Here is a 56,318-nt window from a genome sequence, read left to right on the forward strand (position 1 = left end):
ATTTATAAGTATTTATTATTTTCTTTAGTTTGTACCCAGGTATGAGTAACTGATACTTTCTAAGTCATGCCGTTCTGGTTTTTCTGGCTTAAGAAAACTCGCCTTGTGTCACGCCCTGAAGAAAATCTCATCCTGGCGTTACGTTTAAACAACGCGGGAAGGGGCATGGACGGCTTTCGCGCCGTTGTACAACATGTCGCGCATAAATATTTCATAAAAAATAAAAACGGCCTGTGTCATGCCTTTTATGGTGCAAATTACAACTTTGTGGTGACCTGAAAAATAAAAATAAGCCGCGCGGGTGAGATATTTAAAATGTTTCAGCGGACATACTCTTCACCGTAACGACGCGTTAACAAAAACGAGTCGTTTAATACGAAATACGATCAGGGTGTTTTCAGGTAGCCGGGTCCAGGGTGACAACATGAAAAACACATCGTTATTTTTGATGTTTACATTACTGGGTGCGCCTGGATTTGTAACCGCCGCGAATTCAGATTTAGCAAACGCTGAATATAATTTTGCGGTTAATGAATTAAGTTATTCATCATTAAATCAGGCAGCCATTATTGGTCAACAGGGCGTATTTAATGACGCTCAGCTTCGCCAGGAAGGATCGAAACTCTTGTCCGTCATTTCTCAGGATGGGGCAGGCAACAGAGCGAGAGTTGATCAATCAGGGACTTACAATATTGCCTGGATCGATCAGAGCGGTAACGGGAACGATGCAGGTATTACGCAGGATGGATATGGTAATAGTGCGAAAATTATCCAGAAAGGGTCGGGTAATAGAGCAAATATTACGCAGTACGGTACGCAGAAAACCGCAGTTGTAGTGCAGAAACAGTCGCAGATGGCAATTCGCGTTATTCAGCGCTAGCTATTTCGCGACGACGTTAATCAATCCGATGGGGGTTTACCATGAAATTTATCAAAGTGGCAGCACTTGCAGCAATCGTCGTTTCTGGTAGTGCTATGGCTGGTATGATTAATCAGGGCGGATGGGGTCATGGACACGGTCATGGCCAGGGCGGAAACAGTGGTCCAAATTCAACCCTGAATATTTATCAGAACGGTGGCGGTAACTCCGCGCTGGCGTTGCAAACAGATGCCAGAAATTCCGTTCTTAATATTAGCCAGACCGGTGGCGGTAACGGGGCTGATGTCGGTCAGGGTTCTGACGACAGCAAAATCAACCTGACCCAGAACGGCTTTGGCAACAGTGCGACACTCGATCAGTGGAACAGCAAAAAATCCGTTATGAATGTTAGCCAGTACGGCGGCCTTAACGGTGCGCTCGTAGACCAGACGGCGTCTAACTCCACCGTCAACGTTACCCAGATCGGCTTTGGTAACCACGCGACAGCGCATCAGTACTGATACTGAAATCTGTACTACAAAAAAACAGGGCCGATGCCCTGTTTTTTTTCGGGAGTTCCTCATGAATACCTTCATTCTCCTTGCCGCGCTTTCCGGCCAGATAACCTTTCAAACGTCACAGCAGGGAAATATGACGACCATTATTCCGCAGGTCATTTTGACGGAACCGTGTGATTGTCAGGTTCAGATCCTCTCTTTGAAGGAGGGGCAGAGTGGGCAAAGTGCTTCGCGACAGCAAAATACCCTTTTTATTCCCGCTAATCAGCCGATTGATTTAACGCGGTTGAGTTTAACTATTTCTGCGGAAGACACGATCAACATCGTTGTCACCGTCACGGATGGAAAAGCGCTTCATTTATCACAGCAGTGGTCGCCAGCCGGGGGTGCGCTGTAAATATTCATGAAATCAATGCATTGTGAATATTTGCCGTTGAACTAAGCTGTTATCAGGAACTGCGTTGTTAGGTTCCGTAACGTCAGCCTTCGTTTGCATAATGAAGCGCGTTTGCCCCTCATGGACGATTTTCATTGAGGAGTACATATCGTGACCCACTCTTTTGCACATCTTATTTCAGGTCTGGGCCTGCTTGTTTCGGCATTTATCGCTCCAGCTTATTCGGCCACGCTCGCGCAGGGCGGCGTTATTCACTTTCGCGGCGCAATCGTTGCTGACCCTTGCGAAGTTACCCACCAGCAGCGGCAGCTGGCGGTGTCGTGTCCGGAAAAAAATCGTATGCAAACGCGTATGGTGAGTTACGGCGACGCGCTGAACGGCAAGGCGACGGCTTCCGGCCTGGCGACAGTGAATATGACGTACCTGAATCCTGAAAAAACGCTCGCGGTTGTTCAGATCCAGTACCGTTAATACCCGTGCGCGCCCGTCGGTGGGGGCGGTTTTACGCCTATCGTTTTTCTCAATAACCCCTCTGCGATACACTTATAAAAAAGGCGGGCAGCAGAGGGGCTTTATGAAACCGCAAATTGAAGTTATTCATGGCGATATTACGACAGTTCATGTCGACGTCATCGTCAATGCGGCCAATCCTTCCCTGATGGGGGGAGGAGGCGTAGACGGCGCTATTCACCGGGCTGCCGGACCGCAGTTACTGGAAGCCTGTAAAATCGTGCGTCAGCAACAGGGTGAATGCCCACCGGGCCATGCGGTGATTACGCTGGCGGGCAACCTTCCTGCCAAAGCGGTGATTCATGCTGTCGGGCCCGTGTGGCACGGCGGAGACCAGCATGAAGCGAGCCTTCTGGAGGAGGCATACCGAAACTGTCTGCGGCTTGCCGCCGACAACGGCTATAAAACGATGGCGTTCCCGGCCATCAGCACCGGCGTTTATGGATATCCTAAGGCGGCAGCGGCGACCATCGCCGTCGAAACGGTTTACCGCTATTTGTCGCTTAAACCGCTACCAGAGAAGGTGATTTTTGTCTGCTTCGATGAAGACACCACGCATCTTTATCAGCGGCTTTTGACTCAGCGCAGACAAGAGCTGGAGAGCTGAAGCGAAGGCGGCGCACCGTGAGTGCGCCGCGCTGCTCAGGCGGCTTTCGGCTGAGGTTTTCCTGAAAACAGGAAGCGCAGAAGAGGGATCCGCAGATGGATCTCGTAGAGTACGACGGCAATCCCCACCACAAACACCAGCCCGGTAAAGAAGCCCAGCGTGTTGGATGCGATATGCGGCGTGATGTATGCCCCGAAGAACAGCGTCAACGGGTGGTGCACCAGATAGATAAACAGTGAGGCATTGACGAAGTAGGTCACGCGGCTGGACTTAAAGTTCAGCAAACGGTGGCCGAGCGCGAACACCACGTTCACCATCCACAAGCCCAACAGCATGGTGATCACGCTTTCCGTTTCATACATCCAGGCGTCGCCGCTCCCGTAGCGCTGGTTCAGCAGGTAGGCCGCAAACGCGATGGCCGCACCCACCGCGCACCACGGTGACGGGGTGGTAAACAGCGCTTTAAGCCTCGGATGAATAAAGGCCAGCGCGCCAATCAAAAAGAACGGAATGTAAAACAGCGACTGCATCACCACAAAATTGAACAGGCCGTCGCTCAGTATCGGTGGATAGACAATAAATAGCGTGCGTCTCACCGCGGCATAGGCGATTCCCAGCAGTAAGAAGAGCACCGACAGTTTGCCCAGCGTGACGTTAGCGAAGAAAGAGTCTGCTGTTGTGCTGAGATGACGGCGCAGGCGGCTGAAAATCACCAGACTGACCGTGGTCAGCACCACCAGAACCAGCAGGAACCAGAGGTGAGACACCAGCTCCCAGACCAGCGTGTTGTACTTTTCATACAGCGAGAGATTCGGCCAGTTCTCCGCCTTGCCTTTAACGTATTGCAGCATAATGAACTGCGGCAGCGTCAGCAGCGGTATGGCGGTTAACATGGGAATACCTACGCGCTCCACGCGCACTTTCCACCAGCGCTTAAGCGGATAGCGTAAAAAAAGCATGTACGAGAAATAGCCGGAGATGACAAAAAACACCTGCATGCGGAAGGCGTGAATAAAGTCATTAAACAGCGTCAGCCACCAGGAGGGCATCTGGCTATTAACATGCCACGTGTGGCTGGAGTAAATCAGTGAAATATGAAAGGGGATCCCCAATAGCATCAGCCATGCCCGGATCGAGTCGAGGAAATATTCCCGTTGTATCGGTGTTGTGCTCATATAACGTTGCGCATTCTCAGACTTTTCGCCTTATCCCTAAGGCTCATAATGGTTACATTCGACGCCAACCCTACACCAAGACCGACACACTGTCTCCAGGATAAGCACGCAAAGTGAATAACGGGTTCTTTCATTTGCTTAATCCATGAGCCAGCAGCTGAACAAAGCAGTGATTATGTTGTCGGATTGCCTGAGTTTCCATTAAAATGGATCGGATCGATATAAGCACACAAAGGGGGAAGTGCTTACTTATTATGAAACATAAACCACAGATGATGAAAATGCGTTGGTTGGGTGTTGCGGTGGTGTTATCACTGTATACCTCATCGGCACTGGCCTTTAACATCGACGATGTCGCAAAACAGGCAAAATCGATGGCAGGCAAGAGCTACGAAGCGCCGAAAAGTAACCTGCCCTCCGTTTTCCGCGACATGAAGTATGCGGACTATCAGCAGATCCAGTTCAACCACGATAAAGCGTACTGGAACAACGTTAAAACCCCGTTCAAGCTTGAATTTTATCATCAGGGTATGTACTTCGACACGCCTGTTGCCATCAATGAAGTGACGGCGACCGCGGTACGTAAGATCAAGTACAGCCCGGATTACTTCAATTTTGGCAATGTGCAGCACGACAAAGATACGGTGAAAGACCTGGGCTTCGCAGGCTTCAAGGTGCTTTACCCGATCAACAGCAAAGATAAAAACGACGAAATCGTTAGCATGCTTGGCGCTAGCTACTTCCGCGTGATTGGCGCGGGGCAGGTGTACGGGCTTTCTGCGCGCGGTCTGGCTATTGATACCGCGCTGCCATCAGGTGAAGAGTTCCCGCGTTTCCGCGAGTTCTGGATTGAGCGTCCAAAACCAACGGACAAACGTCTGACTATTTATGCGCTGCTGGATTCCCCACGCGCAACCGGTGCCTATCGCTTTGTGATTATGCCAGGTCGTGACACGGTCGTTGACGTGCAGTCTAAGGTTTACCTGCGTGACAAAGTGGGCAAACTGGGCGTCGCTCCGCTGACCAGTATGTTCCTGTTTGGGCCGAACCAGCCGTCACCGGCAACCAACTTCCGCCCGGAACTGCATGACTCCAACGGTCTGTCTATTCATGCCGGTAACGGTGAGTGGATCTGGCGTCCGCTGAATAACCCGAAACATCTGGCGGTCAGCAGCTTTGCGATGGAAAACCCGCAGGGCTTTGGCCTGCTGCAACGTGGCCGTCAGTTCTCTCGCTTTGAAGATCTTGACGACCGCTATGACCTGCGTCCAAGCGCCTGGGTTACGCCGAAAGGCGACTGGGGTAAAGGCAAGGTAGAGCTGGTTGAAATTCCAACCAACGACGAAACCAACGACAACATCGTCGCATACTGGACGCCGGATCAGCTGCCGGAAGCCGGTAAAGAGATGAACTTCAAGTACACCATTACCTTCAGCCGCGACGAAGATAAGCTGCATGCGCCGGATAACGCGTATGTGACGCAGACTCGCCGCTCTACGGGTGACGTGAAGCAGTCTAACCTGATCCGTCAGCCTGACGGTACGGTAGCGTTTGTCGTGGACTTCACCGGCCAGGATATGAAGAAACTGTCTCCTGATACTGCGGTGTCGGCCCAGGCCAGCATCGGTGACAACGGTGAAATCGTAGAGAACACCGTGCGTTACAACCCGGTAACCAAAGGCTGGCGTCTGACCCTGCGCGTGAAAGTGAAAGATCCGAAACAGACCACTGAAATGCGTGCTGCGCTGGTCAGTGAAGATCAGCCGCTGAGTGAAACCTGGAGCTACCAGCTACCTGCCAATGAATAATACATCTGAATATATTGATGCCATGCCGCTGACGGATATCGAAAAAGCGGCGCTGCCTAAGAGCGACATCCGCGCGGTTCATACCGCGCTGGATGGCGAACATCGTCAGTTTTCCCGTGATGATGATACGCCGCTGGGGTCAGTCAAGGCGCGTCTGGAGCAGGCCTGGCCGGACTCGCTGGCAGAAGGGCAGTTGATTAAAGACGACGAAGGACGCGATCAGCTTCAGGCGATGCCGAAAGCGACGCGTTCCTCAATGTTCCCCGATCCATGGCGCACCAACCCGGTTGGCCGCTTCTGGGATCGCCTGCGCGGGCGTGACGTCACGCCGCGCTATCTGTCGCGCCTGACGAAAGAAGAGCAGGCCTCCGAACAGAAATGGCGTACCGTGGGGACAATTCGCCGTTATATCCTGCTGCTTCTGACGCTGGCGCAGACGGTTGTCGCGACCTGGTATATGAAAACCATTCTGCCTTACCAGGGCTGGGCGTTTATCAACCCGACGGACATGATGGGCCAGGATCTCTGGGTCTCCTTCATGCAGCTGCTGCCGTATATCCTGCAGAGCGGCATCCTCCTGCTGTTCGCGGTCCTCTTCTGCTGGGTCTCGGCCGGTTTCTGGACCGCGCTGATGGGCTTCCTGCAGCTGCTGATGGGACGGGACAAGTACAGCATTTCGGCGTCAACGGTCGGGGATGAACCCCTCAATCCCGAGCACCGTACCGCACTGATTATGCCTATCTGTAACGAAGACGTTGACCGCGTATTTGCGGGGCTGCGTGCAACCTGGGAGTCCGTAAAGGCAACCGGTAATGCGGCGCATTTCGACGTTTACATCCTGAGCGACAGTTACAACCCGGATATCTGCGTTGCAGAACAAAAAGCCTGGATGGAGCTGATTGCAGAAGTGCAGGGCGAAGGGCAGATCTTCTACCGCCGCCGCCGCCGTCGCGTGAAGCGTAAAAGCGGCAACATCGATGACTTCTGCCGCCGCTGGGGTAACCAGTACAGCTACATGGTCGTGCTGGATGCTGACTCCGTCATGAGCGGTGACTGCCTGAGCGGTCTGGTGCGTCTGATGGAAGCCAACCCGAACGCGGGGATCATTCAGTCTTCGCCAAAAGCATCCGGCATGGACACCCTGTACGCGCGCTGCCAGCAGTTCGCCACCCGTGTTTACGGCCCGCTGTTTACCGCTGGTCTGCACTTCTGGCAGTTGGGTGAGTCGCACTACTGGGGCCACAACGCCATTATCCGCGTGAAGCCGTTCATCGAACACTGTGCGCTGGCGCCGCTGCCGGGCGAGGGTTCGTTTGCCGGTTCGATTCTGTCGCATGACTTCGTGGAAGCGGCGCTGATGCGTCGTGCTGGTTGGGGCGTCTGGATTGCCTACGACCTGCCGGGATCGTACGAAGAGCTGCCGCCGAACCTGCTGGACGAGCTCAAGCGCGACCGCCGCTGGTGTCACGGTAACCTGATGAACTTCCGCCTGTTCCTCGTAAAAGGGATGCACCCGGTTCACCGTGCGGTGTTCCTGACGGGCGTAATGTCTTATCTTTCCGCACCGCTGTGGTTTATGTTCCTCGCGCTCTCCACTGCGCTGCAGGTCGTCCATGCCCTGACGGAGCCGCAATACTTCCTGCAACCGCGCCAGCTGTTCCCGGTGTGGCCGCAGTGGCGTCCGGAGCTGGCGATTGCGCTGTTTGCTTCCACCATGGTACTGCTGTTCCTGCCTAAGCTGCTCAGTATCATCCTGATCTGGTGCAAAGGCTCGAAAGAGTACGGCGGATTCTTCCGCGTCACCCTTTCGCTGCTGCTGGAAGTGCTGTTCTCCGTGCTGCTGGCGCCGGTGCGTATGCTGTTCCACACCGTGTTTGTGGTCAGTGCCTTCCTGGGCTGGGAAGTGGTCTGGAACTCACCGCAGCGTGATGACGACTCCACGCCGTGGAGTGAAGCCTTCATGCGCCACGGCTCTCAGTTGCTGCTGGGCCTGGTGTGGGCGGCCGGGATGGCCTGGCTGGATCTGCGCTTCCTGTTCTGGCTGGCGCCGATTGTCTTCTCGCTGATCCTGTCGCCGTTTGTGTCCGTGATCTCCAGCCGTTCAACGGTAGGGCTGCGTACCAAACGCTGGAAACTGTTCCTGATCCCGGAAGAGTATTCCCCGCCGCAGGTGCTGGTGGATACCGATACCTATCTGGAGCAGAACCGCAACCGCACGCTGGACGATGGCTTTATGCACGCCGTGTTTAATCCGTCATTTAACGCTCTGGCGACGGCAATGGCCACCGCGCGCCACCGCGCAAGCCAGGTGCTGGAGATTGCCCGCGATCGTCACGTTGAGCAGGCGCTTAACGAGACCCCGGAAAAACTCAATCGCGACCGTCGTCTGGTGCTGCTGAGCGATCCGGTCACGATGGCAAGACTTCACTATCGCGTATGGTCCGCTCCGGAGAAGTACTCTTCGTGGGTGAACTACTACAAAGAGCTGAAGCTGAACCCACTGGCGCTGAAGGCGAAGTAAGCGGTTAAGCAAAGCGCCACCCGCCAGATAAAATACCGGCTGTGAGGCCGGTATTTTTTTAGAGGTTACTGATGAAAATAATCATCGTCGTCATGATGGCATGCCTGCTGAGCGGCTGCGGCAGCATCATCAGCCGCACTATTCCAGGTCAGGGCCATGGCAACCAGTACTACCCGGGCGTAAAATGGGATGTCCGTGATTCCGCATGGCGCTACCTGACGGTGCTCGATCTGCCGTTCTCGCTGATTTTCGACACGCTGTTGCTGCCCATCGATGCCAGCCACGGCCCGTACGAGTAGCGTAAATTAACGCTCGTCCCATTCATCGGCTGCGGTTTGACCTTCTTCCGTATCCAGCGGTGGCTCGAGCTGAAATTCGCCCTCATCCCACTCGTGCAGCGTATTCTCCTCCAGCCATTCCTGGCGTAACTCGATTTCATCATAGTCGCCATCAAACACGGCCTGCGCACCTGCACCGCTCAGGACCGGCAAACATTCTCCTTCTTCACCCTCGTCGGCAAAGAATTCGGCCTGCCACATAATATCCCCATCCTGCAGAACATATTTTTGGATATTAAGTTGTTGCACGTCAGCATCTTCTTCCTCAACGCCGGGATTATCGGCAAGGAACTCTTCACGAGCGGCATCAATAGCTTCTTCCAGCGTGGCGTACATGGTCATTGGTGTCTCCCTGTTTTCCAGAAGGTTTCAGGGAAAGAATAGCTGAATATCAGATTCTGCAAGTATGAATGCGAAAATAAGCAGTCAGGCGTTCTTCTTATTCCGTCACCGGCCGTAACGCGCGGGATAAACTGAACCACGAGTAAATCGCGTTGAACAGCACCACGCCTGCCGTCACGATAAAGACGGCGCGAAAACCGAAGCTGGCGGAAATACCCGCCCCGAGAAGCGGCCCGGTGACGTTACCGATATCGCGAAACGACTGGTTATAGCTAAAGATACGCCCGGCAATCTGGTTCGTGGAGTTGTAGACCAGCAGAGTCTGTACGGCGGGCAGCAACGCCCCGTCGGCGGCGCCCAGCAAAAAGCGAAGCACACCCAGCTGCCACGGAGAGTGCACCATCGACATGGGGATAAGCAGCAGAACGGAAATGATCAGTGCGCAGATCAGGATCTTTTCCGGGCCGACCCGGTCACCCAATTTCCCCAGTCTCGGTGCGCTAACCAGCGCCGCTACGCCGGGCACAGAAGCAATCAGTCCGCTGATAAATGCAATATTGCTGACGTTACCCGCCAGGTCGCGAACGTATAGGGTGAGAATAGGAGCGATCGATCCGGTTGCCACCTGAATGATCAATGTCGTTACGAACAGGCTCAGCACCAGTCTGGGATTTTTAAGCGAGGTCAGCACGTCTCTGGCGTGAAGCATCTCTTTTTTGGCGACGGGCGTAAATTTTTCACGGATGCAAACCAGGGTGACGATAAAGCACAGGAACAACACGCTGGCGGTGATGAAAAAGACCGGGCGCAGGCCGTAGTTATCCGCCAGTAATCCCCCCGCCAGCGGCCCAAGCAGGGCGCCGCTCACGCCACCGGTTGAGAGCGTGCCAAGCGCCCAGCCGCTCTTATGGCGAGGAATTTGCGTGGCGATCAGGGCGTTCGCGTTGGGAATAAATCCGCCCAATAAGCCCAGTAATGCGCGCAATATCAGGAACTGCCAGACGTTCTGCGCCACGCCCATCAGCGCCATGATTATCGCCATCCCCAGCGCCGAACGCAGCAGCATGATTTTACGTCCCTTGCGGTCGGCAAGGCCGCCCCAGAAGGGCGAGGCAATGGCGGAAAAGAGAAACGTGATGCTGAATACCAGGCCAGACCACATGTTGAGCGCGCTATGGCCCGTCACGCCCAGCTGTTCGACGTAGAGCGGCAGGAAAGGCATGACCAGGCTAAACGCCGCGCCGGTAAGAAAACAGCCAAGCCACGCAACCGTGAGGTTACGCTTCCAGTTTATGGGGGCATCTGAGGGTGTCATAACAATCCGCATAGTGAGGTGCAGAGCACCTGAGGCATGAAGTAATAAGCCTGCTAATTATGCGCCTGGGTTATGATTGCCGCAATGAGGGGGAGCTTTTAAAGCTAAAATAGCATGCGGCCCTGAGGGCCGCATGAGGATCAATAGCGGGAAGGCGTGCCTTCTGGCCGCGTTTTAAAGCGTCGATGCAGCCACATGTACTGCTCGGGTGCCAGCATGATGCACTTCTCCACAACGCCGTTCATCCAGCGCGCGGTGGTTTCCGCATCTTCCAGCGGCGGCGCGAGTTCCGGCTCAAGCATCATCAGCTCGTAGCCTGAGCCATCCGGCATACGGCGGGGAACAAAGGGAACGATGGCGGCTTTGGACATCCGCGCCAGCATCCAGGTGCCGGTCGTGGTGGCGGCCTCATCAACGGCGAAGAAGGGGACAAAGACGCTGGCCTGGGGGCCATAGTCGTGATCGGGGGCATACCAGACCACTTCACCGGACTTCAGCGCGCGGATCATGCCCTTCAGATCCTTACGGTCGATCATGCTTTTGTTGGAGCGCATGCGGCCGTTGGTCTGGATGAGATCGATAACCGGGTTGTCGTTAGGACGGTAAACCCCGATGCCGGGCGCCTGCATGCCAAACATACGCGCCCCGATTTCGAGCGTCAGGAAATGGACGCCGATCAGCAACACGCCGGTCTGATTGGCCTGAAGCGTATGCACCGGCTCCATGCCGGTGCCTGTAACCTTGCTCCAGCGGGCCATACGTTTGTCCGACCAGAACCACGCCATGCCGGTCTCCATGAGACCCATGCCGACGGATTCGAAATTCTTCGAGACCATATCATGGCGCTCTGCCTCGCTCATCTGCGGAAAGCACAGCTCAAGGTTACGATACGCGATGCGGGCGCGGCGCTTCATAAGCGTTTGCGCGAGTCGGCCTAATGATGTACCTAACCGGAAGATAACAGGGTAGGGAAGCTGTACCAGTAGCCATAAAAAGCCAATGCCAAGCCAGGTCATCCAATAGCGGGGGTGCAAAAGGGCGACGGTAAATTTTGGTAACTGGGTCATGTCTTTCCTGTGTTCAAACGTCCTGTTTCGCTATTGTCGCATTTTTTGAGACGTAGCCAAAATATCTGCCGTCGAAACCTGCACGACGACGGCAATTGTTAAGCCTGATTCATCAGGGTGTGTGAAATGTAGCGTAAATTGTGTGGATGTAAATTGGTTTTGTTTGCTATATGATGCCGACCGATTTTGATTCTCTCTGACGATTGCAGGACTTGTACACCATGCCAGTGTTACACAACCGCGTTTCGAATGAGATGTTAAAGGCGCGCATGTTGGCTGAAACCGAACCGCGCACAACCATCTCCTTCTACAAATACTTCACCATCGACGATCCGCAGGCGACCCGCGATGCGCTTTATCAGGCCTTCACGGCGCTGAACGTTTTCGGGCGCGTCTACCTTGCCCGCGAAGGCATTAACGCGCAGATCAGCGTGCCGGAAAGCAAAGTGAATGCGTTCCGCGACGCGCTTTATAGCTTCGATCCGGCCCTCAACGGCTTACGCCTGAACATTGCCCTGGATGACGATGGAAAATCGTTCTGGGTGCTGCGCATGAAGGTGCGTGAACGCATCGTGGCGGACGGTATTGACGATCCTGAGTTTAACCCGGCGGACGTCGGCGAATATCTGAAGGCCGCGGAAGTGAATGCGATGCTGGACGATCCGGATGCCGTGTTCATTGATATGCGTAACCACTACGAGTACGAAGTGGGGCATTTCGAAAACGCGATGGAGATTCCGGCCGATACCTTCCGCGAGCAACTGCCTAAAGCGGTGGAGATGATGCAGGAGCATAAGGATAAAAAAATCGTTATGTACTGCACCGGCGGTATCCGCTGCGAGAAGGCCAGCGCGTGGATGAAGCACAATGGGTTCAACAAGGTCTGGCACATTGAAGGCGGTATTATTGAGTACGCCCGCCGCGCCCGTGAGCAGGGCTTACCGGTACGCTTTATCGGTAAAAACTTCGTCTTTGACGAGCGCATGGGCGAGCGCATTTCAGAAGATGTGATTGCCCAGTGCCACCAGTGCGGCGCGCCGTGCGATACCCACACCAACTGCAAAAACGACGGTTGCCACCTGCTGTTTATTCAGTGCCCGGCCTGTGCCGAGAAGTTTAACGGCTGCTGTAGCGAGCTGTGCAGCGAAGAGAGCGTCCTGCCGGAAGAAGAGCAGCGTCGTCGTCGCGCGGGACGTGAAAACGGTAATAAGATTTTTAATAAATCACGCGGCCGTCTGAATACCAAACTGGGTATTCCTGACCCGGAATGATAATAACGCCCGGCACGGCGAAAGCCTGCCGGGCGAATCTATTACGACTTCTGCTGCACACCTTCAACGGAAATAACCAGCTCAACGTCCTGCGACGCCGGGCCTAAATCCGTTGTGATATTAAAATCTTTCAGGTGAATTTTACCCGCCGCTTCAAAACCTGCGCGTTTTCCGCCCCACGGATCGTCGCCCTGACCGATCAATTTCGCATCCAGAGTCACGGGTTTAGTTACGCCATTCAGCGTCAGATTCCCGGTAATAGCCAATTTATCACCGTCTTTCTTAACTTCCGTGGAGGTGAAGGTGGCCTGTGGGAATTTTGTGACGTTGAGGAACTCTGCGCTGCGCAGGTGTTTATCGCGCTCAGCATGGTTCGTGTCGACGCTGTTCGTATTAATGGTCACATTGACTTTATCTGCCGCAGGATTTTTCTCGTCAAAAGTAAATGTGCCGTCGAAATCTTTAAAGGTGCCGTACAGCCAGCTGTATCCCAGGTGCTGAATGCGGAAATTGACGAAAGCGTGCTGGCCCTCTTTATCAATTTTATAGTCAGCCGCTACGGCAGAACCGGTGGTGAATAACAGAGAACCGAGGGCAATACCCAGCAGGTGTTTTTTCATTTTATGCTCCAGAGTCAACTGACGAGCGGCCAAGCATGCGCTTAAGCGTATCGTCTTTATCAATAAAATGGTGTTTAAGGGCGGCGAGCCCGTGCAGTACGGACAGGATCACCACGCTCCAGGCAAGCCAGAGGTGAACGACGCCTGCCGTATCGGCCTGAGCCCCGGCATCGCTGAGCGTTGCCGGAACCTCGAACAGGCCAAAAACGCTAATTGGTTTGCCGTCTGCCGTTGAAATGAGATAGCCGCTGATCAGAATGGCGAAGAGCAGCGCGTAGAGCACAATATGCGCGGCAACGGCGCTGACGCGGGTTATTTTTCCATATGTCTTTAGTGGCGCGGGCGGTGGGGAAATATGTCGCCAGATGACGCGAAATACCAGCCCCAGCATCAGCAGAACCCCGATGCTTTTATGCAGCTCGGGTGCCTGATGATACCAGCCATCGTAATAGCTGAGCGTGACCATCCAGAGTCCAAGTCCGAACATACCGTAGACGGCAATGGCAAATATCCAGTGCAAACTTATGGATATTATTCCGTAGCGCCGGGAGGAGTTACGCAATTGCATCAGAATGTCCATTTTCAAATTAACCGAAAGGTAAAAATGAACGGGAAGACGCGATATTGCAACTGAAATAATTGACTATTGATTTTTATTTTATTTATTTCAGCGATTTTGAAAAGAAACGGCAAGATTAATTCAATGGCTTCGTGCAAGACGTATTTAGCAGAAGAAAAAACCTTAAATAAACATAAAGTAACGTCAGTTAACGTCAATTGTCACTTTCAATAAAACACAATGTAAATAACATCAACGATAGCGAGCAGCGCCCACAATAAGATGTAGAGCATAAAGTGTTCGCGAATGTTATTGATGAGGAAATCCACTATCCTGCGCATAACGCCCCACTATTGAGTACGAAGAAAACGGGCCCCGATGCCGCCGGAGCCCGTGGCCGATTATCCGTTAAAACGCGAGAGTGAGAACGGCGTCAGATCAAACTGCGGCGTGATACCCTGGGCAAACTGCGCGGCGATTTCACCCAACACCGAAGCGAACTTAAAGCCGTGGCCACTCAGCCCGGTAATCAGCAGGGTGTTGTCATGTCCCGGCAGCGTATCAATGATAAAGTCTTCATCCGGCGTGTTGTCATAGGTGCAGGCCGCGCCATAAAGCAGGCCACCGACGCCCGGGAGAATATTGCGCAGGAACGAGAAGGCTTCTGAGCCGTCCTGCGGGCAGGCGCCAAACGGCTTGCGCTCCTCAGGTGAGGAGATGACCTGCCCGCCGTTGTGTTTTCCAATCTTGAGAGCGTCCTTCTCGGAAGGGAAACCGTAGAACTGATCGCCGTTGGGTAACTCGCCGGTAAACGCCGGGAATTTATTTTGCGCGCTGTAACGCCCGTCCGACTGGAACCAGGAGAAGACCTTGCGTACCGGCTGGATCGGCAGGTCCGGGAGCAGGCGGGTAACCCAGGTTCCTGCGCTAATAAGCAGGCGGGAAGCCGAATATTCCCCGTCTACGGTTTTCACCGTAACGCCGTTTGCATCATGCGTGATGGCCTCTACGGGGCAATTGAACAGCTGCGCACAGCCCGCTTTGGCGGCAAGATCGACCCAGGTTTTGATCGCCGTTTCACAGTGCAGCACACCGGAGTTGGCTTCAAAGAGGCCGATATAATCCTCCGGGACGGTAATTTCAGGCCAGCGCGAGGTAATGGCCGCCGCGTCCAGCTTCTCTACGTCAAGATTAAAGGCTTTCGCGCTGCGTTCGACGTTGGCGAGAAATTCTGAACGGGCCGGACCGAGGTTGATGATCCCCGTGCGTTCGAAAATGCGCTCTTCAGTCTGTTTCGCCAGCTCGTCCCACAGCGTCTGGGCGCGAAGCACCAGCGGAACGTAGCGCTCCCCCTCGCCATAGGCATGGCGAATGAGACGGGTATCGCCATGATGGCTACCTTCGCTATGCGGCGGCAGGTGGGCGTCAATCATCAGGACGTTTAGCCCTGCCTGCGTTGCGTAATAACCGGCGGCCGACCCAACGGAGCCGCTACCAATAATGATTAAGTCGTATCTCATATGCATCTCGTAAACTTACGGTTTGTTAGCAGAGTAATTAACAACGCGGGCGTAAACAAGCGGGAAATAAATAAGGCACCGCGAGGGTGCCTGTTGAGTGAAAAGTGGGCATAAGGTTAGTGCCGTTTATACTCATTTTCCTGATAGTCGCCAGATTCTATTTTTGCAATGCCTGCCTCTAAAATAGAAATAAACTGACGGGCGACGTCTGTTGTTAGCCACAGCGTCTGTCCCACTTCCGCTTCGTCACGGTTGAGTTGATTTGGGGTCTGGTAGTGCAAACGCAGCATCAGTGCATCGTAGCTATCTACGGTACTGATATCCCAGCCTACAAGCGGATGGGTCTGGATGACTTCACTATTCTTTTCCATTATAACCCCCTTAATGCGTGTTAGAAGACAACGGCTCTGAGGTTCAATGCATGTTTTTCTGAAAGCTTCTTCAGTATACCAAGTAATAAGGGTTCCAACGGGAAAAATAAACAGGTAGCAACACATTTTTCTGCTTTTTAGGATTGTTCGAACAATAAAACACCATCTCGTTCACGATTTTTTAAGAACACGCTGAATTAATTTGAACTTTCGAAATTACAGGCAAAAAAAAGCCGGGGCGACCCGGCAAAAAACACAATGAGGGAGCAGTGTTAATCGGTAATGAACCAGTCGTCTGCGCTTTCCCACGTTTCCTGCAGGATTTCGCTGATGCGATCTTTATCTTCTTTTGCGGCACCCATGACGGAGAGGTTGTTCGCTGCGGCGTAACGCACCGTTACGGCGCCCGCGTTGTCGGGAAAGGTGTTGTTAATACGACGGGATAATTCGCCTGCCAGAGCGTCAAGCGCGCCGGCAGGCAGAACGGTAGTTTTGGCTATGGTGACTTCAATACGCATAAATGCCCCCTGTGTAATATACTGTTTATTTATACAGGCATGTTATCGGTTTGACAACAAGGGGCGTTGATTTTTTAGCGTTTTACCGTCCAGCTTACGGTTTCACCTGCCAGGAAGGGGATCAGCGTGTCATCCGTCAGCGCGATAGACTCCTCAACCAGGCTCGCTTTGCGCTCCAGCTCAATGAAGGTGTCATTGACCGGCAGGCCGTAGAAGCGCGGGCCGTTGAGGGAGCAGAACGCTTCGAAATGTTCCAGCGCGTTCATCTCTTCAAATACGGTTGCGTAGCTGGCAAGCGCCGTTGGGGCGTTGAAACAGCCCGCGCAGCCGCAGCTTGCCTCTTTGCGATGGCGGGCGTGAGGCGCGGAGTCTGTGCCCAGGAACGCACGCGTGAATCCGCTGGCGACCAGTTCGCGCAGCGCCTGCTGGTGAACGTTGCGCTTGAGGATCGGCAGGCAGTACAGGTGAGGGCGCACCCCGCCCACCAGCATATGGTTACGGTTAAACATCAGATGCTGTGGGGTGATGGTCGCAGCGATCAGCTCGTTACCGTCGCGAACATACTCTGCCGCGTCTTTGGTGGTGATATGCTCAAAGACCACCTTAAGCGCCGGCAGGCGCTGGCGCAGGGGCTCCATCACGGTTTCGATAAAACGGGCTTCACGGTCGAAGATGTCAATCTCCGCATGCGTTACTTCACCGTGTACCAGCAGCGGCATGCCCAGTTTCTGCATGCGCTCCAGCACCGGCATGATGGCATCAATACTGGTGACGCCGTGGCTGGAGTTGGTGGTGGCGTTCGCAGGGTAGAGTTTCGCCGCCGTAAATACGCCTTCGTTAAACCCGCGTTCCACTTCGTTCGGATCCAGTGAATCGGTCAGGTAGCAGGTCATCAACGGGGTGAAATCATGTCCCGCCGGAACGGCATCCAGAATGCGCTGACGGTAGGCAATGGCGGCATCGACGGTGGTGACTGGCGGAACCAGGTTTGGCATGACAATCGCGCGGCCATAAATTTCACTGGTATAGGGCACGACGGTTTTCAGCATATCGCCATCGCGCAGATGGATATGCCAGTCGTCTGGGCGGCGGATTTTAAGAACCTGGGGTTGTGCAGTCATGGAAGCTCCGGCTTGTCAGGAATCAGTCATAAGGATGGCTGTTTTTGCCGGACACAAATCATAAGCGGAAACGTTTTCGTTTGCACACTTTTCCGTAAAAAAAAGGGCGCCGCAGCGCCCTTCAGGTTAATCGGTGAAAGGAATAACGATCTCTCCCGGTTTCACCTCTATCCCTTTTGCGTATTTCTTCGCGAGGGCTTCACCCTTGCTGTTGTCTTCGCTTAAGACATACGCCGGCTGCTGGTTAAAGTAGTTTCGCAGCGACTGGTTCAGATAGGGCATCAGGGTTTGCAGTACCGGCGCCATTTTGTCCGGCGAAACCTGCGCATCGACCACTTCCATCTCCTGCAGGAATATCGCCCCTTTCTCTTTGTTGAAAACGGGGAGCGCCTTCAGCTTGAGCTTGATGTTGGCTTTCTGATTGCCAAAAAGGGACGTCATATCAAGCGCGGCATCGCCTGCGAGAGTGACTTTATTCGGCTCTTCGCGGCCAATCTGGCTGGTGAGATTGGTGAGTACGATGTGGGCATCGGCCAGCCCGGGCACGCCAATGTCTTTAGAGAAATTGTTATGTTTTTCCAGCGCCTGATTAATTTCCTGCTCACTGACGGTATATTGCGTAAGCTGGTTACAGCCCACCAGCAGACCGCTGACAACGAATGCCGCGGCTAAGACAATTTTCTTCATAGTGCTCCTCAACGAAAAATCGGCGCTTCTGTCCTGTTACGCCAGTATGTCAGCGTGAATGGGCAGAAACCAGCAGAAAAAACTGAGAAGTGGGGCGGGAGAGGCTCCCGCCCGAGGGAAAGGCTACGCGCCAGGCTCGAGCATGCCGCTCGCGCTGCGTTTCTGGCTGAACTGCCACCACAGGGCGAGAAGCGTCATGACGCCCACCACGCCGAGCATCATCCAGGGGAGTTCCGGCTGGTTCAGCGCTTTGCCGGCATCGAACAGCCAGCCGCCGCCGGCGTAACCCAGCGCACCGCCAAAGGCCAGACCCAGGCGGCTGAAGCCCATATAGCTGCCGCGCGCACGCGCATCCGCAAGCGAGGCGCTCAGCGTTTCGCGGGCGGGCTCGGCGATGATGGAGCCGATATAGAAGGTGCAGATCAGCGTAAAAAGCTGCTGAAGCGTGTTTACCAGACCGATCGGCATCATGCTCAGCGTCATCAGAAACAGCCCGGCCATCAGGCGATGCTCCAGGCGAAAACGCCGTTCACTCCAGCGGGCAATCGGATAAAGCAGCGTTAATGACAGGCAGGCTTCAATGGCGTACATCCATTTTACGGCAGCAGGCGTGCCCGCAATATCGTTCACCATGATTGGCAGCATCAGCATCACCTGTACGGCCAGCATGTAATAGCCGGTCAGGGTCAACACGTAGGTGACAAAACGCCTGTCGCGCAGGACGCGTCCTAGCCCCTCGCGCACCGGGGCTTTTACCGTCGACAGCTTCCAGGCCGGAAGGTAGAGGCCGTTAAACAGGGCGCACAGAATAAACAGCACCGCCCCGGCCGCGCAAACCAGACGGAAATCGTACTGCAGTAGCCAGCTGCCCAGCAGGGCGCCAACAACCGCCCCGGCGCTGTCCTGCATCATCAGAATGGAGAAGAAGCGGCCGCGGTGCTGAGGACGAATCAGCTTTACCACCAGCGCGGTGCGCGGCGGGTCAAACAGGGTGCCACCGATACCGGAGAGAAAGCAGGAAAACCACAGCAGCCAAGGCTCGTGGGCGATCGCCATCGTGGCAAAGCCTGCCGCGCGGAGCAGCATTCCGGTCACGATCATCGGTTTAGCGCCAAAGCGGTCAGCGATCGCCCCGCCAAAGACGCCCAGACCCTGCTGGACAAACTGACGTAGCCCCAGGGCAATCCCAACCATTAATGCCGCCCAGCCCATTTGATCGACAAAGCGGATCGAGATGAGGGGGAACACGACAAAAAAGCCGAGCACGACCAGCATGTTATCGACGAGCAGGAAATATTTACCCAGGCTCCTGGCCTGTGATACGCGGGACATTTTCCCTCCAGGGAAAATAAGAAGATGAGCACGCTAACATTCTGCGGTGTCGCCGCGTTTTTTCCCACCCCCGGGCGCGACAATATTTTTTTATCAAAACGGTGCTTTGATAGAGAGTTCTCATCGAAAAATGTGAAAAGAGGTCAAAATGGTATGTCACTGTTTTCACAGACGGCACGGGCGCAGGTATAGTAAAGCTAATGGGTAAGCTGAAGTGACGGGAAGGAGTGGTATTGATGTTTGGCTATCGCAGTAATGTGCCAAAAGTGCGTCTGACAACGGACAGGCTGGTCGTTCGTCTTGTGCATGAGCGTGATGCCTGGCGTCTGGCGGATTATTACGCCGAGAATCGCCAGTTTTTAAAACCCTGGGAACCCGTTCGGGATGAGAGCCATTGTTACCCCTCCGGCTGGCAGGCACGCCTCAGCATGATCGCTGAATTTCATAAGCAGGGCAGCGCGTTTTATTTCGCGCTGCTGGATCCAGAAGAGAAAGAGATTATCGGGATCGCCAATTTTTCAAACGTGGTGCGGGGATCGTTTCACGCCTGCTACCTTGGCTATTCCATCGGCCAGAAATGGCAGGGGCAGGGGCTGATGTACGAGGCGTTAACGGTAGCCATCCGCTATATGCAACGCACGCAGCATATCCATCGCATTATGGCGAACTACATGCCGCATAATCAGCGCAGCGGGAATTTGCTGGCGCGTTTAGGGTTTGAGAAAGAGGGTTATGCCAAAGACTATCTGCTGATAGACGGAGAGTGGCGCGACCACGTTCTGACGGCATTAACCACCCGTGACTGGACCGCAGGTCGTTAAGGAGAAAAGATGAAGTATCAGCTAAACGGTACGGAAGCGCGCGTGATTGGGTGCTTACTCGAAAAACAGGTCACCACGCCGGAGCAGTATCCGCTCTCTGTTAACGCCGTGACCATGGCCTGCAACCAGAAGACCAACCGCGAGCCGGTGATGAATCTCAGCGAGCATGAGGTTCAGGACGTGCTGGATGCGCTGGTGAAGCGCCACTATCTGCGCACCGTCAGCGGCTTCGGCAACCGCGTGACCAAATACGAGCAGCGCTTCTGTAACTCCGAATTTGGCGATCTGAAGCTGAACAGCGCGGAAGTGGCGGTTATTACCTCGCTGCTGCTGCGCGGGGCGCAAACGCCGGGGGAACTGCGAACGCGCGCTTCCCGAATGCATGAGTTCAGCGACATGCAGGAAGTCGAACAGACCCTGGAAGGGCTGGCCGCGCGTGAGGATGGCCCTTTCGTGGTGCGCCTGGCGCGCGAGCCGGGTAAACGTGAGAGCCGCTACATGCATCTCTTCAGCGGCGACGTTGACGCCGCAAGCGCGGCGACGGAATCGAGCCCTGCAACCCGTGACGACCTTGCCGCGCGCGTAGAGGCGCTGGAAGACGAGGTGGCCGGGCTGAAACAGCGTCTGGATGCACTGCTGGCACATTTGGGAGACTAACGGTGAAAAAATTACGCATTGGCGTGGTGGGGCTGGGCGGTATTGCGCAGAAAGCCTGGCTGCCCGTATTGGGCGCTGCGTCTGACTGGACGCTGCAAGGGGCATGGTCACCCACCCGAGAAAAGGCAGAACGTATCTGTGAAACCTGGCGTATCCCGTATGCGGCATCGCTCCAGGATCTGGCCCGCGAGTGCGATGCGGTCTTTGTGCATACCTCAACGGCAACCCACTATCAGGTGGTGAGCGAGTTGCTCAATGCGGGGGTTCACGTCTGCGTGGATAAACCGCTGGCGGAAAATGTTCAGGACGCTGAACGGCTGATTGAGCTGGCGGCACGTAAAAAACTGACGCTGATGGTCGGTTTCAACCGCCGCTTCGCGCCGCTTTACCAGCAGCTGAAGGCGCAGTCCGGCAATATGGCCTCGCTGCGCATGGATAAGCACCGCACCGACAGCGTGGGGCCGAACGATCTGCGCTTTACCCTTCTCGATGACTACCTCCACGTGGTGGACACCGCGCTGTGGCTGACTAACGGCGAAGCGCTGCTGAAAAGCGGCACTCTTGTCACCAACGAACAGGGGCAGATGGTGTATGCGGAACACCATTTTGCCGTTGAGCATCTTCAGGTCACCACCAGCATGCACCGCCGCGCGGGCAGCCAGCGGGAATCCGTGCAGGCGGTAACCGACGGCGCGCTGTACGACGTTACCGACATGCGTGAATGGCGGGAAGAGAAGGGCGGCGGCGTGGTGATGCAGCCGGTCCCCGGCTGGCAAAGCACTCTGGAGCAACGAGGTTTCGCTGGATGTGCCCGCCACTTTATCACCTGCGTGCAAAATCAGACGGTTCCTGAAACGTCCGGCGAGCAGGCCATTCTGGCTCAGCGCATTGTGGAACGGCTCTGGCGCGAGGCCATGAGTGAATAACTCGCTGTAACATCTGCGGATAGTAATTCGTTGAAATCGGGTTAGACTAAGCGCCGCTTGTTGGCTTTGCCGGGTGGCGCTTGTGCGTTCCCGGTCTATAAATCCGTATGGTTCTGGAAATTCACGTTAATGAACTTATTAAAATCGCTGGCGGCCGTCAGCTCGATGACCATGTTCTCTCGCGTTCTCGGTTTTGCGCGCGATGCCATTGTGGCAAGGGTCTTTGGTGCAGGGATGGCAACGGACGCCTTTTTCGTGGCGTTCAAGCTGCCGAACCTGCTGCGTCGCATTTTTGCTGAAGGGGCGTTCTCCCAGGCGTTTGTGCCCATTTTGGCGGAATATAAAAGCAAGCAGGGTGAAGACGCGACGCGCGTGTTTGTCTCTTATGTCTCCGGGTTGCTGACGCTGGCGCTGGCCGTGGTGACGGTAGTCGGTATGCTGGCCGCGCCCTGGGTCATTATGGTGACCGCGCCCGGCTTTGCCGACACGGCGGATAAATTTGCCCTGACCTCGCAGCTTCTGCGCATTACCTTCCCCTATATTCTGCTGATCTCGCTGGCCTCGCTGGTGGGGGCTATCCTGAACACCTGGAACCGCTTCTCCGTTCCGGCGTTTGCGCCGACGTTTCTCAACGTCAGCATGATCGGTTTTGCGCTGTTCGCCGCGCCGCACTTCAACCCGCCGGTGCTGGCGCTGGCCTGGGCGGTCACCGTGGGCGGCGTGCTGCAGCTGGCGTATCAGCTGCCGCATCTGAAGAAAATCGGCATGCTGGTGCTGCCGCGCATCAACCTCAAAGATGCCGGAGCGATGCGCGTTATCAAGCAGATGGGGCCCGCCATTCTTGGCGTCTCCGTCAGCCAGATCTCGCTTATCATCAACACCATTTTTGCCTCTTTCCTGGTGTCGGGTTCTGTCTCGTGGATGTACTACGCTGACCGCCTGATGGAGTTCCCGTCCGGCGTGCTGGGCGTGGCGCTGGGGACCATCCTGCTGCCGTCGCTGTCGAAAAGCTTTGCCAGCGGCAACCATGACGAATACTGCCGCCTGATGGACTGGGGCCTGCGTCTCTGCTTCCTGCTGGCCCTGCCAAGCGCGGTAGCGCTGGGGATCCTCGCCAAGCCGCTGACGGTGTCGCTGTTCCAGTACGGGAAATTCACCGCGTTTGACGCCGCGATGACCCAGCGCGCGCTGGTCGCTTACTCGGTGGGATTGATGGGGCTGATTGTCGTCAAAGTGCTGGCGCCGGGGTTCTATTCGCGTCAAGACATTAAAACGCCGGTGAAAATTGCCATTGTGACGCTGATTATGACGCAGCTGATGAACCTGGCATTTATCGGCCCGCTGAAGCATGCCGGCTTGTCGCTTTCTATTGGTCTGGCGGCCTGTCTGAATGCCGGGCTGCTTTACTGGCAGCTGCGCAAGCAGGATATCTTTACGCCGCAGCCGGGGTGGGCAAGTTTCCTCGTGCGTTTGGTCGTGGCGGTGCTGGTGATGTCTGCGGCACTCATCGGGATGATGTACGTCATGCCGGAGTGGTCTCTGGGTACGATGCCTTATCGTCTGATGCGGCTGATGGCCGTGGTGGGCGTTGGGGTGGTAGCGTATTTTGCCACGCTCGCCGTGCTGGGCTTCAAAGTGAAAGAGTTTACCCGCCGGACGGCATAAACGCCAAAAGGGGAGTTCACCTCAGGGTGCTCCCCATTGCATGATTTGTCGCTTACGCGTCAAATCGAAATCTTTTTTACACCCGCAATACGTGCCGTCGCCGTCTGACCATCCGCGCCGTACAGTCCGGTTTCTTTATGCGGCTTCAGCACCTCAAGCGCCTGCTGATTACGCTCTATCTGGCCTTCAAGCAGCCAGCCGTTATGCTGGTTGAGATCGCGAAGATGCTGGGTTTTTTCGGTAATGGTCTGCCAGCGCTCGGCAATATCGTCATTGGCGCTGCGCTTCGAGTCCTGCTCGGCGCGGCGCTGCTGCTCCAGATAATCCAGCGTGGCCAGCAGCGAACTCTTATCTTCAGTAATACGCTGCAGCGCGCTGCCGTTAATGTGACCGGAAGAGAGATGCTGTTGTTCAGCATCCATTACCGTTTTCAGGTCGTTCAGGACAACCGTCATTTGATCCAGTATTTCTGACAGTCGACTCATACGGTTAGTTACTCTGTAAGAAACTCTGTGCTTCCTGAATCAGGGCATCAGCGATTTTGCTGGTGTCCATTTTCAGCTCACCGTTGCGAATAGCCGTTTTCAGCGCTTCAACACGTTCCATATTGATATCGTTGCTGCCTGGCTGCATCAGTTTTGCCTGGGCATCGCTCAGGGTCACGCTGGTGCTGTTAGACGTTGACGGTTTTTCCAGACGCGTTTTCTGAGGGGTAGCGTCGTTCGTTTCGCGAGGCTGTACAGCGCTTACCGGCTTCAGGGCTGATGTACGATCAATGCTCATAGTGTTGTCCTCATCGAGGGTTCGCGGCGTTTGCGCCTGACATCATCATTAGTGGAATATTTATCGGCACGCGCCGCGAAATCTTTAAAAAGATTATAGGTTAATCAGAATATTCCCATCAGAATCGACGGTTCCGCTCACCACCTGGCCTGAGGACATTCTGACGCGGGCGTTTTGCGCTACCGCGGCATTGTTTAAAGCTTTCCCTTCACTGTTGATGCTAAAGCCGTCTCCGTTGGCAACGACCATCACCTGCTGTCCAGCTTTGACACGCCACGCCTGGCGCAGCATGGAGAGCTGAATCGGCTGGCCCGGCGCGACATCGCGCAGGCTGACGGCGTCCTGTGCCTGGTTAATGTCCAGCATTGTCCGCGGCGGGAGCTGATCCAGACGCCCGCGCTTTAACGTCACGCTGTTTGCCTGCAGCGCGCTGCCACGCACAATGGGGACGGCGGCGACAACATAATTGCCCGTCGCCTGAACTGCAACCTGTAAATAGCGTTTTTCGTTGGCGCAGCGTGCCAGGACGTTCACATTGCCCCACAGCTTCGTGGTCCCCGTCACGCTGAATGACGGTTGCTCGCAGGTCGGATACAGATTCGGCGGCGTGCGGATGGTCACGTTAACGTCATCGCTAAATCCCGCCAGCTTCTGGGCAAAAAAATTCGTCAGCGCATCCTGTAAATCCCCGGCACTCACCAGAGGGCTAAACAGCAAGAAGGTTGCCATCAGGCCACGTTTTAACGTTTGCATCGCAAGTTCCACCGTTTCCAGAGTTGGATGAATTCTACCTGCAGTGGTTTTGCATCAACGGAATAAATAGCGACGCATTTTGTGCTTATTCCGTCGATAGGGGAGACCGGGTGAGATTTAAGCTGTGAACTGAAATTTTGCCATCAGCGGAGGAGACATGCTCGATAAACTCGACGCCGCGTTACGTTTTCAGCAGGAAGCGCTCAATTTACGCGCCCAGCGGCAGGAGATTTTAGCCGCCAACATCGCTAACGCCGATACGCCCGGGTATCAGGCGCGCGATATTGATTTTTCCAGTGAGCTCAAAAAGGTGATGGAGCGTGGACGTGCCGAAGGAACCGGTGTTGCACTCGCCATGACATCCTCTCGCCATATTCCCGCTCAGGCGATGACCGCGCCAGCGACCGATTTACTTTATCGCATCCCTGACCAGCCTTCACTCGACGGTAACACCGTGGATATGGACCGGGAGCGTACGCAGTTTGCCGATAACAGCCTGAAATACCAGACGGGCCTGACCGTACTCGGCGGACAAATCAAAGGCATGATGAACGTCCTGCAGGGGGGCAACTGATAAATGGCCTTGCTGAATATTTTTGATATCGCCGGCTCGGCGTTAACCGCCCAGTCCAAACGTCTGAACGTGGCCGCCAGTAACCTGGCGAACGCCGACAGCGTGACCGGACCTGACGGACAGCCTTATCGTGCCAAACAGGTTGTGTTTCAGGTCGACGCTGCGCCAGGCGCGGCGACGGGCGGCGTGAAGGTGTCTGACGTGGTTGAGAGCCAGGCGCCGGACAAGCTGGTGTATGAGCCAGGTAACCCGCTCGCGGACGCTAACGGATACGTGAAGATGCCAAACGTGGATGTGGTAGGCGAGATGGTGAACTCCATGTCGGCGTCCCGTAGCTACCAGGCGAACGTCGAAGTGCTTAATACCGTGAAGAGCATGATGCTCAAAACACTCACTCTCGGCCAGTAAAGGAGACATGCATGTCCATCGCCGTAAATGTGAATGATCCGACGAACACGGGTGTTAACAACACCAAAAGTTCGACAAGCTCCAGCTCCCTGACGGGAAGCAATGCCTCCGATTTGCAGAGCAGTTTTCTGACGCTGCTGGTGGCGCAGCTTAAGAACCAGGATCCGACTAACCCAATGCAGAACAACGAACTGACCACGCAGCTTGCGCAGATCAGTACCGTGAGCGGCATTGAGAAACTGAACACCACCCTCGGTTCCGTCTCCGGTCAGATTAACAGCGCTCAGTCCCTGCAGGCGGCAAGCCTGATTGGTCACGGGGTGATGATCCCGGGGACCACGATCCTGGCGGGCACCAGCACCACCGACGGTACATCGACCACCACCACTACGCCGTTCGGCGTTGAATTGCAGCAGGCGGCTGACAAAGTGACGGCGACGATCACCGACTCAACCGGCGCCGTGGTTCGCACCATCGACATCGGCGAGCTGAAAGCGGGCGTTCACACCTTTACCTGGGACGGCAGCCTGACCGACGGCACGAAAGCACCAAATGGCTCCTACAAAGTCGCGATTAGCGCCAGCAACGGGACGACCCAGCTGGTGGCGCAGCCGCTGCAGTTCGCGCTGGTTCAGGGCGTGATTAAAGGGGGCGACGGCAACAAACTGGATTTGGGTACCTCTGGTACCACCACACTCGACGAAGTTCGGCAGATTATCTAAGCCTTAACACTTATCAGGAGTAAGTCATGGCCTTTTCTCAAGCGGTCAGCGGCCTGAATGCTGCGGCCACCAACCTGGACGTCATTGGCAACAACATCGCCAACTCCGCGACCTATGGTTTCAAATCCGGTTCTGCGTCTTTTGCAGATATGTTTGCCGGTTCCAAAGTGGGTCTGGGCGTAAAAGTTGCGGGCATCACTCAGGACTTTACCGACGGTACCACCACCAACACCGGTCGTGGCCTGGACGTTGCCATCAGCCAGAACGGTTTCTTCCGTATGGTCGATGCAAACGGCTCGGTGTTCTACAGCCGTAACGGCCAGTTCAAGCTGGACGAAAACCGTAACCTGGTGAACATGCAGGGGATGCAATTAACGGGATATCCGGTTGCCGGAACGCCATCAACGGTTCAGACCGGTGCGAATCCGCAGGCGATTAATATCCCGACCACGCTGATGGCCGCAAAGTCCACCACCACGGCTTCCCAGCAGATTAACCTCAACTCCACCGATGCCGCACCAACTGCCGCCTTCGATCCGGCCAACCCGGATACCTACAACAAAAAAGGTACGGTAACCGTCTTTGATAGCCAGGGTAATGCGCACAACATGAACCTGTTTTACGTCAAAGATGCGACCCCGGCTAACTCCTGGAAAGTGTATGCCCAGGACGGCAGCGTGGCAGGCAGCGCGGCGGCAGTGGCCACGACGTTGACCTTCGATAATAACGGTACGTTGATCGGGGGTGGAAACATCAACATCACTACCGCGACTATCCCAGGTGCGGACCCGGCGACCTTCGCGATGAGTTTTGCTAACTCCATGCAGCAGAACACCGGTGCAAACAATATCGTGGCGACCAACCAGAACGGCTTCAAGCCGGGCGACCTGGTCAGCTATCAGATTAACGATGACGGCACCGTCGTCGGGAACTACTCCAACGAGCAGACTCAGGTGCTGGGCCAGATCGTGCTGGCAAACTTCGCCAACAACGAAGGTCTGAAGTCCGAAGGGGATAACGTCTGGTCTGCCACGCAGTCTTCCGGTGTTGCCCTGCTGGGCACCGCGGGCTCCGGTAACTTCGGCACGCTGACCAACGGCGCGCTGGAAGCCTCTAACGTGGACCTGAGTAAAGAACTGGTGAACATGATTGTCGCGCAGCGTAACTATCAGTCGAATGCGCAGACCATCAAGACCCAGGATCAGATCCTCAACACGCTGGTTAACCTGCGTTAAGCGGCTAACAGGAAAGCGCAATGGATCACGCAATATATACCGCGATGGGCGCGGCAAGTCAGACGCTCAGCCAGCAGGCCGTTACCGCCAGCAACCTGGCAAACGCCTCTACGCCGGGCTTTCGCGCGCAGCTGAATGCGCTGCGCGCGGTGCCGGTAGAAGGGCTCTCTCTGCCGACCCGTACGCTGGTGGCGGCATCCACCCCGGGTGCAGACATGACGCCAGGGCAGATGGATTACACCTCACGCCCGCTGGACGTTGCTCTGCAGCAGGACGGCTGGCTGGCGGTGCAAACGGCGGACGGTGGCGAAGGCTATACCCGTAACGGGAATATCCAGGTCAGCGCGACCGGCCAGCTGACGATTCAGGGGCATCCGGTGATGGGTGAAGCGGGCCCGCTGACCGTGCCGGAAGGCTCTGAGCTGACCATCGCCGCGGACGGCACCATCTCGGCGCTGAACCCGGGCGATCCGGCCAACACCGTTGCCCCCGTCGGGCGTCTGAAGCTGGTCAAAGCGGAAGGCAAAGAGGTGCAGCGCGGCGACGACGGCATGTTCCGTCTGACCCAGGCAGCTCAGGCTACCCGTGGTGCCACTTTACAGGCCGATCCGAGCATCCGCGTGATGTCCGGCGTTCTGGAAGGCAGCAACGTTAAGCCGGTAGCCGCTATGAGCGACATGATCGCCAGCGCCCGTCGTTTTGAAATGCAGATGAAAATTATCAGCAGCGTGGACGAAAACGCGGGCAAGGCTAACCAACTTCTGTCGATGAGTTAACAGGACTCTTTATGATCAGTTCTTTATGGATCGCGAAAACTGGCCTGGACGCGCAGCAAACCAACATGGATGTGATTGCCAACAACCTGGCAAACGTGAGCACCAATGGTTTCAAGCGTCAGCGCGCCGTTTTCGAAGATTTGCTTTATCAAACTATCCGCCAGCCGGGCGCGCAGTCTTCTGAACAGACGACGCTGCCGTCAGGCCTGCAGATCGGTACCGGCGTTCGCCCGGTGGCGACCGAGCGTCTGCACAGCCAGGGCAACCTGTCTCAGACCAACAACAGCAAAGACGTGGCGATCAAAGGCCAGGGCTTCTTCCAGGTGCAGCTGCCTGACGGGACCTCTGCCTACACCCGTGACGGTTCCTTCCAGGTCGATCAGAACGGTCAGCTGGTGACGGCGGGCGGTTTCCAGGTTCAGCCTGCGATCACCATTCCGGCGAACGCCCTGAGCATTACCATCGGCCGCGACGGCATCGTGAGCGTGACCCAGCAGGGGCAGGCCGCGCCGGTCCAGGTCGGACAGCTCAACCTGACCACCTTCATGAACGATACCGGTCTGGAAAGCATTGGTGAGAACCTCTACACCGAAACGCAATCCTCCGGTACGCCAAATGAAAGTACGCCAGGCCTGAACGGTGCCGGTCTGCTGTATCAGGGGTATGTCGAAACCTCCAACGTGAACGTGGCGGAAGAGCTGGTGAATATGATCCAGGTCCAGCGCGCGTATGAAATTAACAGTAAAGCAGTCTCGACGACCGATCAGATGCTGCAGAAACTGACGCAACTCTAAGGTGTAGCCCGGTGCGGTAAACCCCGCACCGGCTCCCTGTTTTCGAAGATGAAGGCAATGCAAAAAAACGCGGCGTTTCGTTATCCGATACTGACTGTTCTGGCCGTCACCCTCAGCGGGTGCGCTTTGATCCCGTCTAAACCATTGGTCCAGGGTGCGACGACTGCCCAACCCGTTCCTGGCCCTGCGCCAGTTGTAAACGGCTCCATTTTCCAGACCGCGCAGCCGATTAACTACGGCTATCAGCCGCTGTTTGAAGATCGCCGCCCGCGTAATGTAGGCGATACATTGACCATTGTGCTGCAGGAAAACGTCAGCGCGAGCAAGAGCTCGTCGGCGAACGCCAGCCGCGATGGCAAAACCAATTTTGGCTTTGACACCGTTCCACGCTATCTGCAGGGCCTGTTCGGCAATGCCCGTGCGGATGTTGAGGCCTCCGGCGGCAACACCTTTAACGGTAAAGGTGGTGCGAACGCCAGCAACACCTTCAGCGGTACGCTGACGGTCACGGTTGACCAGGTGTTGGTTAACGGCAATTTACACGTCGTGGGTGAAAAACAGATCGCCATTAACCAGGGCACTGAATTCATTCGCTTCTCGGGCGTGGTGAATCCACGCACCATCAGCGGCACCAACACCGTTCCGTCCACCCAGGTGGCGGATGCGCGCATTGAGTACGTCGGCAACGGCTACATTAATGAAGCGCAGAATATGGGTTGGCTGCAGCGCTTCTTCCTTAATTTATCGCCGATGTAAGCGAGGTGACCCATGTTTAAATCGATCTTCGCCGCGGCGCTGGTTCTTGTCGCAACGTTTGCCCAGGCCGATCGCATTCGCGATCTCACCAGCGTTCAGGGCGTCCGCGGGAACTCGCTGATTGGCTATGGCCTGGTGGTGGGGCTGGACGGTACCGGTGACCAGACGACCCAGACGCCGTTTACCACCCAAAGCTTAAACAACATGCTTTCCCAGCTCGGCATTACCGTGCCGGCGGGAACCAACATGCAGCTAAAAAACGTGGCCGCGGTTATGGTCACTGCCTCCTACCCGGCGTTTGCGCGCCAGGGGCAGACCATTGACGTGGTGGTCTCCTCAATGGGTAACGCCAAAAGCCTGCGCGGCGGTACGCTGCTGATGACCCCGCTGAAAGGCGTCGACAGCCAGGTCTACGCGCTGGCGCAGGGGAACATCCTGGTCGGCGGGGCAGGCGCATCCGCTGGTGGAAGCAGCGTCCAGGTGAACCAGCTGAACGGCGGGCGCATCACCAACGGTGCGATCATCGAGCGTGAACTGCCGACCCAGTTTGGTGCGGGCAACACCATCAACCTGCAGCTGAATAATGAAGACTTCACGATGGCGCAGCAGATTGCCGACACCATCAACCGCAGCTATGGCAATGCCACGGCACTGGATGCGCGTACCGTGCAGATCCGCACTTCTACCGGCAGCAGCAACCAGGTGCGCATGCTGGCGGATATCCAGAATCTGGAAGTGAACGTGCCGGTGCAGGATGCCAAAGTGATCATCAACTCCCGTACGGGCTCCGTGGTGATGAACCGGGAAGTGTCGCTGGATAGCTGTGCCGTGGCGCAGGGTAACCTCTCGGTGACGGTTAACCGTTCCGCCAACGTCAGCCAGCCGGATACACCATTTGGTGGCGGTCAGACGGTAGTGACGCCGCAAACGCAGATTGATTTACGCCAGAGCGGCGGTTCCCTGCAGAGCGTGCGCTCCAGCGCCAACCTGAACAGCGTGGTGCGTGCCCTGAACGCCCTGGGCGCGACGCCGATGGATCTGATGTCCATTCTGCAATCGATGCAAAGCGCGGGCTGCCTGCGCGCCAAACTGGAAATCATCTGATGCTGACCGATAGCAAACTGTTGACCAGTGCCGCCTGGGACGCCCAGTCGCTCAACGAACTGAAAGCCAAAGCAGGTAAAGACCCGGCGGCGAATATCCGCCCGGTTGCTCGCCAGGTGGAAGGGATGTTTGTACAGATGATGCTGAAAAGCATGCGTGAAACCCTGCCGAAAGACGGGATGTTCAGCAGCGATTCAACGCGTCTTTATACCAGCATGTACGACCAGCAGATTGCGCAGCAGATGACCGCCGGTAAAGGCCTCGGTCTGGCTGACATGATTGTCAAACAGACCGCTGCCGCACAGGGTGTTCAGCCAGAAGAGCAGCCGCCGCAGGTGCCGATGAAGTTCGACCTCGAAACGGTGACCAGTTATCAGAACCAGGCGCTGACGCAGATGGTGCGTAAAGCGATACCGAAGGCAACGGGCAGCGGCGACGAGGCGCTCTCCGGTGACAGCAAAGACTTCCTGGCGCAGCTTTCTCTGCCGGCACGGCTTGCCAGTGAACAGAGCGGCGTGCCTCATCACCTGATTCTGGCCCAGGCCGCGCTGGAGTCGGGCTGGGGCCAGCGCCAGATCCGCAAGGAAAACGGCGACCCGAGCTTCAACATCTTCGGCGTGAAGGCCACCTCCAGCTGGAAGGGGCCGACCACCGAGATCACGACTACGGAATACGAGAACGGCGCGGCGGTGAAGGTGAAAGCCAAATTCCGCGTCTACAGCTCGTATCTGGAAGCCTTATCCGATTATGTAGGCCTGCTGAGCCGAAATCCGCGTTATACCGCCGTTACGCAGGCGGCAACGGCGGAGCAGGGCGCTCAGGCCCTGCAAAACGCGGGCTACGCGACCGACCCGAACTACGCGCGCAAGCTTACCAGCATGATCCAGCAGCTGAAATCCATGGGCGAGAAGGTCAGCAAAGCCTATAGCACAGATATCGAAAATCTGTTCTGAAAGTTCTCAAGTCCCGGTGGAGGTTGCCGATAACCTTCATCAGGACTCGTGTCTGAACGTATAAAAGGAACCCCCATGTCCAGTTTGATTAACAGCGCCATGAGTGGCCTCAGTGCCGCGCAGTCGGCACTCAATACCGTCAGTAATAATATTTCAAGCTATAACGTGGCAGGTTACACCCGCCAGACGACGGTGCTGGGTGCATCTAACAGCACGCTGACCGGCGGTGGCTGGGTGGGTAACGGGGTGTATGTCTCCGGTGTCCAGCGTGAATATGACGCTTTCATCACCAACCAGCTGCGCGCCGCGCAGACTCAGAGCAGCGGCCTGACCACGCGCTATCAGCAGATGTCAAAAATTGACGATGTGCTCTCCGATACCACCAACTCGCTTTCCACCACTCTGCAGGATTTCTTTAAGAGCCTGCAAACGCTGGTGAGCAACGCGGAAGACCCGGCTGCGCGTCAGACGGTGCTGGGAAAAGCGGGCGGCCTGGTCAATCAGTTCAAAACCAACGATCAGTATCTCCGCGATCAGGATACGCAGGTGAATACGGCGATCGGAACCAGCGTTTCGCAGATCAACAACTATGCCAAACAGATTGCCAATCTGAACGATCAGATTTCCCGCCTCACCGGTGTCGGCGCGGGCGCATCACCTAACGATCTGCTCGACCAGCGCGATCAGCTCGTCAACGAGCTGAACAAAATCGTGGGTGTGGAAGTTTCGGTTCAGGATAGCGGCACGTTTAACATCTCTTTCGGCAACGGCTACAGCCTGGTGCAGGGCAGCAAAGCTAACCAGCTGGCTGCCGTGAAGTCCAGCGCCGATCCTTCCCGCACCACTATCGCCTACGTCGATGAAGTTGCGGGTAATGTCGAGATCCCGGAAAAGATGATCACTACCGGTTCGTTAGGCGGTTTGCTGACCTTCCGCGCGGAAGATCTGGATAAGGCTCGTAATAACCTGAACCAGATGGCGCTGGCGTTTGCTGACGCGATGAACAAGCAGCACGAGGCCGGCTTTGATGCCAACGGCGATGCGGGCGGCAAGCTGTTCGGCTTCGGTTCTCCGGCTGTGCTTTCCAACAGCAAAAATAGTGGCACGGCGGTCGTCAATGCCACCGTTGCGGACAGCACCAAAGTTCAGGCAACGGACTATAAGCTGCAGTTTAACGGCACCGACTGGACCATCACCCGCACGTCGGACAAGACCAGCTTTACCATGAGCCCGGATGCCAGCGGCAATCTGTCGTTTGATGGTCTCAACGTGAACGTCAGCGGTTCGGCCAACGCCAAAGACAGCTTTACCGTGAAGCCCGTCTCTGACGTCATCATGAACATGGAACTGTCCATCAGTGACGAATCCAAACTGGCCATGGCCGCGGTGCAGAACGGCGGTGAGAGCGATAACCGCAACGGGCAGAAAATGCTCGACCTGCAAAACAGCAAAGTGGTTGGCGGGAACAAAACCTTTAACGATGCCTATGCCTCCCTGGTGAGCACCGTAGGGAGCACCACCGCTTCACTGAAAGTCAGTAGCCAGACGAAAGCCAATGTGGAAACGCAGTTAATTAAGCAGCAGCAGACCATCTCTGGGGTAAACCTCGACGAAGAGTATGGCAACCTGCAGCGTTATCAGCAGTATTACCTCGCCAACGCGCAGGTGCTTCAGACTGCCAGTACGCTCTTCGATGCAATTATCAACATTCGTTAAGGTTGAGGTGAAAAATGCGTATTAGCACCCAGATGATGTACGAACAGAACATGCGCGGGATCACCGATTCCCAGAGCAGATGGCTGAGCTACGGTGAACAAATGTCCACCGGCAAGCGCGTTAACCGTCCGTCGGACGATCCTATCGCGGCTTCACAGTCTATTGTGCTGTCACAGTCTCAGTCTCAAAACAGCCAGTTCGCGTTAGCGCGCACCTTTGCCACGCAAAAAGTGTCGCTGGAAGATAACGTGCTGACCCAGGTGAACACCGCGTTATCAAGCGTGCGTGAGAAGCTGGTCTACGCGTCAAACGGCACCTTAAGCGATGACGACCGTCTCTCTCTGGCGACCGATATCCAGGGGATCCGTGACCAGCTGATGAACCTGGCTAACACGACGGATGGCAATGGTCGCTTTATCTTTGCGGGATACAAAACCGAGAGTGCACCGTTTGATGCCGCAACCGGCACCTACAATGGTGGTACTGAGGCGATCACTCAGCAGGTCGATACGGCGCGAAACATGGCGATCAGTCATACCGGCCAGCAGATCTTTGAGAGCATTACCAGCAATGCACAAGAGCTGCCGGGCGGTGGGTATGGCGATACCAACATGTTTAAAATCCTTGATTCCGCCATTGCTTCGTTGAAAACGCCGATTGAGAACGATCCGGCCGCGGCCGCCGCGCAAGGCCAGGTGATTTCCAACGCGCAGATCGGTATTAAAAACGCTCAGAACAACGTTCTGACGGTCGTTGCGGATGTGGGTACTAAACTGAACGAACTGGAAAAACTCGATACTCTGGGTGACGACCGCGCGCTGGGTCAGACTAAGCAGATGAGCGACCTGGTGGACGTGGACTGGAACGAAGCGATTTCCTCTTACACCATGCAGCAGGCGGCCCTGCAGGCCTCTTATAAAGCGTTTAGCGATATGCAGGGCATGTCTCTGTTCCAGCTGAACAAATAACATCTTGACCTCTTGGAACATGTCTTGAAACTGGGCATGTTTTACTGCCCAATCCGTCTGGATTGGGCATTTTTTTTATGCCATTTCTGCTGGTGCCGAGGCGACCCGCGCGCTTTCAATCATACGGATTGCCAGCGCAATGATGCCGCAAACCGTTGCCAGCGCAACTACGCCCGTCCAGCCAGCCAGCGTGTAAATATTGCTGCCTAACGCGGAACCCAACGCCATGCCGATAAAGATCACGGTAAAGAGCAGGGCGTTCAGACGACCCCGCGCCTGTGGCTCAAGGCTGTAAACCAGATTCTGGTGCGCGACCAGGCTGGACTGCAGGCCCAGATCGAACCCGATAGCAGAGACGGCAATCAGAATCAGCTGTCCGTGAACTCCCAGGGCGGGCATCAGGAACATCAGGGCAAACGAGACGGTCACAAGGACGGCACCAAGCTGCGTGACTTTCCCGGCACCCAGTTTATCCGCCAGGCCGCCCGCCAGCGGGGCTGCCAACGCACCGGCTGCACCTGCGATACCAAATCCACCTGCGACGGCACTCCCGAGGTGATAGCGTTCCAGCAGCATGACCGCAAGCGTAGACCAGAAGGCGCTAAAGGCTATCGACAGAAAACCCTGGGCCAGCGCGGCACGGCGCAGAGCGGGATAGCGACGCCACAGATGTTCCATCGAGCGCAGCAGAGCGGGATAGCTCAGCGTGGAGTGAACGGCGAAACGAGGGAGTACGGCCCACATCACCACGCCGATAAACGCAATACTTCCCGCAGCCAGCTGATACATCACGCGCCAGCCAAACGCTTCGCCCACCACGCCGCTGACGGTTCGGGAGAGCAAAATACCCAGCAGCAGACCGGTCATCACCGTACCCACGGTTTTCCCCTGTTTGCCTTCCGGCGCAAGGATCGCCGCAGCCGGGACAATATCCTGCGCCATGGTGGCGGCCATGCCGATGAGCAGGCTTGCCAGCAGCAGGGAGTGGATCTGTCCGGTCAGGCTACAGCCCAGCAGGAACAGCGCCAGGGCCGCGCTCTTTATCAAGATTAATGTTCTGCGGTCGTGGCGATCGCCGAGCGGCAGCAGGAACAGGATCCCTAAGGCATATCCCGCCTGGGTGAGGGTCGGGACCAGGCCCATTCCTTCGATACTCAGGTGAAGGTCGGCGCCCATCAGAGGCAGCAGAGGCTGGGCATAATAAATGGATGCCACGCTGAAGCCTGCACCGAGCGCCAGCATTAAGATTACCCAGCGGCTTACGGCATGGGCGGCGGTTGTTGTGTTCATAAGACGTTCCTCATTCATCGTGTGAGGCTATTTTTCATCAGTACGCCTTGCGGCGGTAGCGGGCGCGGTGGTAAAACGCTTATACGTTGAACGTATAGATGAAAAGTAAATGAAAAGAGTTGAGCGTATAGACAGGGTAGAGCTAATGCGGACGTTTGTCCGCATTGTGGAGGCGGGTTCCCTTTCTGCGGCGGCACGGCAGCTGGACACCACCCAGGCCACGGTGAGCCGACGGCTGCAGTCGCTTGAGACAATGCTGGGCGTGCGTCTGATGTTGCGCACCACCCACACGACGCGGTTGACGGATGACGGGGAGCGCTGCTATCAGCATGCCCGTCGGGTAATTGACAGCTGGCTGGCGCTGGAAGATGAGGTGGGGCAGACGGAAGATGAACCTGTAGGCGTGCTGCGGGTGCGGGCACCGCATGCGTTTGGTCAGGATCAGCTCCTGAAACCACTAACCGAATTTCTACAGCGTTATCCGCAGCTTTCTATTGAATGGATGCTCAACGATCGGTCGGCTGATTTTCTGGGCGACAACCTTGACTGCGCTATTCGGGTGGGAATGGAAGTCGACCCGGCGACCGTGTCCGTGCTGCTGGCCGAAGTGCCGCGCTCGGTGGTGGCTTCTCCGGCATTGCTGGACCGCTTTCCGACGGTTAACGCCCCGGAGGATCTGCAGCAGCTTCCCTGGATTGCCATCAGCTCTTTCTACCAGCGCCATGTGGAGCTTTTTCACGAGGCATCATCCGCCACCGCGCGCGTGATAATTACCCCACGCCTGAGCACCGACAGTCTGTATGTCGCACGCAATACGGCACTCACCGGCCTTGGCGTGGCGGTAGTATCCAGCTGGACGGTACAGGATGATATCCGGGAAGGTCGGCTGGTACATTTGCTGCCAGAGTGGCAGCCGGCGGCGTTACCGGTGCATCTGGTTTACCCCTGGTCCCGGTATTATCCGGCGCGCTTGCGGCGATTTCTGGAGCTAATGCGGCAGATCATGCCGGAGGTCACCGGGATGAGAAAGCCCGTGCAGCAGCCATAAAAAAAGCCGACCCGAAGGTCGGCTTTTTACTTTCTGCGTCGTTATTCGACAGACTGCGGACGCGTCGCTGGTGCAGTCGCCTGATGCGTTGCACTGTGGCCGCCTGCAGCGCCTTTACCGTCAAAGCTGAACGCCGGGCGAACCCAGTCGCTGTGACGCGGTGCTTCAGGCACATACTCTGGTGCCGGAGCGCGCGTCATCGGCGCTGTCGCAACGTGAGCAGGCGCAGGAGCGGCAACAACCTTAACCGGCTCTGGCTCCACTTCAGGCGCTTTCGCTTCTTCAACAACCGGTTCAACCTGAATCTCAACGTCCTGAACGATTTCTTCAGTGGTGGTTTCGACGAGGGTTTCAGCGGCTTCTTCCACTGCGGCTACTGGTTCAGCCTCTTCAGCGACTTCCTCAGCCACCACGACATCTTCTTCGGCGATAATCTGCGGCGCGGCATCAACCGGCGCGGCAATCACTTCAGGATGGGTGGTTTCGACGTCCACTGCGTGTGGTTCTGCCGCTTCAACAACCTGAGGTTCAACCACGGTTGCTGCTTCGGTCACAGCATCTTCAACCGCTGCTACAGGAGCAATCACCTCTTCGGTCACAGCCTGCTCTTCAACAGCCTGCTCCAGGCGAGCGACCGGATAACGGATCCAGACTTTGCCGGATGCCATTTCTGGTGACGCGCACGCCACGGTCAACGGCATTGGAGACTGAGTCGGATAACGCTCGTCACGGTAGCGACGACGACGCTGGCCACTCACGCGCAGATGACGCGGAGAACGGCGGGAGCGACGCGGCATACCTGCGTTGTCACGGTTTTCACCGTTTTCATCCTGCTCAACGTTATTGTCCACGACGGCTGGCAGGTCAACTTTTGCAACCTGCGTGCCTGTTGCGGTTTCTGCCGCTTCAGCCGCAACTACGGTGGTTTCTTCTACCGGAGCCGCACCAACGCGCACTTTCTGTGACAGCTGGCGCTGCTTACGACGAGGCATCACCTGAGTACGTTCTTCCTGCTCGCCGTCCTGCTGCTCAGCGGGCTCTTCGCGGTTCAGGTTTTTAACTTCCTGCTGCGCCTGACGCTTCTCGTCGTTACGACGACGGTTGCGTTCGCGGCGTGGCTGCTGCTCGTCGCGCTGTTTGCTCTTCTCGGACTCATCGCCCGCCTGCTGGCGAATTTCACGATCTTCAACATTCTGCTGCTGTTTCTCGCGACGGTTGCGACGGTTGTCTTCGCGCTGCTCACGGCCTTCGTTATTGTCTGAGCGGCTGTCACGACGCTCATTACGGTCGCTGCGGTCGTTACGATCGCGGCGGTTGTTCTGACGCTTGCGACGGTCCTGCTGACGTTCAGGTTTGGCTGCTTTAGGTTCTTCTTTCGGCTGCTCTGGCTGAACTTCTTCACCCGCAAACATCTTCTTCAGCGCGCCGAAGAAGCGGCTCAGCAGACCCGGTTGCGCCGGCTGGACTTTCGCGGCTGTTGCTTCTGGTTTCTGCGCCGCCGGTTTGGCCGCAGGTTTTTCCAGCGCCGCTTCCGGTGGTGCTTCAGGCATAATGAAGGTCGCTAACGCAGGCTGCTCTGGCAGTTTGCGCTCGGCAGGTTCTTCATCGGAAGGCAGCGCCATCTCTTCTTCATGCAGCTTCGGCAGCAGGTAGCTAAGGGTGCTGGTCTCTTCGCCCTTACGGACACGCAGCACGTGATAGTGCGGGGTTTCCATCTGGTCGTTTGGCACGATGATGCAGCGAACGCCGCCCTGACGCGCCTCGATTGCGCTGACCGCTGCACGTTTTTCGTTCAGCAGGTAGGAGGCAATCGGCACAGGCACAATGGCGTGAACCTCTTTGGTGTTCTCTTTCAGCGCTTCTTCTTCAATCAGACGCAGGATAGAGAGAGACAGCGATTCGTTATCACGCACGGTGCCGGTGCCGGAGCAGCGCGGGCAGACGTGATGGCTGGACTCACCCAGCGACGGGCTCAGACGCTGGCGGGACATCTCCAGCAGGCCGAAGCGCGAGATGTGGCTAATCTGGATACGCGCGCGATCCTGACGCACCGCTTCACGCAGGCGGTTTTCAACCGCGCGCTGGTGGCGAACAGGGGTCATGTCGATGAAGTCGATAACAATCAGACCGCCCAGGTCGCGCAGGCGGAGCTGGCGGGCGATTTCATCAGCGGCTTCAAGGTTGGTGTTGAAGGCCGTCTCTTCGATGTCCCCGCCGCGGGTTGCACGCGCGGAGTTGATGTCGATAGCGGTCAGCGCTTCGGTGGTATCGATAACGATAGAACCGCCAGACGGCAGGCGCACTTCACGCTGGAAGGCGGACTCGATCTGGGATTCGATCTGATAGTGGCTGAACAGCGGGATTTCACCAGTGTACAGTTTAATTTTGCTGGTGAAATCCGGACGACCCAGCGCGGCGATGTGCTGGCGAGCCAGCTCAAGCACTTTCGGGTTATCGATCAGAATCTCACCGATGTCCTGACGCAGGTAATCACGGAAGGCACGCACGATAACGTTGCTTTCCTGGTGGATCAGGAACGGAGCAGGGCGGCTTTCTGCGGCTTTCTGGATAGCTTCCCAGTGCTTCAGACGGAAGCTCAGGTCCCACTGCAGCGCTTCGGCAGATTTGCCCACGCCCGCGGTACGCACGATAAGCCCCATGCCATCCGGCAGCTCAAGGCTTGCCAGCGCTTCTTTCAGCTCGGTACGGTCATCACCTTCGATACGGCGAGAGATGCCCCCCGCGCGCGGGTTGTTTGGCATCAGCACCAGATAGCTCCCCGCCAGGCTGATAAAGGTTGTCAGTGCGGCACCCTTGTTGCCGCGCTCTTCTTTATCAATCTGAACGATAACTTCCTGACCTTCACGCAGAACATCTTTGATGTTTGGGCGGCCATGGGCGTTGTAGTTTGCAGGGAAATATTCGCGGGCGATTTCTTTCAGAGGGAGGAAACCATGACGCTCAGCACCGTAATCGACAAATGCAGCTTCAAGGCTTGGTTCAATGCGGGTGATTTTACCTTTGTAAATGTTCGCTTTTTTCTGTTCGTGTCCAGGACTTTCGATATCCAGATCGTACAGGCGCTGCCCATCCACAAGGGCGACACGCAACTCTTCTTGCTGAGTTGCGTTGATTAACATTCTTTTCATCGTAACTTACTCGTTATTCTTACATTGACGACAAAGCTGCGGGCAAGGTGACGCTTTCCGGGGTATGAACCGATGGCCTCGTGTCTGTTCACGTCGCCAACCTCACGGTTGTCGCTCGCTTAAGAGGCGCAGAGTGTCGGTTGCCTGTATTTCATACGGAAACACAGCGCAATTATCAGGGGAATTGCCTGGGTAGAACTCTCCAGAGAACAATCCTTATACCGGGAAGTACTGCAACCCGCAGCCCGCTAACTGCCTGAAAGATCAATACGTCTTACGCCATTGCTGCGTGGATGATCGGTCAGACAAAATTGGTCATTCCGTCGACATCCTTACAAAACCCGGATTTAACGCGGAAAACAGCCCCATTATTCCACTGCTCGCCGGGTTATAGCAAGATGACTTTTACCAATTATCACCCGGTTACTCACAGTTTCTTCACCTCAAGGTGGTGATTGGTTTAATAACCACCAAATCGATTGCGTGAAACGGGGCGCAGGCCGGATAAAAGTAAATATAAGCATAGAAAAATGAGTGGCGCTAATGGCTGACGATATTTAGAATCGCCAACCATGAAAACAGAGACTCCAGCCGTAAAAATGGTTGCTATCGCGGATGACTACGCGGGGCAACGCATCGATAACTTCTTGCGCACCCAACTGAAGGGCGTGCCAAAGAGTATGATTTACCGCATCCTGCGTAAGGGCGAGGTGCGGGTGAATAAAAAACGCGTGAAGCCTGAGTATAAGCTCGAAGCCGGTGATGAAGTGCGTATTCCACCGGTTCGCGTGGCAGAACGTGAAGAAGAGGTGGTTTCGCCGAAGCTGCAAAAAGTCGCGGCCCTGAGCGATGTCATCCTTTATGAGGACGATCATATTCTGGTGCTGAATAAGCCATCGGGTACCGCGGTCCACGGTGGTAGCGGTCTGAGCTTCGGCGTGATTGAAGGGTTACGTGCGCTGCGTCCGGAAGCCCGTTTCCTCGAACTGGTTCACCGCCTGGACCGTGATACTTCAGGCGTGCTGCTGGTAGCGAAAAAGCGTTCAGCGCTGCGTTCCCTGCACGAGCAGCTGCGTGAGAAGGGCATGCAGAAAGATTATCTGGCGCTGGTGCGCGGTCAGTGGCAGTCCCACGTGAAGGTGGTGCAGGCCCCGCTGCTGAAGAACATTCTGCAAAGCGGCGAGCGCATTGTTCGCGTGAGCCAGGAAGGGAAACCGTCGGAGACGCGCTTTAAGGTTGAAGAGCGCTACGAGTTAGCCACGCTGGTACGTTGCAGCCCGGTGACGGGGCGTACCCATCAGATTCGCGTGCATACCCAGTTTGCGGGCCATCCGATTGCGTTTGATGACCGCTACGGCGACCGGGAATTTGATAAACAGCTGGCGGGCACGGGCCTGTCGCGTCTGTTCCTGCATGCGGCAGCGCTGAGGTTTACCCATCCTAATACCGGGGAAGTTATCCGTATTGAAGCGCCGCTGGACGAGCAGTTGAAACGCTGCCTGAAGGTTCTGCGCGGCTGATTATGTGCCGGGTGGCGCTGCGCTTACCCGGCCTACGAAACCCGTAGGCCCATGCAAGCGAAGCGCCGCTGGGCATAACTTACACGATCAGCGGATTACACTCTTCTCGCCGTAACATCTGGCACAAGGCAATCAGCGGCAATCCCACCAATGTGTTCGGATCCCGACCGTCCAGCTTGTCGAACAGCGCAATCCCCAGTCCTTCACTCTTAAAGCTTCCTGCGCAGTTCAGCGGACGTTCCCGGCGCACGTAGTCCATAATCTCCTGCTCGCTAAGATGGCGGAAGTGCACGTCGAACGGCTCGCATTCGGTTTGCAGATGGCCGGAGGCGGAGTTATAGAGCGCCAGGCCCGTGTAAAAGGTCACGATAGTGCCCCGCGCACGCAGAAGCTGCTGGCAGGCATTCTCCTCCGTATGGGGCTTGCCGGTGATTTCGCCGTCCAGCACGCAAACCTGATCGGAGCCTATAATCAAATGTGCAGGATAACGTGCGGCCAGCGATTGCGCTTTCTTTTTAGCGAGACGCGTCACCAGATGACGCGGTGATTCGCCCGGCTGCGGCGTCTCATCAACGTCCGGCGCGGCGCATTCAAACGGGATCCCGAGCTTTTCCAGCAGCGTTCGACGGTAGGGAGAAGTGGAAGCAAGGACGAGATTTGGCATATTTTTATCACCAGATATAGCGTATCGATGCCAGCCATTTTAAACTACAGGCCGCAATGTGTGCGAATAATTGGCAAAAGGCAGCTCTGGTTGCCTTTTTCTTTGACTCTATGACGTTACAAAGTTAATATGCGCGCCCTATGCAAAAGGTAAAATTACCCCTGACTCTTGATCCGGTTCGTACGGCTCAAAAACGCCTTGATTACGAAGGTATCTATACTTCCGATCAGGCCGAGCGTATTGCCGAATCTGTAGTCAGTGTGGACAGTGATGTAGAATGCTCCATGTCGTTCGCTATCGACAACCAGCGTCTCGCCGTTTTAACCGGTGATGCAAAGGTAACGGTAACGCTCGAGTGTCAGCGTTGCGGGAAACCGTTTGTACAGCATGTTCACACAACGTATTGTTTCAGTCCGGTTCGTTCTGACGAACAGGCTGAAGCACTCCCGGAAGCGTATGAGCCGATTGAGGTTAACGAATTCGGTGAAATCGATCTTCTGGCTCTGGTTGAAGATGAAATCATCCTCTCCTTGCCAGTCGTTCCGGTGCATGATTCTGAACACTGTGAAGTGTCCGAGGCGGACATGGTCTTTGGGGAACTGCCTGATGAAGCGCAAAAACCAAACCCATTTGCCGTATTAGCCAGCTTAAAGCGTAAGTAATTGAGGAGTAAGGTCCATGGCCGTACAACAGAATAAACCAACCCGTTCCAAACGTGGCATGCGTCGTTCCCATGACGCGCTGACTGCAGTTACCAGCCTGTCTGTAGACAAGACTTCTGGTGAGAAACACCTGCGTCACCACATCACCGCTGACGGTTTCTACCGCGGCCGCAAGGTTATCACTAAGTAATCGCGCGAAAGCGTGATTAGGCTTAGTGAGGATTTCCCCGTGCAAACGGGGAAGTTACCGAACCAGGCTGCGACGATACCTTGACACGTCTAACCCTGGCGTTAGATGTCATGGGGGGAGATTTTGGCCCTTCCGTGACAGTGCCTGCAGCATTGCAGGCACTGAATTCTAATTCGCAACTCACACTTCTTTTAGTCGGCAATCCCGACACAATCACGCCATTACTTGCAAAAGCTGACTTTGAACAACGTTCGCGTCTGCAGATTATTCCTGCGCAGTCAGTTATTGCCAGTGATGCACGCCCCTCACAGGCGATTCGTAATAGCCGTGGCAGCTCTATGCGCATGGCGCTGGAGCTGGTAAAAGAAGGGCGAGCGCAGGCTTGCGTCAGCGCCGGCAATACCGGTGCGCTGATGGGGCTGTCGAAATTACTGCTCAAGCCGATTGAGGGCATTGAGCGCCCGGCGCTGGTGACGGTGTTACCGCATCAGCAGAAGGGGAAAACGGTGGTGCTCGATTTGGGCGCTAACGTGGATTGTGATAGTACCATGCTGGCTCAGTTCGCCGTGATGGGGTCGGTGCTGGCAGAAGACGTGGTCGGGATCAACAATCCCCGCGTTGCGTTATTGAATATTGGTGAAGAAGAGACCAAAGGCCTGGACAGCATTCGCGACGCTGCTGAAATGCTCAAACAGGTTCCCTCCATCAACTATATTGGTTATCTCGAAGCCAATGAGTTGCTGACGGGAAAAACGGATGTTCTGGTGTGCGATGGCTTCACCGGAAACGTAACGTTGAAGACCATGGAAGGGGTCGTGCGCATGTTCCTTTCTCTGCTGAAATCTCAGGGAGAAGGCAAAAAAAGCGCCTGGTGGTTGATTTTATTGAAGCGTTGGTTACAAAAGAGCCTGACGCGGCGATTCAGTCACCTCAACCCCGACCAGTATAATGGCGCCTGTCTGTTAGGATTGCGCGGCATCGTGATTAAGAGTCATGGCGCCGCCAATCAGCGAGCATTTTCTGTCGCCATTGAACAGGCAGTGCAGGCGGTGCAGCGACAAGTCCCTCAGCGGATTGCCGCTCGCCTGGAATCTGTATTAGCTAAAAGTGACTGAGCGTACATGTATACGAAGATTTTAGGTACCGGCAGCTACCTGCCAAAACAAGTGCGTACCAACGCCGATCTGGAAAAAATGGTAGATACGTCTGACGAGTGGATTGTCACGCGCACAGGTATCCGTGAACGTCGTATCGCCGCGCCAGACGAAACCGTGTCCACCATGGGTTACGAAGCCGCACAGCGCGCTATCGAAATGGCGGGTATCGATAAAGAAGAGATTGGCTTGATCGTGGTTGCCACGACGTCTGCCACGCATGCTTTCCCAAGCGCGGCGTGTCAGGTGCAGAACATGCTCGGTATTAAAGGCTGCCCGGCGTTTGACGTTGCCGCCGCGTGCGCAGGTTTCACCTACGCGCTGAGCATTGCCGATCAGTATGTTAAATCTGGCTCCGTCAAATATGCACTGGTTATCGGTGCTGACGTTTTGGCGCGTACCTGCGATCCAACCGATCGCGGAACGATCATTATTTTCGGTGATGGTGCCGGTGCGGTGCTGCTGGGGCAGTCCGAAGAGCCGGGTATCATCTCCACGCATCTGCATGCCGATGGCCGCTACGGCGAGCTGTTAACGCTGCCTAACGCCGATCGCGTTAATCCGGACAGCTCCATCTACCTGACCATGGCGGGTAACGAGGTGTTCAAGGTGGCGGTGACCGAGCTTGCGCACATTGTCGATGAGACGCTGGAAGCAAATAACCTTGAACGCACCGCACTCGACTGGCTGGTGCCGCATCAGGCGAACCTGCGTATCATCAGCGCCACCGCTAAAAAGCTGGGCATGTCGATGGATAACGTTGTGGTGACGCTGGATCGTCACGGCAACACCTCTGCGGCGTCGGTACCGTGCGCATTTGATGAAGCGGTACGCGACGGACGAATCAAACGGGGCCAACTGGTCTTGCTTGAAGCCTTCGGTGGCGGGTTCACCTGGGGTTCCGCGCTGGTTCGTTTCTAGTATAAGGAATAAAAAATGACGCAATTTGCTTTTGTGTTCCCGGGCCAGGGTTCTCAAACCGTTGGGATGTTGTCTGAAATGGCAGCAAACTACCCGGTCATTGAAGAGACTTTTCGTGAAGCTTCTGATGCGCTGGGTTATGATCTGTGGGCGCTGACCCAACAGGGTCCGGCCGAAGAGCTGAACAAAACCTGGCAAACTCAGCCAGCGTTGCTGACTGCGTCCGTTGCGCTGTGGCGCGTATGGCAGCAGCAGGGCGGTAAAGCGCCAGCGCTGCTCGCGGGCCATAGCCTGGGTGAATACTCTGCGTTGGTGTGCGCCGGTGTGATTGCGTTTGCTGACGCGGTGCGCCTGGTAGAACTGCGCGGTAAATTCATGCAGGAAGCGGTGCCAGAAGGAACGGGTGGCATGTCTGCCATTATTGGTCTGGATGATGCCGCGATTGCAAAAGCGTGTGAAGAATCTGCTGAAGGGCAGGTGGTTTCTCCGGTTAACTTCAACTCGCCGGGCCAGGTTGTTATTGCTGGTCATAAAGAGGCCGTTGAACGTGCCGGTGCTGCCTGTAAAGCCGCGGGCGCCAAACGCGCACTGCCGCTGCCGGTCAGCGTACCGTCGCACTGCGCACTGATGAAGCCCGCAGCCGAGAAACTGGCGGCTGAGCTGGAAAAAATTACCTTTAACGCACCGACGATTTCCGTTGTGAACAACGTCGATGTGAAATGCGAAACCGCGCCGGAGGCTATCCGTGACGCACTGGTTCGCCAGCTCTATAGCCCGGTACAGTGGACCAAAACCGTTGAGTTTATGGCCTCTCAGGGCGTTGAGCACCTTTATGAAGTCGGTCCTGGTAAAGTCCTCACCGGTCTGACGAAACGTATTGTTGACACCCTGACTGCCTCGGCGATTAACGAGCCGGAAGCGATGTCAGCGGCACTCTCGCAATAAAAGAGGAATACCATGAGTTTTGAAGGAAAAATTGCCCTGGTTACTGGCGCAAGCCGCGGTATCGGGCGTGCAATTGCTGAAACACTGGTCGCGCGCGGCGCGAAGGTGATTGGTACAGCAACCAGCGAGAATGGCGCTCAGGCCATCAGCGAGTATCTGGGTGCGAACGGTAAAGGTCTGGTACTGAATGTGACCGAACCTGCATCTATCGAATCTGTTCTGGAAAATATTCGCGCAGAGTTTGGTGAAGTGGATATTCTGGTCAATAATGCCGGGATCACTCGCGACAACCTGCTGATGCGAATGAAAGATGATGAGTGGAACGATATTATCGAAACCAATCTGTCATCTGTATTCCGTCTGTCAAAAGCGGTAATGCGCGCTATGATGAAAAAGCGTCATGGTCGTATTATCACTGTTGGTTCTGTGGTTGGTACCATGGGAAATGCTGGTCAGGCTAACTACGCTGCGGCGAAAGCAGGTCTGATCGGTTTCAGTAAGTCGCTGGCGCGTGAAGTCGCGTCCCGCGGGATTACTGTAAACGTTGTTGCTCCGGGCTTTATTGAAACGGACATGACGCGTGCGCTGACTGATGATCAGCGTGCGGGTACGCTGGCGGCAGTTCCGGCGGGTCGTCTTGGCGACCCTAAAGAAATCGCCAGTGCGGTTGCATTTTTAGCCTCTGACGAAGCGGGTTACATCACTGGTGAGACCCTCCACGTCAACGGCGGGATGTACATGGTTTAATCACGATCGAAAATATTTGCGTTATTAGGGCAAATGGCCTCAAAATAACGTAAAATCGTGGTAAGACCTGCCGGGATTTAGTTGCAAATTTTTCAACATTTTATACACTACGAAAACCATCGCGAAAGCGAGTTTTGATAGGAAATTTAAGAGTATGAGCACTATCGAAGAACGCGTTAAGAAAATTATCGGCGAACAGCTGGGCGTTAAGCAGGAAGAAGTTGTGAACTCCGCTTCCTTCGTTGAAGACCTGGGCGCAGATTCTCTTGACACCGTTGAGCTGGTAATGGCTCTGGAAGAAGAGTTTGATACTGAGATTCCGGACGAAGAAGCTGAGAAAATCACCACCGTTCAGGCTGCCATTGATTACATCAACGGCCACCAGGCGTAAGTGAACATCTCCAGGCGGTCATTCGACCGCCTGAGTTTTATCTTTTTTAGTCCCACGTATCTCTTTTTTTATCCCTCCCTGGAGGACAAACGTGTCTAAGCGTCGTGTAGTTGTGACCGGACTTGGCATGTTGTCTCCTGTCGGCAATACCGTAGAGTCCACCTGGAAAGCTCTCCTTGCCGGTCAGAGCGGCATCAGCCTAATCGACCATTTCGATACTAGCGCCTATGCAACGAAATTTGCTGGCTTAGTAAAGGATTTTAACTGTGAAGAGATCATCTCGCGCAAAGAACAGCGCAAGATGGATGCCTTCATTCAATATGGAATTGTCGCTGGCGTTCAGGCCATGCAGGATTCTGGCCTTGAGATTACGGAAGAGAACGCAACCCGTATCGGCGCCGCTATCGGCTCCGGGATTGGTGGTCTTGGCCTGATCGAGGAAAACCATACATCGCTGATGAATGGCGGACCGCGTAAGATCAGCCCGTTCTTCGTTCCGTCCACGATTGTTAACATGGTGGCAGGTCACCTGACCATTATGTTCGGCCTGCGTGGGCCAAGCATCTCTATCGCTACCGCGTGTACGTCTGGCGTACATAACATCGGCCAGGCCGCGCGTATCATTGCGTACGGCGATGCAGATGCTATGGTTGCGGGCGGTGCTGAAAAAGCCAGTACCCCACTGGGTGTTGGTGGTTTCGGCGCAGCGCGTGCGCTCTCTACCCGTAACGATAACCCTCAGGCGGCGAGCCGTCCGTGGGATAAAGACCGCGATGGTTTCGTGCTGGGTGACGGCGCAGGTATGCTCGTACTGGAAGAGTACGAACATGCGAAAAAACGTGGCGCGAAAATTTATGCTGAAGTCGTTGGCTTCGGGATGAGCAGCGATGCGTATCACATGACGTCTCCTCCGGAGAACGGCGCGGGTGCTGCGCTGGCGATGGAAAATGCGATCCGTGATGCGGGTATTACCCCTGCACAGATTGGCTACGTTAACGCGCACGGCACTTCTACGCCTGCAGGCGATAAAGCAGAAGCGCAGGCGGTTAAGTCTATCTTCGGCGAGGCTGCCAGCCGCGTAATGGTCAGCTCCACGAAATCCATGACCGGTCACCTGCTGGGTGCGGCGGGTGCAGTAGAGTCAATCTACTCTATCCTTGCGCTGCGCGATCAGGCTGTGCCGCCAACCATCAACCTGGATAACCCGGATGAAGGTTGCGATCTGGACTTCGTTCCGCACGAAGCGCGTCAGGTTAGCGGTATGGAGTACACCCTGTGTAACTCCTTCGGCTTTGGCGGTACGAATGGTTCTCTGATCTTCAAAAAGGTCTGAGCCTGACTGCCCGAAAGCTATAAAAAAAGGTCCGCTTGGCGGGCCTTTTTTATTAGGGAAAATCCCCTTGTCCGGCTTTTAACATCCTGCCAGACTGAGCCTCCACGCATAAGGAGACACCATGTTTCTCATTAATGGCCTTGAGCAAGAAACGCTGCCGGCAAGCGACAGGGCAACCCAGTTTGGCGATGGCTGTTTCACCACTGCGCGTATTCTTGACGGTGAGGTGAGCCTGCTTGACGCCCATATCCGTCGTTTACAAAAAGCCTGCGAGAAATTGCTGATTCCCTTCATGCAGTGGGACACTCTCGAGCGCGAGATGCGCCGGCTGGCGTCAGGTAATACAAACGGCGTTTTAAAAGTTATTCTTAGCCGTGGCAGCGGTGGGCGAGGGTACAGCGGTTCCGCCTGTCAGCATCCCACGCGTATTCTTTCCGTATCAGCGTATCCTGCTCACTATGCGCGCTGGCGTGAGGAGGGGGTAACGCTGACGCTGAGCCCGGTACGGCTGGGGCGAAACCCTATGCTCGCCGGAATAAAACATCTTAACCGCCTTGAACAGGTGCTTATTCGTACTCATCTTGAACAGACGGACGCCGATGAGGCGCTAGTCCTTGACAGCGAAGGGTTCATTACGGAATGCTGTGCGGCTAATTTACTCTGGCGGAAGGGCCGTGAGGTCTTCACCCCTTCGCTGGAGCAGGCTGGGGTTAACGGCATCATGCGCCAGTTTTGTTTGCAACAGCTGGCACATGCAGGCTTTCGCGTTGTCGAAGTAAACGCGAAGGAAGAGGCGCTGCTGTCCGCCGATGAAGTTGTGATCTGCAATGCGCTGATGCCTGTTATACCCGTTCGGGCGTATGGTCAACAGCGCTGGTCTTCGCGAGAGCTCTTTACGTTTTTAGCCCCGATATGTGAGCAAATCAAAAAGTCATGAAGAAAATGTTGCGCTTTGTCCTTCTCCTGATTGTTGCGCTGGGTATTGCCGGCGGAGCGGGAGTATGGAAGGTTCGCCAGCTGGCGGACAGTAAAATCCTGATTAAAGACGAGACGATTTTTACCCTGAAAGCCGGTACCGGGCGGATGGCGCTGGGCGAGCAGCTTTACGGGGATAAAATCATCAACCGTCCACGCGTGTTCCAGTGGTTATTGCGTATCGAGCCTGAACTGTCTCACTTCAAGGCTGGTACCTATCGCTTTACGCCCGGCATGACCGTCAGAGAGATGCTGCAGCTGCTGGAAAGCGGTAAAGAGGCACAGTTCCCGCTGCGCTTTGTTGAAGGGATGCGCTTAAGCGATTACCTCAAGCAGCTGCGTGATGCGCCTTACATCAAGCACACGCTCAAAGACGATCGCTATGAGACGGTCGCCGAAGTGCTGAAATTTGAACATCCTGAGTGGGTGGAAGGCTGGTTCTGGCCAGACACCTGGATGTATACGGCGGGCACGACCGATGTGGCGATTCTTAAACGGGCACACAAAAAGATGGTCGAGGCAGTTGATTCCGCCTGGGAAGGGCGCATGGACGGTCTGCCTTATCAAGATCAAAACCAGTTTGTGACAATGGCCTCGATCATTGAGAAAGAGACGGCCGTGGCGGCCGAGCGCGACCGGGTCGCGTCGGTATTTATCAACCGCCTGCGCATCGGCATGCGTCTGCAAACCGACCCGACCGTCATCTACGGCATGGGCGAGAGCTATGCCGGTAAGATCTCCAGAAAAGATCTGGAGACGCCAACGGCGTATAATACCTACGTGATTAACGGCTTGCCGCCGGGCCCGATAGCCACGCCGAGCGAGGCTTCGCTCAAAGCCGCCGCGCACCCGGCCAAAACACCGTATCTCTATTTTGTGGCTGATGGAAAAGGGGGACATAACTTTAACACCAACCTTGCCAGCCATAATCGCTCTGTTCAGGACTATCTGAAGGCACTTAAGGAAAAAAATGCGCAGTAAATACATTGTCATTGAGGGACTCGAAGGGGCGGGTAAAACCACCGCCCGTAACGTGGTAGTGGATACGCTGAAATCGCTTGGCGTCGCTGACATGGTCTTTACCCGTGAGCCGGGCGGTACTCAGCTGGCGGAGAAACTGCGCAGTCTGGTGCTGGATATTAAATCCGTTGGTGACGAGGTTATTACTGACAAAGCCGAAGTGCTGATGTTCTATGCGGCGCGCGTCCAGCTGGTTGAGACCGTGATTAAACCTGCTCTGGCCGACGGCAAGTGGGTGATCGGCGACCGTCACGATCTGTCGACTCAGGCCTATCAGGGTGGCGGACGCGGTATTGACCAGGCGATGCTGGCAACCCTTCGCGATGCCGTACTGGGGGATTTTCGCCCGGACCTGACCCTCTACCTGGATGTGACCCCGGAAGTGGGCCTCAGGCGCGCCCGCGCGCGCGGCGAACTGGACCGCATTGAGCAAGAGTCTTTCGATTTCTTTAACCGCACGCGCGCACGCTATCTTGAGCTGGCCGCGCGGGACAGTGCAATTCGTACCATTGACGCCACGCAATCTCTGGACGACGTCACGCGCGATATTCAACAGACCGTTACGCAGTGGCTACAGGAGCAGCAGGCATGAAATGGTATCCATGGTTGCGCCCGCACTTTGAACAGCTGATCGCCAGCTATCAGGCCGGTCGGGGGCATCATGCGTTACTGATTCAGGCGTTGCCGGGAATGGGGGATGATGCGTTGATCTACGCCATCACTCGTTTTCTGATGTGCCAGCAGCCGGAAGGGCATAAAAGCTGCGGTAAATGCCGCGGCTGCCAGCTGATGCAGGCCGGCACGCATCCTGACTATTACACGCTTGAGCCTGAGAAGGGCAAAAGCGCGCTCGGCATTGATGCCGTGCGTGAAGTCAGCGAGAAACTGTACGAACATGCGCGTCTGGGCGGGGCAAAAGTGGTCTGGCTCAACGACGCTGCGTTGCTTACCGAGGCGGCGGCGAACGCGCTGCTTAAAACCCTGGAAGAGCCGCCGGAAAAGACGTGGTTTTTCCTTTCCTGCCGGGACCCGGGACGTTTACTGGCGACGCTGCGCAGCCGTTGTCGTCTCCATCATCTGGCGGTGCCTCAGGAATCGTGGGCGTTAAGCTGGCTTGAGCGAGAGGTGACAACGTCACAGGAGAGTGCGTTGTCTGCGCTGCGCCTCAGCAGCGGCGCCCCCGCGGCGGCGCTGGCATTACTACAGCCTGACGTCTGGTCGCAGCGAGAAGCGCTCTGCCGGGCCGTTGAGGCTTCACTTAACAACCAGGACTGGCTAAGTTTACTGCCTGCGCTGAATAGCGATCGGGCCGTCGAGCGTCTGCACTGGCTGGCCTCCTTATTGCTCGATGCGCTAAAAATCCAGCAAGGGGCTACGCTGCTGACTAACCCGGACGCGTGGCCCCTGGTGAACATGCTGGCAAGCCGCCTTACAGGCGCGTCTCTGCACGCTATCCTTCATGATGTTTGTGAGAGCCGCGAACAGCTTTTAACCGTGACGGGTCTTAATCGCGAGCTTTTGCTGACCGACCAGTTACTGCGTATTGAACACTACCTGCAACCGGGCGTTACGCCGCCTGTTTCCCATCTCTGAGAGAGACATTATGTTTTTAGTCGACTCACACTGCCATCTTGATGGCCTGGATTATCAATCCCTGCACAACGACGTGGATGACGTGCTGGCAAAAGCCGCTGCCCGCGATGTGAAATTTTGTCTTGCGGTGGCGACGACGCTGCCAGGGTATCGCTCAATGCGTGAGCTGGTGGGCGATCGCGATAACGTGGTGTTCTCCTGCGGCGTTCATCCGCTGAACCAGGACGAAGAGTATGACGTAGAAGAGCTGCGCCGACTGGCAGCAGAAGCGGGCGTCGTGGCGATGGGTGAAACCGGGCTGGACTATTTTTACACGCCGGAAACGAAAGCGCGCCAGCAGGCGTCTTTCCGCAACCATATTCGCATCGGCCGCGAACTGAATAAACCGGTCATCGTACATACACGCGATGCGCGCGCCGATACGCTGGCGATCCTCCGGGAAGAAAACGTGACGGATTGCGGTGGCGTACTACACTGTTTCACAGAAGACAGAGAAACGGCGGGTAAACTGCTTGATTTGGGGTTTTATATTTCGTTTTCCGGGATCGTGACGTTCCGTAACGCTGAGCAGCTCCGTGATGCTGCGCGCTATGTCCCGCTCGATCGCATTCTGGTGGAAACAGACTCTCCGTATCTGGCGCCGGTACCGCATCGCGGTAAAGAGAACCAGCCGGCCATGACGCGAGACGTCGCAGAGTACATGGCCGTGCTTAAAGGCGTCAGTATCGAAGAGCTGGCCCGCGTCACGACGCAAAACTTCTCTGCGCTGTTCCATATCGACCCCGCCCGCCTGCAATCCGTCTGATAAGCCTGTTTTTTTTAGGCTCGTAATTAATAAATAAAACGAGTAAAGTTCACCGCCTCATTTGGGGCGGTGACGGTGTTCTTAGAAACATCCAGACATGCTTTTTGTAAATTACTGAAAGTTTTTCGACCGTCTTAAGCTGAAACGTGATAGCCGTCAAACAAACTCAGAGGGAATTATTTTACTCTGTGTAATAAATAAAGGGCGCTTAGATGTCCTGTCCACGGCACGGTACTCCCCCCGGGCCAATGCGTGAAAGCGTAAAAAAAGCACAAATACTCAGGAGCACTCTCAATTATGTTTAAGAATGCATTTGCTAACCTGCAAAAGGTCGGTAAATCGCTGATGCTGCCAGTATCCGTACTGCCTATCGCAGGTATCCTGCTGGGTGTCGGTTCTGCTAACTTCAGCTGGCTGCCAGCCGTAGTTTCCCATGTGATGGCTGAAGCAGGCGGTTCCGTCTTTGCTAACATGCCTCTGATCTTCGCTATCGGTGTGGCGCTGGGCTTCACCAATAACGACGGCGTTTCTGCGCTGGCTGCAGTGGTTGCTTACGGCATCATGGTGAAAACCATGGCTGTGGTTGCGCCGCTGGTTCTGCATTTACCGGCAGAAGAGATTGCCGCGAAACACCTGGCAGATACCGGTGTTCTGGGCGGTATCATCTCCGGTGCGATTGCAGCGTATATGTTCAACCGCTTCTATCGCATCAAGCTGCCTGAGTATCTGGGCTTCTTCGCGGGCAAGCGTTTTGTTCCGATCATCTCTGGTCTGGCAGCGATTTTCACTGGCGTGATCCTGTCCTTCATCTGGCCACCAATCGGTTCCGCTATCCAGACCTTCTCTCAGTGGGCTGCTTACCAGAACCCGGTTGTCGCGTTCGGTATCTACGGCTTCATCGAGCGTTGCCTGGTGCCATTCGGTCTGCACCACATCTGGAACGTTCCATTCCAGATGCAGATTGGTGAATTCACCAACGCAGCAGGTCAGGTGTTCCACGGCGATATCCCACGTTACATGGCGGGTGACCCAACTGCAGGTAAACTGTCTGGTGGCTTCCTGTTCAAAATGTACGGCCTGCCGGCTGCTGCGATTGCAATCTGGCACTCTGCTAAGCCAGAAAACCGTGCAAAAGTGGGCGGTATCATGATCTCCGCAGCGCTGACCTCGTTCCTGACCGGTATCACCGAGCCGATCGAGTTCTCCTTCATGTTCGTTGCGCCAATCCTGTACATCATCCACGCTGTACTGGCTGGCCTGGCGTTCCCAATCTGTATCCTGCTGGGTATGCGTGACGGTACGTCCTTCTCTCACGGCCTGATCGACTTTATCGTTCTGTCCGGTAACAGCAGCAAGCTGTGGCTGTTCCCAATCGTGGGTGCGTGCTACGCCGTTGTTTACTACACCATCTTCCGCGTGCTGATCAAAGCACTGGACCTGAAAACTCCGGGTCGTGAAGATGCAACTGAAGACAGCAAAGCAGGCGCGACCAGCGAAATGGCTCCGGCACTGGTTGCTGCGTTCGGCGGTAAAGAGAACATCACTAACCTGGACGCGTGCATCACTCGTCTGCGTGTGAGCGTTGCCGACGTTGCGAAAGTGGACCAGCCGGGTCTGAAAAAACTGGGTGCAGCGGGCGTGGTTGTTGCAGGTTCGGGCGTTCAGGCTATCTTCGGTACTAAATCCGATAACCTGAAAACCGAAATGGATGAGTACATCCGCAACAGCTAAGCTGTGACCTGGGGAGACTAAGGCAGCCGAATGGCTGCCTTTTTTATTGCTGTGGTTTGTGGTGCCAACACTCAGAAGTCGTAGCTCGCGCTCACCGAGACGTTCAGCGGTGCGCCATAAACCACGTAAGAGCCGACGTAATCGTAATACTCTTTGTCGAACAGGTTGTTGACGTTCGCCTGAATAGCAAAATCTTTGGTGACCTGATAGCGGCTGAACAGGTTAACCAGTCCGTAGCTGCCTTGCTCTGCGCGGGATTGTCCCGCCGGGCCACCGTCCACATCCGTCCACACTTTGTTCTGCCAGTTTACGCCACCGCCCACCGTCAGCGCCGGCAGCATTGGCAGTTGATAACGGGTAAACAGCTTCATTGTCGTGCGCGGCTGATCGGAACTGACAGCGCTGCCGTTCTTTTCTTCCGCAATGTAGCGGGTCGCGCCGAACGTCAGCTGCCAGTTATCGGTCAGGGCGCCGTTCAGCTCGAACTCAATTCCTTTGCTGACCACGCCGTCCAGCGATTCATAAATCGACTCACCGCTCGGCATGTAGGTATAGGTGTTGCTCGCCACGTTATCCTGCTCGATGCGGAAAATCGCCAGCGAGGTGGTCAGACGGGTATTAAACCAGTCTGCTTTAACACCGGCTTCGTAGCTTTTGCCCGTGGTCGGATCGAGATAACGTCCGCTGGCGTCGCGCTTGTCCTGCGGCTGGAAGATGGAGGTATAGCTGACGTAGGTCGACCAGTCTTCGTTGATATCGTAGACCAGGCCCGCGTAAGGCGTTACGTCATCTTCAGTGCTTTCCAGGCGGGTGTCAGGAGAGCCCGCCGGGTTATAGCGAATGTTGTAGTTGGTGTAGCGCGCCCCGAGGATCAGGTGCAGCGGGTCAGCCAACGAGAAGCGGGCGGAGGTGTACGCTGAGGACTGGCGAATGTCATCCTGGCTGTAGAGCTTCCACGGCGTCCACTGCGGATCGGCGATATTTCCGTTCCAGTTTTTGAAATTCCCCACGTCCACCATGCCGTACAGCGCATCCGGCATTCTGTTGTCATAGTGGTTGCGCTGTCGGCTGAAGCTGCCGCCAAACATCATCTCATGCTGGCGGCCGAAAAGA

At 55.6% G+C, this 56,318-nt stretch carries 60 protein-coding genes (1 of these 60 running past the window's edge); 40 read left to right on the forward strand and 20 right to left on the reverse strand.

Going from position 1 to position 56,318, the window contains the following annotated elements:
• Positions 1-424: 424 nt before the first annotated feature.
• The 5 genes from csgB (at position 425) to ymdB (ending at position 2,891) form a co-directional block, all read left to right on the forward strand.
• On the forward strand, positions 425-880 hold the full coding sequence (gene csgB, locus IM271_RS18290; RefSeq protein ID WP_028012679.1) for a curli minor subunit CsgB: 456 nt from the start codon (positions 425-427) through the stop codon (positions 878-880).
• Positions 881-921: 41 nt separating this feature from the next.
• On the forward strand, positions 922-1,380 hold the full coding sequence (gene csgA, locus IM271_RS18295; protein WP_028012680.1) for a curli major subunit CsgA: 459 nt from the start codon (positions 922-924) through the stop codon (positions 1,378-1,380).
• 61 nt (positions 1,381-1,441) lie between these two features.
• On the forward strand, positions 1,442-1,774 hold the full coding sequence (gene csgC / locus IM271_RS18300; RefSeq protein WP_041910536.1) for a curli assembly chaperone CsgC: 333 nt from the start codon (positions 1,442-1,444) through the stop codon (positions 1,772-1,774).
• Positions 1,775-1,924: 150 nt separating this feature from the next.
• Positions 1,925-2,245 (forward strand): hypothetical protein, encoded by a 321-nt coding sequence (locus IM271_RS18305; RefSeq protein WP_063153821.1) that lies wholly within the window; start codon positions 1,925-1,927, stop codon positions 2,243-2,245.
• Positions 2,246-2,348: 103 nt separating this feature from the next.
• The gene (gene ymdB / locus IM271_RS18310; RefSeq protein ID WP_028012683.1) at positions 2,349-2,891 is read left to right on the forward strand and encodes an O-acetyl-ADP-ribose deacetylase; all 543 of its coding nucleotides are present in this window, start codon (positions 2,349-2,351) and stop codon (positions 2,889-2,891) included.
• 35 nt (positions 2,892-2,926) lie between these two features.
• Here the strand turns inward: ymdB and mdoC are convergent, their stop codons facing one another.
• Positions 2,927-4,066: a glucans biosynthesis protein MdoC gene (gene mdoC, locus IM271_RS18315; protein ID WP_041910534.1), complete on the reverse strand. Its 1,140-nt coding sequence runs from the start codon at positions 4,064-4,066 to the stop codon at positions 2,927-2,929.
• A gap of 254 nt (positions 4,067-4,320) precedes the next feature.
• On the opposite strand from mdoC, the gene mdoG reads away from it, so the two are divergent.
• The 3 genes from mdoG (at position 4,321) to IM271_RS18330 (ending at position 8,694) form a co-directional block, all read left to right on the forward strand.
• Positions 4,321-5,874 (forward strand): glucans biosynthesis protein MdoG, encoded by a 1,554-nt coding sequence (gene mdoG, locus IM271_RS18320; RefSeq protein WP_028012685.1) that lies wholly within the window; start codon positions 4,321-4,323, stop codon positions 5,872-5,874.
• The gene (mdoH, locus tag IM271_RS18325; protein WP_041910533.1) at positions 5,867-8,395 is read left to right on the forward strand and encodes a glucans biosynthesis glucosyltransferase MdoH; all 2,529 of its coding nucleotides are present in this window, start codon (positions 5,867-5,869) and stop codon (positions 8,393-8,395) included. Before mdoG ends, mdoH begins: the two co-directional genes overlap by 8 nt.
• Before the next feature lie 71 nt (positions 8,396-8,466).
• Positions 8,467-8,694, forward strand: a complete 228-nt coding sequence (locus IM271_RS18330) for a YceK/YidQ family lipoprotein (protein WP_013097162.1) — start codon at positions 8,467-8,469, stop codon at positions 8,692-8,694.
• 6 nt (positions 8,695-8,700) lie between these two features.
• Here the strand turns inward: IM271_RS18330 and IM271_RS18335 are convergent, their stop codons facing one another.
• The 3 genes from IM271_RS18335 to IM271_RS18345 all read right to left on the reverse strand — a co-directional run bounded on the left by IM271_RS18335 (position 8,701) and on the right by IM271_RS18345 (position 11,457).
• The gene (locus IM271_RS18335) at positions 8,701-9,075 is read right to left on the reverse strand and encodes a MysB family protein (RefSeq protein ID WP_028012687.1); all 375 of its coding nucleotides are present in this window, start codon (positions 9,073-9,075) and stop codon (positions 8,701-8,703) included.
• A 97-nt stretch (positions 9,076-9,172) separates the two neighbouring features.
• Complete coding sequence (gene mdtG, locus IM271_RS18340; RefSeq protein ID WP_045630082.1) at positions 9,173-10,390, reverse strand: multidrug efflux MFS transporter MdtG; 1,218 nt, start codon at positions 10,388-10,390, stop codon at positions 9,173-9,175.
• A 140-nt stretch (positions 10,391-10,530) separates the two neighbouring features.
• Positions 10,531-11,457 carry a Kdo(2)-lipid IV(A) acyltransferase gene (locus IM271_RS18345; RefSeq protein ID WP_028012689.1) on the reverse strand — a complete coding sequence of 309 codons (927 nt, stop codon included), beginning with the start codon at positions 11,455-11,457 and terminating at the stop codon, positions 10,531-10,533.
• Between the two features lie 221 nt (positions 11,458-11,678).
• Between IM271_RS18345 and IM271_RS18350 the strand changes: the two genes are divergently transcribed.
• Positions 11,679-12,728, forward strand: coding sequence for a rhodanese-related sulfurtransferase (locus IM271_RS18350; protein WP_028012690.1), 1,050 nt, complete (start codon positions 11,679-11,681; stop codon positions 12,726-12,728).
• Positions 12,729-12,769: 41 nt separating this feature from the next.
• On the opposite strand, the gene IM271_RS18355 is transcribed toward IM271_RS18350, so the two are convergent.
• The 9 genes from IM271_RS18355 to mdtH form a co-directional block, all read right to left on the reverse strand.
• On the reverse strand, positions 12,770-13,348 hold the full coding sequence (locus IM271_RS18355; RefSeq protein WP_028012691.1) for a YceI family protein: 579 nt from the start codon (positions 13,346-13,348) through the stop codon (positions 12,770-12,772).
• A 1-nt stretch (position 13,349) separates the two neighbouring features.
• Positions 13,350-13,916 carry a cytochrome b gene (locus tag IM271_RS18360; RefSeq protein ID WP_193052979.1) on the reverse strand — a complete coding sequence of 189 codons (567 nt, stop codon included), beginning with the start codon at positions 13,914-13,916 and terminating at the stop codon, positions 13,350-13,352.
• 218 nt (positions 13,917-14,134) lie between these two features.
• On the reverse strand, positions 14,135-14,248 hold the full coding sequence (locus IM271_RS18365) for a YceO family protein (protein ID WP_032644857.1): 114 nt from the start codon (positions 14,246-14,248) through the stop codon (positions 14,135-14,137).
• Positions 14,249-14,308: 60 nt separating this feature from the next.
• Positions 14,309-15,427, reverse strand: coding sequence for an N-methyl-L-tryptophan oxidase (gene solA / locus IM271_RS18370; RefSeq protein ID WP_047368279.1), 1,119 nt, complete (start codon positions 15,425-15,427; stop codon positions 14,309-14,311).
• 116 nt (positions 15,428-15,543) lie between these two features.
• Positions 15,544-15,798, reverse strand: coding sequence for a biofilm formation regulator BssS (bssS, locus tag IM271_RS18375; RefSeq protein WP_003858012.1), 255 nt, complete (start codon positions 15,796-15,798; stop codon positions 15,544-15,546).
• A 272-nt stretch (positions 15,799-16,070) separates the two neighbouring features.
• Positions 16,071-16,316, reverse strand: coding sequence for a DNA damage-inducible protein I (gene dinI / locus IM271_RS18380; RefSeq protein WP_028012694.1), 246 nt, complete (start codon positions 16,314-16,316; stop codon positions 16,071-16,073).
• A 74-nt stretch (positions 16,317-16,390) separates the two neighbouring features.
• Complete coding sequence (gene pyrC, locus IM271_RS18385; protein ID WP_063942653.1) at positions 16,391-17,437, reverse strand: dihydroorotase; 1,047 nt, start codon at positions 17,435-17,437, stop codon at positions 16,391-16,393.
• 126 nt (positions 17,438-17,563) lie between these two features.
• Positions 17,564-18,124, reverse strand: coding sequence for a lipoprotein (locus tag IM271_RS18390; protein WP_028012696.1), 561 nt, complete (start codon positions 18,122-18,124; stop codon positions 17,564-17,566).
• A gap of 123 nt (positions 18,125-18,247) precedes the next feature.
• Positions 18,248-19,456, reverse strand: a complete 1,209-nt coding sequence (gene mdtH, locus IM271_RS18395; protein ID WP_049000010.1) for a multidrug efflux MFS transporter MdtH — start codon at positions 19,454-19,456, stop codon at positions 18,248-18,250.
• Between the two features lie 236 nt (positions 19,457-19,692).
• Here mdtH and rimJ point away from each other — a divergent pair, with 236 nt between their 5' ends.
• From rimJ to murJ, 4 genes are all read left to right on the forward strand, one after another.
• Complete coding sequence (rimJ, locus tag IM271_RS18400) at positions 19,693-20,277, forward strand: ribosomal protein S5-alanine N-acetyltransferase (RefSeq protein WP_013097146.1); 585 nt, start codon at positions 19,693-19,695, stop codon at positions 20,275-20,277.
• A gap of 9 nt (positions 20,278-20,286) precedes the next feature.
• Entirely contained in the window at positions 20,287-20,934 is a 648-nt protein-coding gene (locus tag IM271_RS18405) for a YceH family protein (protein WP_193052980.1), read from the forward strand.
• A 2-nt stretch (positions 20,935-20,936) separates the two neighbouring features.
• Complete coding sequence (locus IM271_RS18410; protein ID WP_047368281.1) at positions 20,937-21,860, forward strand: Gfo/Idh/MocA family protein; 924 nt, start codon at positions 20,937-20,939, stop codon at positions 21,858-21,860.
• Positions 21,861-21,989: 129 nt separating this feature from the next.
• Entirely contained in the window at positions 21,990-23,525 is a 1,536-nt protein-coding gene (gene murJ / locus IM271_RS18415; protein ID WP_028012700.1) for a murein biosynthesis integral membrane protein MurJ, read from the forward strand.
• 59 nt (positions 23,526-23,584) lie between these two features.
• On the opposite strand, the gene flgN is transcribed toward murJ, so the two are convergent.
• The 3 genes from flgN to flgA form a co-directional block, all read right to left on the reverse strand.
• Positions 23,585-24,010, reverse strand: coding sequence for a flagella biosynthesis chaperone FlgN (flgN, locus tag IM271_RS18420; RefSeq protein ID WP_028012701.1), 426 nt, complete (start codon positions 24,008-24,010; stop codon positions 23,585-23,587).
• Between the two features lie 4 nt (positions 24,011-24,014).
• Positions 24,015-24,308: a flagellar biosynthesis anti-sigma factor FlgM gene (gene flgM, locus IM271_RS18425; RefSeq protein ID WP_014883360.1), complete on the reverse strand. Its 294-nt coding sequence runs from the start codon at positions 24,306-24,308 to the stop codon at positions 24,015-24,017.
• Between the two features lie 93 nt (positions 24,309-24,401).
• A complete protein-coding gene (gene flgA, locus IM271_RS18430; RefSeq protein WP_192985940.1) occupies positions 24,402-25,061 on the reverse strand; it encodes a flagellar basal body P-ring formation chaperone FlgA in 660 nt (219 codons plus the stop codon).
• A 157-nt stretch (positions 25,062-25,218) separates the two neighbouring features.
• On the opposite strand from flgA, the gene flgB reads away from it, so the two are divergent.
• From flgB to flgL, 11 genes are all read left to right on the forward strand, one after another.
• Positions 25,219-25,635 (forward strand): flagellar basal body rod protein FlgB, encoded by a 417-nt coding sequence (gene flgB / locus IM271_RS18435; protein ID WP_008500815.1) that lies wholly within the window; start codon positions 25,219-25,221, stop codon positions 25,633-25,635.
• Between the two features lie 3 nt (positions 25,636-25,638).
• Complete coding sequence (gene flgC, locus IM271_RS18440) at positions 25,639-26,043, forward strand: flagellar basal body rod protein FlgC (RefSeq protein WP_013097138.1); 405 nt, start codon at positions 25,639-25,641, stop codon at positions 26,041-26,043.
• An 11-nt stretch (positions 26,044-26,054) separates the two neighbouring features.
• The gene (flgD, locus tag IM271_RS18445) at positions 26,055-26,765 is read left to right on the forward strand and encodes a flagellar hook assembly protein FlgD (RefSeq protein WP_041910524.1); all 711 of its coding nucleotides are present in this window, start codon (positions 26,055-26,057) and stop codon (positions 26,763-26,765) included.
• Between the two features lie 26 nt (positions 26,766-26,791).
• Positions 26,792-28,000, forward strand: coding sequence for a flagellar hook protein FlgE (gene flgE / locus IM271_RS18450; protein ID WP_041910523.1), 1,209 nt, complete (start codon positions 26,792-26,794; stop codon positions 27,998-28,000).
• A gap of 20 nt (positions 28,001-28,020) precedes the next feature.
• Entirely contained in the window at positions 28,021-28,776 is a 756-nt protein-coding gene (locus tag IM271_RS18455) for a flagellar basal body rod protein FlgF (RefSeq protein ID WP_028012705.1), read from the forward strand.
• Between the two features lie 11 nt (positions 28,777-28,787).
• A complete protein-coding gene (gene flgG / locus IM271_RS18460; RefSeq protein ID WP_000625853.1) occupies positions 28,788-29,570 on the forward strand; it encodes a flagellar basal-body rod protein FlgG in 783 nt (260 codons plus the stop codon).
• Between the two features lie 57 nt (positions 29,571-29,627).
• Positions 29,628-30,326: a flagellar basal body L-ring protein FlgH gene (gene flgH, locus IM271_RS18465; protein WP_023311139.1), complete on the forward strand. Its 699-nt coding sequence runs from the start codon at positions 29,628-29,630 to the stop codon at positions 30,324-30,326.
• 12 nt (positions 30,327-30,338) lie between these two features.
• Positions 30,339-31,430 (forward strand): flagellar basal body P-ring protein FlgI, encoded by a 1,092-nt coding sequence (locus IM271_RS18470; protein WP_028012706.1) that lies wholly within the window; start codon positions 30,339-30,341, stop codon positions 31,428-31,430.
• The gene (gene flgJ / locus IM271_RS18475) at positions 31,430-32,383 is read left to right on the forward strand and encodes a flagellar assembly peptidoglycan hydrolase FlgJ (protein WP_041910522.1); all 954 of its coding nucleotides are present in this window, start codon (positions 31,430-31,432) and stop codon (positions 32,381-32,383) included. Before IM271_RS18470 ends, flgJ begins: the two co-directional genes overlap by 1 nt.
• Before the next feature lie 75 nt (positions 32,384-32,458).
• Complete coding sequence (gene flgK / locus IM271_RS18480; protein ID WP_048956760.1) at positions 32,459-34,099, forward strand: flagellar hook-associated protein FlgK; 1,641 nt, start codon at positions 32,459-32,461, stop codon at positions 34,097-34,099.
• A gap of 14 nt (positions 34,100-34,113) precedes the next feature.
• Positions 34,114-35,067 (forward strand): flagellar hook-associated protein FlgL, encoded by a 954-nt coding sequence (gene flgL, locus IM271_RS18485; RefSeq protein WP_041910520.1) that lies wholly within the window; start codon positions 34,114-34,116, stop codon positions 35,065-35,067.
• 75 nt (positions 35,068-35,142) lie between these two features.
• On the opposite strand, the gene IM271_RS18490 is transcribed toward flgL, so the two are convergent.
• Positions 35,143-36,357 (reverse strand): MFS transporter, encoded by a 1,215-nt coding sequence (locus IM271_RS18490; RefSeq protein ID WP_048960925.1) that lies wholly within the window; start codon positions 36,355-36,357, stop codon positions 35,143-35,145.
• Positions 36,358-36,466: 109 nt separating this feature from the next.
• Here IM271_RS18490 and IM271_RS18495 point away from each other — a divergent pair, with 109 nt between their 5' ends.
• A complete protein-coding gene (locus IM271_RS18495; protein ID WP_063437654.1) occupies positions 36,467-37,405 on the forward strand; it encodes a LysR family transcriptional regulator in 939 nt (312 codons plus the stop codon).
• Between the two features lie 41 nt (positions 37,406-37,446).
• Here the strand turns inward: IM271_RS18495 and rne are convergent, their stop codons facing one another.
• Complete coding sequence (rne, locus tag IM271_RS18500; protein ID WP_193052981.1) at positions 37,447-40,554, reverse strand: ribonuclease E; 3,108 nt, start codon at positions 40,552-40,554, stop codon at positions 37,447-37,449.
• A 572-nt stretch (positions 40,555-41,126) separates the two neighbouring features.
• Here rne and rluC point away from each other — a divergent pair.
• Entirely contained in the window at positions 41,127-42,074 is a 948-nt protein-coding gene (gene rluC, locus IM271_RS18505) for a 23S rRNA pseudouridine(955/2504/2580) synthase RluC (RefSeq protein WP_193052982.1), read from the forward strand.
• Between the two features lie 79 nt (positions 42,075-42,153).
• Here rluC and IM271_RS18510 read toward each other — a convergent pair whose 3' ends face one another.
• A complete protein-coding gene (locus tag IM271_RS18510) occupies positions 42,154-42,738 on the reverse strand; it encodes a nucleoside triphosphate pyrophosphatase (protein WP_193052983.1) in 585 nt (194 codons plus the stop codon).
• Between the two features lie 140 nt (positions 42,739-42,878).
• Here IM271_RS18510 and yceD point away from each other — a divergent pair, with 140 nt between their 5' ends.
• The 14 genes from yceD to ptsG all read left to right on the forward strand — a co-directional run bounded on the left by yceD (position 42,879) and on the right by ptsG (position 55,205).
• Positions 42,879-43,400: a 23S rRNA accumulation protein YceD gene (yceD, locus tag IM271_RS18515; RefSeq protein WP_021240759.1), complete on the forward strand. Its 522-nt coding sequence runs from the start codon at positions 42,879-42,881 to the stop codon at positions 43,398-43,400.
• A 16-nt stretch (positions 43,401-43,416) separates the two neighbouring features.
• A complete protein-coding gene (gene rpmF / locus IM271_RS18520; RefSeq protein ID WP_003857964.1) occupies positions 43,417-43,590 on the forward strand; it encodes a 50S ribosomal protein L32 in 174 nt (57 codons plus the stop codon).
• 80 nt (positions 43,591-43,670) lie between these two features.
• On the forward strand, positions 43,671-44,705 hold the full coding sequence (gene plsX, locus IM271_RS18525) for a phosphate acyltransferase PlsX (protein ID WP_028012715.1): 1,035 nt from the start codon (positions 43,671-43,673) through the stop codon (positions 44,703-44,705).
• Positions 44,706-44,711: 6 nt separating this feature from the next.
• Entirely contained in the window at positions 44,712-45,665 is a 954-nt protein-coding gene (locus tag IM271_RS18530; protein WP_041910515.1) for a beta-ketoacyl-ACP synthase III, read from the forward strand.
• Positions 45,666-45,680: 15 nt separating this feature from the next.
• Positions 45,681-46,610, forward strand: coding sequence for an ACP S-malonyltransferase (gene fabD / locus IM271_RS18535; RefSeq protein ID WP_028012717.1), 930 nt, complete (start codon positions 45,681-45,683; stop codon positions 46,608-46,610).
• A 12-nt stretch (positions 46,611-46,622) separates the two neighbouring features.
• Positions 46,623-47,357, forward strand: coding sequence for a 3-oxoacyl-ACP reductase FabG (gene fabG, locus IM271_RS18540; protein WP_010429699.1), 735 nt, complete (start codon positions 46,623-46,625; stop codon positions 47,355-47,357).
• Positions 47,358-47,511: 154 nt separating this feature from the next.
• On the forward strand, positions 47,512-47,748 hold the full coding sequence (gene acpP / locus IM271_RS18545) for an acyl carrier protein (RefSeq protein ID WP_003857954.1): 237 nt from the start codon (positions 47,512-47,514) through the stop codon (positions 47,746-47,748).
• Positions 47,749-47,839: 91 nt separating this feature from the next.
• Positions 47,840-49,081 (forward strand): beta-ketoacyl-ACP synthase II, encoded by a 1,242-nt coding sequence (fabF, locus tag IM271_RS18550; protein WP_045630098.1) that lies wholly within the window; start codon positions 47,840-47,842, stop codon positions 49,079-49,081.
• Positions 49,082-49,202: 121 nt separating this feature from the next.
• Positions 49,203-50,018 (forward strand): aminodeoxychorismate lyase, encoded by an 816-nt coding sequence (gene pabC / locus IM271_RS18555; RefSeq protein ID WP_193052984.1) that lies wholly within the window; start codon positions 49,203-49,205, stop codon positions 50,016-50,018.
• On the forward strand, positions 50,015-51,037 hold the full coding sequence (yceG, locus tag IM271_RS18560) for a cell division protein YceG (RefSeq protein WP_193052985.1): 1,023 nt from the start codon (positions 50,015-50,017) through the stop codon (positions 51,035-51,037). Before pabC ends, yceG begins: the two co-directional genes overlap by 4 nt.
• The gene (gene tmk / locus IM271_RS18565) at positions 51,027-51,668 is read left to right on the forward strand and encodes a dTMP kinase (protein WP_041910511.1); all 642 of its coding nucleotides are present in this window, start codon (positions 51,027-51,029) and stop codon (positions 51,666-51,668) included. The genes yceG and tmk overlap by 11 nt, the downstream gene beginning before the upstream one ends.
• Positions 51,665-52,669, forward strand: coding sequence for a DNA polymerase III subunit delta' (holB, locus tag IM271_RS18570; RefSeq protein WP_045261638.1), 1,005 nt, complete (start codon positions 51,665-51,667; stop codon positions 52,667-52,669). Before tmk ends, holB begins: the two co-directional genes overlap by 4 nt.
• 10 nt (positions 52,670-52,679) lie before the next feature.
• Positions 52,680-53,474 (forward strand): metal-dependent hydrolase, encoded by a 795-nt coding sequence (locus IM271_RS18575; RefSeq protein WP_028012723.1) that lies wholly within the window; start codon positions 52,680-52,682, stop codon positions 53,472-53,474.
• Between the two features lie 297 nt (positions 53,475-53,771).
• Positions 53,772-55,205, forward strand: a complete 1,434-nt coding sequence (ptsG, locus tag IM271_RS18580) for a PTS glucose transporter subunit IIBC (RefSeq protein WP_028012724.1) — start codon at positions 53,772-53,774, stop codon at positions 55,203-55,205.
• A gap of 71 nt (positions 55,206-55,276) precedes the next feature.
• Here ptsG and fhuE read toward each other — a convergent pair whose 3' ends face one another.
• Positions 55,277-56,318 carry the end of a ferric-rhodotorulic acid/ferric-coprogen receptor FhuE gene (gene fhuE, locus IM271_RS18585; protein WP_193052986.1) on the reverse strand. Its footprint extends 1,148 nt past the window's final position, so the window shows 1,042 of its 2,190 coding nt (coding positions 1,149-2,190); its start codon lies beyond the right edge, outside the window; its stop codon occupies positions 55,277-55,279.

It is taken from the genome of Enterobacter cloacae complex sp. I3 (assembly GCF_014896175.1).
GTDB classification, from domain to species: domain Bacteria; phylum Pseudomonadota; class Gammaproteobacteria; order Enterobacterales; family Enterobacteriaceae; genus Enterobacter; species Enterobacter bugandensis.

Excerpts from the sequence above, each read along its gene's own strand:
- IM271_RS18365 (WP_032644857.1), bottom strand. The coding sequence starts at position 14,248 with ATGCGCAGGATAGTGGATTTCCTCATCAATAACATTCGCGAACACTTT.
- IM271_RS18355 (WP_028012691.1), bottom strand. The coding sequence starts at position 13,348 with ATGAAAAAACACCTGCTGGGTATTGCCCTCGGTTCTCTGTTATTCACC.
- tmk (WP_041910511.1), top strand. The coding sequence starts at position 51,027 with ATGCGCAGTAAATACATTGTCATTGAGGGACTCGAAGGGGCGGGTAAA.
- csgA (WP_028012680.1), top strand. The coding sequence starts at position 922 with ATGAAATTTATCAAAGTGGCAGCACTTGCAGCAATCGTCGTTTCTGGT.
- flgA (WP_192985940.1), bottom strand. The coding sequence starts at position 25,061 with ATGCAAACGTTAAAACGTGGCCTGATGGCAACCTTCTTGCTGTTTAGC.
- rpmF (WP_003857964.1), top strand. The coding sequence starts at position 43,417 with ATGGCCGTACAACAGAATAAACCAACCCGTTCCAAACGTGGCATGCGT.
- IM271_RS18530 (WP_041910515.1), top strand. The coding sequence starts at position 44,712 with ATGTATACGAAGATTTTAGGTACCGGCAGCTACCTGCCAAAACAAGTG.
- flgM (WP_014883360.1), bottom strand. The coding sequence starts at position 24,308 with ATGAGCATTGATCGTACATCAGCCCTGAAGCCGGTAAGCGCTGTACAG.
- IM271_RS18455 (WP_028012705.1), top strand. The coding sequence starts at position 28,021 with ATGGATCACGCAATATATACCGCGATGGGCGCGGCAAGTCAGACGCTC.
- IM271_RS18405 (WP_193052980.1), top strand. The coding sequence starts at position 20,287 with ATGAAGTATCAGCTAAACGGTACGGAAGCGCGCGTGATTGGGTGCTTA.
- bssS (WP_003858012.1), bottom strand. The coding sequence starts at position 15,798 with ATGGAAAAGAATAGTGAAGTCATCCAGACCCATCCGCTTGTAGGCTGG.
- ptsG (WP_028012724.1), top strand. The coding sequence starts at position 53,772 with ATGTTTAAGAATGCATTTGCTAACCTGCAAAAGGTCGGTAAATCGCTG.
- IM271_RS18470 (WP_028012706.1), top strand. The coding sequence starts at position 30,339 with ATGTTTAAATCGATCTTCGCCGCGGCGCTGGTTCTTGTCGCAACGTTT.
- csgC (WP_041910536.1), top strand. The coding sequence starts at position 1,442 with ATGAATACCTTCATTCTCCTTGCCGCGCTTTCCGGCCAGATAACCTTT.
- solA (WP_047368279.1), bottom strand. The coding sequence starts at position 15,427 with ATGAGATACGACTTAATCATTATTGGTAGCGGCTCCGTTGGGTCGGCC.
- fabG (WP_010429699.1), top strand. The coding sequence starts at position 46,623 with ATGAGTTTTGAAGGAAAAATTGCCCTGGTTACTGGCGCAAGCCGCGGT.
- flgC (WP_013097138.1), top strand. The coding sequence starts at position 25,639 with ATGGCCTTGCTGAATATTTTTGATATCGCCGGCTCGGCGTTAACCGCC.
- holB (WP_045261638.1), top strand. The coding sequence starts at position 51,665 with ATGAAATGGTATCCATGGTTGCGCCCGCACTTTGAACAGCTGATCGCC.
- csgB (WP_028012679.1), top strand. The coding sequence starts at position 425 with ATGAAAAACACATCGTTATTTTTGATGTTTACATTACTGGGTGCGCCT.
- pyrC (WP_063942653.1), bottom strand. The coding sequence starts at position 17,437 with ATGACTGCACAACCCCAGGTTCTTAAAATCCGCCGCCCAGACGACTGG.
- yceG (WP_193052985.1), top strand. The coding sequence starts at position 50,015 with ATGAAGAAAATGTTGCGCTTTGTCCTTCTCCTGATTGTTGCGCTGGGT.
- IM271_RS18575 (WP_028012723.1), top strand. The coding sequence starts at position 52,680 with ATGTTTTTAGTCGACTCACACTGCCATCTTGATGGCCTGGATTATCAA.
- flgK (WP_048956760.1), top strand. The coding sequence starts at position 32,459 with ATGTCCAGTTTGATTAACAGCGCCATGAGTGGCCTCAGTGCCGCGCAG.
- flgB (WP_008500815.1), top strand. The coding sequence starts at position 25,219 with ATGCTCGATAAACTCGACGCCGCGTTACGTTTTCAGCAGGAAGCGCTC.
- ymdB (WP_028012683.1), top strand. The coding sequence starts at position 2,349 with ATGAAACCGCAAATTGAAGTTATTCATGGCGATATTACGACAGTTCAT.
- IM271_RS18350 (WP_028012690.1), top strand. The coding sequence starts at position 11,679 with ATGCCAGTGTTACACAACCGCGTTTCGAATGAGATGTTAAAGGCGCGC.
- murJ (WP_028012700.1), top strand. The coding sequence starts at position 21,990 with ATGAACTTATTAAAATCGCTGGCGGCCGTCAGCTCGATGACCATGTTC.
- mdoG (WP_028012685.1), top strand. The coding sequence starts at position 4,321 with ATGAAACATAAACCACAGATGATGAAAATGCGTTGGTTGGGTGTTGCG.
- pabC (WP_193052984.1), top strand. The coding sequence starts at position 49,203 with ATGTTTCTCATTAATGGCCTTGAGCAAGAAACGCTGCCGGCAAGCGAC.
- rimJ (WP_013097146.1), top strand. The coding sequence starts at position 19,693 with ATGTTTGGCTATCGCAGTAATGTGCCAAAAGTGCGTCTGACAACGGAC.
- IM271_RS18510 (WP_193052983.1), bottom strand. The coding sequence starts at position 42,738 with ATGCCAAATCTCGTCCTTGCTTCCACTTCTCCCTACCGTCGAACGCTG.
- flgJ (WP_041910522.1), top strand. The coding sequence starts at position 31,430 with ATGCTGACCGATAGCAAACTGTTGACCAGTGCCGCCTGGGACGCCCAG.
- yceD (WP_021240759.1), top strand. The coding sequence starts at position 42,879 with ATGCAAAAGGTAAAATTACCCCTGACTCTTGATCCGGTTCGTACGGCT.
- IM271_RS18335 (WP_028012687.1), bottom strand. The coding sequence starts at position 9,075 with ATGACCATGTACGCCACGCTGGAAGAAGCTATTGATGCCGCTCGTGAA.
- mdoH (WP_041910533.1), top strand. The coding sequence starts at position 5,867 with ATGAATAATACATCTGAATATATTGATGCCATGCCGCTGACGGATATC.
- mdtH (WP_049000010.1), bottom strand. The coding sequence starts at position 19,456 with ATGTCCCGCGTATCACAGGCCAGGAGCCTGGGTAAATATTTCCTGCTC.
- dinI (WP_028012694.1), bottom strand. The coding sequence starts at position 16,316 with ATGCGTATTGAAGTCACCATAGCCAAAACTACCGTTCTGCCTGCCGGC.
- flgN (WP_028012701.1), bottom strand. The coding sequence starts at position 24,010 with ATGAGTCGACTGTCAGAAATACTGGATCAAATGACGGTTGTCCTGAAC.
- flgG (WP_000625853.1), top strand. The coding sequence starts at position 28,788 with ATGATCAGTTCTTTATGGATCGCGAAAACTGGCCTGGACGCGCAGCAA.
- IM271_RS18390 (WP_028012696.1), bottom strand. The coding sequence starts at position 18,124 with ATGAAGAAAATTGTCTTAGCCGCGGCATTCGTTGTCAGCGGTCTGCTG.
- mdoC (WP_041910534.1), bottom strand. The coding sequence starts at position 4,066 with ATGAGCACAACACCGATACAACGGGAATATTTCCTCGACTCGATCCGG.
- IM271_RS18490 (WP_048960925.1), bottom strand. The coding sequence starts at position 36,357 with ATGAACACAACAACCGCCGCCCATGCCGTAAGCCGCTGGGTAATCTTA.
- acpP (WP_003857954.1), top strand. The coding sequence starts at position 47,512 with ATGAGCACTATCGAAGAACGCGTTAAGAAAATTATCGGCGAACAGCTG.
- IM271_RS18345 (WP_028012689.1), bottom strand. The coding sequence starts at position 11,457 with ATGACCCAGTTACCAAAATTTACCGTCGCCCTTTTGCACCCCCGCTAT.
- IM271_RS18360 (WP_193052979.1), bottom strand. The coding sequence starts at position 13,916 with ATGCAATTGCGTAACTCCTCCCGGCGCTACGGAATAATATCCATAAGT.
- flgL (WP_041910520.1), top strand. The coding sequence starts at position 34,114 with ATGCGTATTAGCACCCAGATGATGTACGAACAGAACATGCGCGGGATC.
- flgH (WP_023311139.1), top strand. The coding sequence starts at position 29,628 with ATGCAAAAAAACGCGGCGTTTCGTTATCCGATACTGACTGTTCTGGCC.
- rne (WP_193052981.1), bottom strand. The coding sequence starts at position 40,554 with ATGAAAAGAATGTTAATCAACGCAACTCAGCAAGAAGAGTTGCGTGTC.
- fabD (WP_028012717.1), top strand. The coding sequence starts at position 45,681 with ATGACGCAATTTGCTTTTGTGTTCCCGGGCCAGGGTTCTCAAACCGTT.
- flgD (WP_041910524.1), top strand. The coding sequence starts at position 26,055 with ATGTCCATCGCCGTAAATGTGAATGATCCGACGAACACGGGTGTTAAC.
- flgE (WP_041910523.1), top strand. The coding sequence starts at position 26,792 with ATGGCCTTTTCTCAAGCGGTCAGCGGCCTGAATGCTGCGGCCACCAAC.
- IM271_RS18495 (WP_063437654.1), top strand. The coding sequence starts at position 36,467 with ATGAAAAGAGTTGAGCGTATAGACAGGGTAGAGCTAATGCGGACGTTT.
- rluC (WP_193052982.1), top strand. The coding sequence starts at position 41,127 with ATGAAAACAGAGACTCCAGCCGTAAAAATGGTTGCTATCGCGGATGAC.
- mdtG (WP_045630082.1), bottom strand. The coding sequence starts at position 10,390 with ATGACACCCTCAGATGCCCCCATAAACTGGAAGCGTAACCTCACGGTT.
- IM271_RS18330 (WP_013097162.1), top strand. The coding sequence starts at position 8,467 with ATGAAAATAATCATCGTCGTCATGATGGCATGCCTGCTGAGCGGCTGC.